This is a genomic window from Streptomyces sp. NPDC058469, from assembly GCF_042721125.1.
GTDB lineage: Bacteria > Actinomycetota > Actinomycetes > Streptomycetales > Streptomycetaceae > Streptomyces.
This window is the reverse complement of the sequence record NZ_JBHXME010000060.1, coordinates 1-55,843: the sequence shown is the minus strand read 5'-3', so window position 1 is coordinate 55,843 and position 55,843 is coordinate 1. Positions and strand designations below refer to the sequence as shown.

Genomic DNA, 55,843 nt, shown 5'->3' with positions numbered 1-55,843 from the left:
CCTTTCATGTCCCCGTGGTTCAGGACGCCGGCTGCTCCACCTTCGTCGACGTCTTGCCGTCCACCGCCGCCGCGAGCTGCGGCACCATGCGGTCCAGGACGTAGGGAATGCTCAACACCGTGGACAGGGATACCGCGTTGCCGTAGTCGCTGGTCTCCTTGATGAAGACCTCGCGGCCCTGCTTCACCACGTTCAGGTCGCCGTAGATCTTGTCGCTGTGCAGCTTGGTGACGGCCGTGGTGGTGTCAGGCACGATCCACACGGCGACCTTCTGGTCGAGGAGGTCGTAGCGCTCCTTGCTGATGTTGGCGCCGAACGTGTCACCGATGACCTTGTCGAGGTCCTTCGGGAGTGAGAGGCCGAGGTCGGAGAGGAGGCGGGAGCGCGGGTCCTGGCTGCCGTAGACGAACACGCCCTCGTACGGGGTCGCCATGACGGCCGACGCACCGGCGAAGGCGGGGTTGGCCTTCTTGGCCGCCGCGAACTTGGCCTCGACGCCCGACACCAGGGTCTTGGCCTCGGACGCCTTGCCGAGCGCCTGGCCTATCTCCTCGGTCTGCTGCTGCCACGGCACGCCGTAGTCGTTGTAGGCCTTCGGCTGGGCGACGACCGGCGCGAACTGCGACAGGCTCTGGTACTGCGCCTTGGTCAGGCCCGAGTAGACGGCGAGGATCAGATCCGGCTTCAGGGCGGCGATCTTCTCCACCTGCGGACCGGTGCCGGTGTCCTTGAGGACGGTCGGCGCCGCCGCACTGCCCAACTTGTCCTTCGCCCAGGGGCCGATGGCGCCCTTGTAACCGCCGAGCCACTCGGTCGTGCCGACCGGCACCTTGCCCAGGGCGAGGACGGCGTCCTGGTCGGTGAGACCGACGGTGACGATGCGCTTGGGTTCGGACTTGATGGTCGTACTGCCGAACTTGTGGGCGATCGTCACGGGGAAGGCGTCCGCGGAGGCCTTCGCCTTCGACCCCGACGTGTCGGAAGTGGACGATGAGGAACCGGAGTCGGTGGAGCCGCAGCCGACCGCGGTGATGGCCAGCAGGAGTACGGAGGCGAGCAGGCCGGACAGCCGGGAGGCTCTGGTGGCGCGGGGCATCGGATGATCCTTCTGTTCGTCGCGGTGGGTTCGGCGGGGGGTGACAGGTCTGGGTGACAGGTCTAAGGGGGCTAATGGGCGTCGGGGGCGGCCTCGGCGGAGCGGCTGCCGGACCAGGCGTGCCACAGGGCGGCGTACTGGCCCTGGGCGGTGAGGAGTTCGTCGTGCGTGCCGTTCTCCACGACCCGGCCGTCGCTCAGGACGATCACCCGGTCCGCGGAGGCGGCCTGACTGAGCCGGTGCGCCACGACCAGTGCGGTACGGCCGCGCAGCGCCTGTTCGGCGGCCTCGTCGAGCTGCCGCGCACCCGAACTGCCCGCCTCCGCCGTCGCCTCGTCGAGTACGACGACCGGCGGATCGGCCAACAGCAGCCGTGCCAGGGCGAGTTGCTGCGCACGGTCGGCGGTCAGCCGATGACCACCGTCGCCGACGACCGTGTCCAGGCCCCCCGGCAACGCCTCGACCCAGCCGAGCGCGCCCACCGTGTCGAGCGCCTCCCGCAGTTCCTCGACGTCCGCGTCCGGGCGGGCCAACCGTAGATCCTCGGCGAGCGGCCCGGCGAAGACGTGCACTTCCTGCGTGACGAGCCCGACCAGATGACCGGCCTCGTCCGGCTCGGCGCCGCCGACATCGATCCGGCCCGACTGCGGACGGTGCAGCCCCGCGACCAGCTTGGCAAGGGTCGTCTTGCCCGCACCGGTCGTACCGACCAGCGCGACCCGCTCCTTGGGCCGTATCTCCAGGTCGACGTCGTGCAGTACCGGGCGGCCCGGCACATACGCGTGGGAGACACCGGTCAGCGTCACGGACGGCGGCCCGGCGGCGGTCGTACGGTCGTCCGCGCGGTCGGCGACCACGGGTGCGGGTTCGTCCACCACCCCAACGAGCCGTGCCAGTCCGGCCGTTGCCGACTGGGCGTCGTCCAGCAGCACCAGCGCGGTGTTGACCGGACCGAAGAGACTGTGGAAGTACAAGGCGGCGGCGGTGGCCGTACCGACCGACGTGGAACCGTCGCGCACCAGCAGGAACCCGGTGACCAGGACGGCGGACAGCCCCAGGTACTCGGCGATGTGCAGCCGGCTGTAGAAGCGCAGCATCAACTGCACGCCGCTCATGGTCAGTTCGACCGCAGAGCGCGAGCGGTCGGTGACCCGCCGGGTGTGGCCCTTCTGCAGCCGGTACGCCCGTACGGTCCGCGCCCCGCCGATGGTGTCCAGCAGCTGCTGCTGCTGTGTCCCGGTGGCGATGCGCTCCTTGGCGTACAGGGGAACGGCGTTGCGCACATACCAGCGCGCGGTGTGCGCCTGCACGGGCACCGCGATCAGCGCCGCGATCAAGAACCGCCAGTCCAGCAGAGCGAGCGCGCCCAACGTCAGCACGATCGACAGCGCGGACCGCGCCAGTTCGGGCAGCGCCCCGCGCACGGCGTCGGCGACCCGCGAAACGTCGCGCGTGACACGGGCGTTGAGATCACCGGAGCCGGCCTTCTCCACCCGGTCCAGGGGGAGTGACAGGGCCCGCTCCACGAACAGCTCGCGCAGCCGCGCGAGCGCGGTCTCCCCGAGCCGTGACACCAGGGACATGCCGAGTGCGGTGGTCACGCCCTGGACCAGGGCGACTCCGGCAAGGGCGACCACCGGGAAGGTGAGCGCGTCGGGGGAGCGGTGCTCGGTGACGACGTCGACGACATGGCCCAACAACGGCTGGGTGAGCAGTCCGACAGCCGTGGCGAGCACCATCAGACCGAACCCGGCGGCGGCCAACCCCCGCTGCGGGCGCAGCAGTTCACGGACCGCGGCACGGGTGCGGGCGGGGGTGGCGGTGGGGAGGAGAGCGCGGTCCGTGTCCACTTGCCCGGCGTTCTCCCGGCCCGTCCCCGTCCCCTCGGCTCCCGTCGTCATGCCAGCACCGCCGTCCGGTAGGTCGCGTCGGTTCGTACGAGGTCCGCGTGGGTGCCCTCGGCGCCGACGCGGCCGGCGTCGAGGAGGATCACGTGGTCGGTGACGGCGAGGAGTGCGGGGCTGTTGGTCACGACGATCGTGGTGCGGCCCTGCCGGAAGTCGCGCAGGCCGCTCGCGATGCGGGCCTCGGTCACCGTGTCGACGGCCGTGGTCGGATCGTGCACGACCAGGACAGGCGGCCCGGCACGCAACGCCCTTGCCAGCAACACGCGTTGGCGCTGCCCGCCCGACAGGGAGCGCCCTCCCTCACCGACACCGGTCGCGGTGCCGTGCGGCAGGGAGTCGGCCACCTCGTCGGCGCGGGCGGCGGCCATGGCACGTTCCGTACGGAGGTCGGAGTCCGCGCCCGCCGAACCGTTCTCCGACTTTTCTTCCTCCGGCGTCACGTTCGCCGCCAACGAGCCCTCGAACAGCGCCGCGTCATGGGCGGCGACCAGGACAGTCGCTCGAAGTCCCGCAGGATCAAGCCGAGTCAAGGGCACGCCGTCCAGCTCGACGGAACCCGACTCCGGGTCGGTCTCCCGGCCGAGACAGCGCAACAGGGCCTCGGCGCCGGCCGGGTCCGTCACAGCGATGCCGGTCAACTGCCCGGCGGGCAGGTCGAGATCGATGCCGTCGAGTCCACCGAGCCGTACGCCACGCAGCCGCAGCTCCCCGCGAACGGGCTCGGCGACCGGGTCGTCGCCGTCCACGACGGCGTGCCCGGTGGCCAGTACCTCCGCGACGCGCGCGGCCGAGGCACGGCCCTGCGCCAGCTCGGCGTTGACCCAGGCGAACGTCTCCAACGGCCCCAGCAGGAACAGCGCGAGACCCACCGCCGACACCAACTGGCCCAGAGTCAGCGACCCGTTGAGCGCCAGCCGACCGCCCACGAGTGCGATCAGCGCGATGAACCCACCGGTGAGCGCGAGCACGAGTCCCGTCTGCCAGGACTCGGCGCGCGCCGAACGCAGCGTGGCGGCAAGGGAGATACGACTCGTGCGGCGATACCGCTCGACGGCGGCCTCCTGCGCACCGAGCCCCTTCAACACGCGCAGCCCGGCCACCAGGTCGGCGGCCACGCCCGACGCATGGGCGGCCCGGTCCTGCTCGGCCTCACTGCGGCGCTCCAGCGGCTTGCTCAGCAGATGCCCCAGCCACAACAGCACGGGCGTGCCCAACAGCACGATCAACCCGAGTGTCACCGACGTCAGCAGCAGCGCGACGGCGCTCACGGTGACGCCCGCGATCGCCCAAATCCCGCTCATCAGCGCCATGTTGACCGCGCCGACCCGCTTGGCGTCCTCGGTGGCGACGTTGGCCAGTTCCCCGGGCAGCCGTCCCTCCTCGGCACCGCCGCGGGCGTCGAGGACCCGGCCCACGATCGCCAACCGGATTGTGTGCGCGGCCTCTTCGGCGCCGCGTTCACCGGCCTTGGCGCCCAGCCGGAAACTCCACGACAGCGTCACGTACATGACGGCCAGCACGCCGAGCCAGAGCGCCAGACGTCCGGCGTTCTGACCGGCGACGGCCTGGTCGATGACGACACCGATGAGCACCGGCACCAGGGCTTCCCCCAGTTGGTGCACGCATCCGAGCGCCGAGCCGAGTGCGACGCGCCGTATCTGTCCCTTGAGCGAGCGCGCCAGGACGTCCCGCCCCGACAGTTCCCCTGCTCCCACCAGCCACCCTCCGGAAACCGGCCAACTTAGGTAAGGCTACTCTAAGTGAATCTCGGGGAGTCGACGCCCTTTCGGCCCTCCTGGCACGTAACGGAGCGATTCCGATGCGGTCGTCAGAGCAGTTCTCCGTGCCGTCATCCGTGCCGTCGTCCGAGCGGTCGCCCGAGGGGCGTTGCCGTCCGATGCCGAGCGGTAGGCTTCCTGGGTGCGCCCAATTTGTTCGAGGCGCACGCCGGCAAGACAGACAGTCCGCGCATTCAGGAGGACCGGCGTTGCACGTCCAGGAATGGCTCGACTCGGTTCCGGCGGTGGCCGTCTACGCCGTGGTGGCACTCGTCATCGGGGTGGAGAGCCTGGGCATCCCGCTGCCGGGCGAGATCGTCCTGGTCTCGGCGGCGCTGCTCTCCTCCCAGCACTCCGGCATCAACCCGTTCGTCCTCGGCGCCTGCGCCAGCCTGGGTGCCGTCATCGGCGACTCCATCGGCTACGCGATCGGCCGCAAGGGCGGACGCCCCCTGCTCGCCTGGCTCGCGAACAAGTTCCCCAGACACTTCAGCGAAGGCCATGTCGCCACCGCGGAACGGTCCTTCGAGAAGTGGGGCATGTGGGCCGTCTTCTTCGGCCGCTTCATCGCCCTCCTCCGCATCTTCGCCGGCCCCCTCGCGGGCGTACTCCGCATGCCCTACTGGAAGTTCCTGATCGCCAACTTCCTCGGCGGAGTCATCTGGGCCGGCGGCACCACAGCGGTCGTCTACTACGTGGGAATCGTCGCCGAGGACTGGCTGAAGCGCTTCTCCTACTTCGGCCTGGCGGCGGCGGTACTGGTTGGCCTCGCCTCAATGCTGTTGGTCAGGCGCAGGGCACAAAAGATGTCGGCCGAGAAAAACGAACCGGAGCCAGTCCCCGCCGGGGAGTGAAGGCGCCCCCTTTAGGGGCGCGGGGAACTGCGCGACCAGCCGCATACGGCCCGCACCCGCCAGACGACCTACTCATGCACCTCGTGATGCGCCTTGGCCAACTCCGCATACATGGTCCCGTTGAGGGTCAACCCCTCCCGCTCCTCACCGCTCAGCTCGCGCCGCACCTTCGCAGGTACCCCGGCGACCAGTGAACCCGGCGGCACAACCATCCCCTGCGGCACCAACGCTTGCGCGGCAACCAGCGAACCCGCCCCGATCACCGCCCCGTTGAGCACCGTAGCCCCCATCCCGATCAGGCAGTCGTCCTCAACGGTCGCACCATGCACCACCGCGTTGTGCCCCACGGAAACCCGCTCCCCGACACTCACCGGAAACCCGGGATCGGCATGCAGCGTGCAGTTGTCCTGGATATTGCTGCGAGCCCCCACCGAGATCCGCTCGACGTCGCCGCGCAACACCGCGCCGTACCAGACACTCGCCCCCGCCCCCAACGAAACGTCCCCGATCACGGACGCCGTAGGAGCCACAAACGCCTCCCCATCGACCTTCGGCTCCCTGCCACCAATACCCACGATCAACGCCCTGTGCGTCATAAGACCCTCCCAACCGTCGGAGACCCCCGCACGGTACGTCATCCGGTAGGGCGAAGATCACAGCGGCCGGGCCCCATGGGTACGTCTCACGCTGAGTACCGTGGCCGGGTGCCCAACCGCAAGAACACGTTCTCAGAATGGCGGCGCGACCTCGCGCAGCGCGCCGTCCACGCGGGCTGGGCCTGGGTGCAGCGCACGGGCTCGGTGACGGCCAAGAACCCCGGTCGCTTCCACTTCGGCTCGATCGGCGAAGCCACCCGGCTCGCCTTCCCGCTGGGCACCGTCTTCGGCGAACCCTGGATCCACCTCGGCGCCCACTGCATCGTCGGCGAGCAGGTCACGCTTACGGCCGGCCTGATGCCCGACCTCGACCTCGGCCCCGACCCCATCCTGCGCCTGGGCGACGGTGTCGTCCTCGGCCGCGGCAGCCACGTCATCGCCGACACGACGGTCACCATCGGCAGCGACTGCTACTTCGGGCCGTACGTCTACGTCACGTCCACGAACCATTCCTACGACGACCCGCACGAGCCCATCGGGAAGCAGTGGCCCCGCATGGAACCCGTCGAGATCGGCCCGGGCTGCTGGATCGGCACCGGCGCGGTGATCCTGCCGGGCGCGCGGATCGGCCGGAACGTGGTGGTGGCGGCCGGTGCGGTGGTCCGCGGCACGGTGCCCGACCACGCCGTGGTGGCGGGGGCGCCCGCACGGGTCGTACGCCGCTGGACGCCGGCGGAGGGCTGGCAGCCACCGTTGCGGACGCCGGCGCCGGTGCCGATCCCCGCGGATGTGACCCCGGATCAACTCCGGGCACTCGCGGGCCTGGACGACGCGAGCGCGGCACGGCTTGCCGAACTGGACGAGAACGTGATCGCCCACCTCGCGGAACTGGACGCGGAGGCCTGACCCGGCACTTATGCCGAGGCCTGACCGGCACGTGTGCCGAAGGTCGACCGGCACGTGTGCCGAAGGTCGACCGGCACGTGTGCCGAGGCCTGATCCGGCAGTGATGCCGAAGGTCGACCGGCACGTGTGCGGAGGTCTGATCCGGCAGTCACGCCGAGGCCTGACCCGCACCCATGTCGAGCCCCCGCCCGGCACCCGACGCCCCCAGCACCCGAAGCCGCCCCGCACACAACCCGCCCCCACCCCCCTCACCCCGTCGCCAGCAACAACGTCCCCACCAACGCCAGCCCCGCCCCCGCCGCCTGAACCACCCGCAGCCGCTCGCTCAGAAATCCGCGCGCGGCCAGCGAGGTCACCACCGGATACAGCGACGCGAGCACCGCCGCCACAGTCACCGGCCCATGCTGCGCGGCGACCGAATACGTCCCGTTGGCCGCCACATCGGCGAGCCCCACGAAGGCCAGTGCCGGCAGCGAACCCCAGGGGAACCCGCCCGCCGGAAGCGCGGATCCACCCCGCCGCACGGAGACGCAGAGCGCGGCCCCACCCGTGGCCACGTTCGTCACGCGCTGCACGAACAGCGCGAGGAAGAGGCCGGTCACGCCGATGGACGCCTCCGCGATCAGCGCGAACACCGTGCCGAAGCCGAGCGCGGCGATCAGCGCCAGCAGGATCGTCCGCCGCTGCACGGGCGCGCCCCGCAGCTGGGGACCGCCCGCGAGGACGACCCCGGTGACGGCGACCGCGATCCCCGCCACCTGCGTCCAGCCGGGCCGCTCGCCGAGGAACAGGCCCACCCCGACCGGTACGGCCACGCTCAGCGTCGCGAGCGGCGACACGACGCCCATCGGGCCCAGCGCGAGCGCCTTGTAGAAGGACAGCAGGGCGACCGGCCCCACCAACCCGGCCGCGAACGCGAACCACAACCGAGGCCCGGCCTCGCTCCAGCCCCCGGTGGCCACCACGACCGCGCCGAGCACGGCCGCCGCGATTCCCTGCGAGACGACGACCACCGTCAGCGCCGGGGTCCGCCGGGTCAGCAGTCCTCCGCCGAAGTCGGCCAACCCCCACAGGAGGCTGGTGGCCAGGGCGAAGAATGCTGTCACGGGGCGCCTCGCAGTACAGTTCGGTGCAGTTCGGTGAACGATCGGGTGCACCACACCGTAGTTCGCTGCATTGAACTCTGTCATCCATAATATTGAACTGAAGGTATGGGCGGAACGTGTCGGACCTCGACCTGCTGAACCAGTCCCTGGCTCGCAACGTCAAGCACTGGCGCTCGGTGCGCGGCTTCACCCTGGACGTGCTCGCCGCCCGGGCAGCCGTCAGCCGGGGCATGCTCATCCAGATCGAGCAGGCCCGCACCAATCCCAGCATCGGCACGGTCGTCAAGATCGGCGACGCCCTCGGCGTCAGCATCACCACCCTGCTCGACTACGAACAGGGCCCGAAGGTCCGCATCGTCCCCGCCGAGCGCGCCGTACGGCTCTGGCACACCGACGCCGGCAGCTACAACCGCCTCCTCGCCGGCACCGAGGCGCCCGGACCGCTGGAGATGTGGGACTGGCGGCTGATGCCGGGGGATGTCAGCCCCTCCGAGCCCCACCCCACGGGCACGGTCGAACTGGTCCATGTCACCACGGGCGAGCTGACCCTCACCGTGGACGGCGAGGACCACCTCGTCCCGGCCGGCGCGAGCGCCACCTTCGAGGCCAACACCCCCCACACGTACGGCAATCAGGGCGACGAGCCGATGGAGATGGTCATGGCGGTGTCGGTCCCGCCCGTGCGCGGAGACACCCCGTGAGCAGCCGCCGTACGACTGTTAGCGTGCCGTCATGCGCGCACCCATCGGACACTTCGACCACGCCACCCCGGCCCCCGACTGCCTCGACGAACTGACCCGCCCGGTCGCCGACGCCGTGCGCGCCTGGCGCGGCAGCGTCCCCGCCGACCAGTTCGTCTACGTCGACACGGACCCCGAGTGGGCCGACACCGCCACCTTCGTCGAGCACTACGGCCGTGAGCTGCTGGAGCGGTCCGCGAACTGCGTGGTGGTGGCCGGGAAGCGCGGCGGCGAGACCATGCTGGCCGCGTGCGTGGTCCTGTCCACCACCCGCGTCGACGTGAACGGCGTCGTACGCCGCCAACTCGGCGCCCGCAAGGCCTCGTTCGCGTCGATGGACACGGCTACGGGCGAGAGCGGCATGGAGTACGGCGGCATCACCCCCGTCGGACTCCCCGCCGACTGGCCGGTGTTGGTGGACTCGGCCGTCGTCGACCTGCCGTACGTCCTGGTCGGCAGCGGACGCCGACGCGGCAAACTCCTCGTCCCGGGCAAGGCGTTCGCGGAACTTCCGGGCGCGGTGGTGCTGGAGGGACTGGGCGTCGCCTGACCCCAAGAAAACCGCGTCGGACCTCACGCCATGCTGTGGTGGGCCAACTCCCCGTGCGGGTCCGCCTCCCCCGGCACCGGTGCCGGATCCGCGTGCACCAGGGCCGCGGTGAGCCGCGGCACCGCGTGCAGGAGTGCGTGTTCCGCCGCTACGGCGACGGCGTGGGCCTGACGTACCGTCGCCTCCCCGTCCACGACCACCGCCACCTCGGCGCGCAGCCGGTGCCCGATCCAGCGCAGCCTCAACTCGCCCACCCCGCGCACCCCTTCGACCTCCCGCACGGCGTGCTCGGCCCGATCCACCAGGTCGGGATCGACGGCGTCCATCACGCGCCGGAACACCTCGCGCGCGGCGTCCCGCAGGACCAGCGCGATCGCGGACGTGATCGCCAACCCCACGATCGGGTCGGCGAGTTGCCACCCCAGCGCCGAACCGCCGGCCCCGACCAGCACGGCCAGCGAGGTGAACCCGTCCGTACGGGCGTGGAGTCCGTCGGCGACCAGCGCGGCCGACCCGATCTCCCGGCCGACGCGGATCCGGTACGTGGCCACCCACTCGTTGCCCACGAACCCGACGAGCGCCGCGACGGCGACCACCGGGACGTGTGTCATGGGCCGCGGATCGAGCAGCCGGTCCACCGCCGCCCAGGCCGCGAAGGCCGCGGACGCGGCGATCGTCAGCACGATCGCGATCCCGGCCAGGTCCTCGGCGCGCCCGTAGCCGTACGTGAAGCGCCGCGTGGCGGCCCGGCGGCCGAGCACGAACGCGATGCCGAGCGGTACGGCGGTCAGCGCGTCCGCCGCGTTGTGCACGGTGTCGCCGAGCAGCGCGACCGAGCCGGACACGACCACCACGACCGCCTGCACCAGCGCCGTCACCCCGAGCACCGCGAGCGACACCCAGAGCGCGCGCATACCGCGGACCGAGGACTCCAGGGCGGAGTCGAGTTTGTCGGCGGTCTCGTGGGAGTGGGGGGTGAGGAGGTGGCCGAGGCGGTGACGGATGCCCGTGGGGGAGTGGTCATGGGGATGCGGGTGGTCGTGGCCGTGGTCGTCGTGCGGGTGTGCGTGCTCGTGTTCGTGGTGGTGCTGGTCGCTCACGTGGGTCCCCTTCCGGTGCGCGGGTGGACGTACGGCGCCCACAGGGTCATTATGTGCGTATGAGCGCACGCATGCACCTATCACCTGCGCATGATGCGCATCCGCGCACCCCGGGCGAGGAACAGTTCGCGCTGGCCGCCGAACTCCTGGCCCTCCTCGGCGACCGCACCCGCCTGACCCTCCTGCACGCGCTGACGGCGGGCGAGTCCGACGTCACCACGCTCACGGAGGCATGCGAAGCGGCCCGCCCGGCGGTCAGCCAGCACCTGGCGCGGCTGCGTCTGGCGGGGCTCGTGACCACGCGCAAGGAAGGCCGCCGGGTGATCTACGCGTTGAGTGACGGTCATCTACGACGGCTCGTCGACGAGGCGTTGAACGTGGCGGACCACCGCCTCAACGACCGCCCGCCGCACGACTGACAGCCGTACCTCAGGGGCTACTGACGGCCGTGGCTCAGGAGTTGGGGTCCTTGCCCAGGTAGCTCTCCGCGAACGCGAGGCTCGCGGCGGGGGATTCGAAGACGCGGCGGAGCCGGGCGAGGGTGGTGCCCGCACGGTACGGGTCGCCGGACGAGGCGCCGTGGTACACCTCCGAGAGCCACTGGGAGAACTCCTGGTACTCCCACACGCGGCCCAGGCAGGACTCCGAATAGCCGCCCAGGCCCGCGGAGTCGCCCTTCGTGGCGTACGCGACGAGCGCGTCGCCGAGCAGGAACGCGTCGTGCAGGGCGAGGTTCATGCCCTTCGCGGCGATGGGCGCGGTGAGGTGGGCCGCGTCGCCGGCGAGGAAGAGACGGCCGAACACCATAGGTTCGACAACGTAGTTGTGCATGTCGAGCACGCGCTTCTCGATCAGCCGGCCCTCGGTCAGCGGCGGGGCGCCGGTCGCGGCGAGCCGGTGCTGGAGCTCGGCCCAGACGCGTTCGTGCGGCCAGTTGTCGGGGTCGTCGCCGGGCGGGCACTCCAGGTAGTAGCGGGTGACTTCGGGACTGCGCGCCATGTGCCCGGCGAACCCGCGCGGATGGACGCCGAACAGCACACAGTCCGAGGACGGCGGCGCCTCGGCGAGCAGCGCGAGCCAGCCTGTGCCGTAGTCCTGCCGCGCGACCCGGGCCCGCTCCGGAGGCAACGCGCCCCGGCTCACCCCGCGCGCCCCGTCGCAGCCCGCCACGAAGTCGCAGTGCACGAGCCGCCGTTGACCGGTCTCCGGGTCGGTGTACGACACCGCCGGTCGGTCGGTGTCCAGATCGTGCAGCTGGACGTCCTGGACGCCGAAACGGATCGCGCCGCCCCGCACGTCCGCGTACTCCCGCACCAGGTCCGTCACCAGCAACGGCTGTGGATAGACGAAGTGGTGATGCCCCGTCAACTCCGTGTAGGGCAGCCGGTGCCGCTGCCCACCGAACCGGAACTCGCACTCGGTGTGCAGCTGCGCCCGCGCCAACAGGTTCTCGGCGAGCCCTCGTTGCTGCAGCCCACGGACGGCCCACTCCTCGATGACCCCGGCCCGGGGCCGCCGCTCGATGAACTCACGGCTCTCCGTCTCCAGCACCAGACAGTCGATCCCGGCGGCGCGCAGGATGTTGCCGACGGTGAGTCCGGCGGGTCCTGCGCCTACGACGACGACCGGAAAGTGGTGTGCGGACGCGGAGTTGGGGTGGGGGGAGGTGAAAGTCACCCGCCCATTATGACGGTGTCCAGACAGCCGAAAACGGCCACCTGGAGGGGGCCGGTTCGGATTCCGCAGGGGAGAAGTCGGATCAGTGGGTGGGCGCGTCCACGACCACGACCTCGTCGATGCTGCGGTGGATCTCGTCCGGGTGTGAGGAGACGGCCCGGGCCCAGTAGTAGATGGCCAGGGAGAACGCGGCGATGATCAGGATGTCCCACCACAGCGGGATGTTGCCCTGGCCGCCGAAGCCGCCCTGCCAGGAGATCACACCCATGCCGATCAGGTAGACCGGAAGCCACTGGGCGGCCCTGAAGTCCAGCCGGGGCGCGTCGGGCAGGTTCTTGCTCTTGGCGTAGAAGGCGTAGCCGCCGAGCAGCGCGTAACCGAGGATGATCGCCACACCGAGCCGCCAGAGGATGCCCCAAGTGGCCCAGTAGATGATGAGGTTGGCCACCACGAAGGACAGCGGGGAGATCACCTTGCCGCCGGGGAGACGGTAGGGGCGGTCGTGGTCCGGCAGCTTGTCGCTGAAGACGCCGTACGCCAGGGGGGCGCCCGCGTACATCAGGACGCTCGCCGAGGTGATGAAGCCGACCAGCTGCTGCCAGCTCGGGAAGGGCAGGAAGCAGACGACACCGGTCACGAAGGAGAGGATCAGGCCGAACCACGGCACGCCTCGGGCGTCCACCTTCTCGAACAGCTTCGGTGCGTAGCCGTTGCGGGAGAGGCCGTAGGAGACGCGGGAGGTGGCGGTGGTGTAGATCAGGCCGGTGCCGGCGGGGGAGACCACGGCGTCGAGGTAGAGCACGACGCTCAGCCAGCCCAGGCCGACCAGGGTGGCCAGGCCCGCCCAAGGGCCGTCGATGCCGGGGAAGTTGAGCTTGGCCCAGCCGTGCGAGAACGTGCTGTGCGGCAGCGCGGCGATGAACACGACCTGGAGCAGGACGTAGATCGTCGCGCCGATCGCGACCGAGCCGAGGGTCGCGCGGGGCAGGTCGCGCCTGGGGTTGCGGCTCTCGCCCGCGAGCTGGATCGCCTGCTCGAAGCCGAGGAGGGCGAAGATGATGCCGCTGGTGCTGATGGCGCTCAGCACGCCCTTGGCGCCGAAGGGGGCGAAGCTCTCCGAAGTGAAGTTGCCCGGGTGGAAGTTGCCCACCGCGACGATGAAGATCGTGGCCAGCGGGACCGCGATCTTCCACCAGGTGGCCGCGCTGTTGGTGTGCGCGAGGACCTTCACCCCTAGGAAGTTGACCGCGACGAACACGGCCATGAGGACGATGGCGACGATGAGGCCGCTGGTCGTCAGGGTGCTGTCCTTCGCGTGCAGATAGCCCTTCGCGAAGTCCCAGTGCCCGGCGTAGCCGATCATGGCCTCGACCTCGATCGGGGCCACGGTCGCCGCCTGCAGCCAGGCGAACCAGCCGAACGACATGCCGGCCAGGCCGCCGAAGGCGTAGTGGGGATAGCGCGTGGTGCCGCCCGCCACCGGGAACATACCGCCGAGTTCGGCGTGCACCAGCGCCAGCAGGACGATCGCGATCGCACCGATCACCCACGAGATGATCGCTGCGGGGCCGGCCACCATGACGGCGTTCTTGGCGCCGTACAGCCATCCGGAGCCGATGATGGAGCCGACCGAGGCCCACATCAGGCCTATCAGTCCGACGTCCCGGCGCAGTCCACCCGGTTTGCTCGTGGCCTCCGGGAGAATCTGGTCAACACTCGCCATGTCAAGGCGCCTCTCGAAGTCAGCACGCATGCTTAACGGTCGGGAGGCCTCAGGCTAGGAATGTATGAATATTTTCAGAAGTGCGTTGCCTGAAATTTGACTTGGGCTGGAGAGCTTCTTTTACACAGCGTTCGCACAGGTCTGCGCAGGTCAGCCGAGCCGTGGGATCTCGATCGCCGGGCAGTGGTCCATGACCATGTCGAGACCGGCGGCGCGGGTGCGGTCGTACGCGGCGTCGTCGATCACCCCGAGCTGGAACCAGACGGCCTTCGCGCCGACGCCGGCCGCCTCGTCGGCGACCGCGCCCGCGAGGTCGCTGTTGACGAACACGTCCACGACGTCGACCTCGAAGGGGATGTCCGCGAGCGAGGCGTACCCCTGCTCGCCGTGCACCGTCTCCGCCTTGGGATGGACGGGTACGACGCGCTTGCCGAAGCGCTGCAGCACCTCCGCGACGCCGTAGGCCGCCCGAGACCGGTTCGAGGACAGGCCCACGACGGCCCAGGTGTCGCCGGACTCGGTGAGGATCTTGCGGATCGTTGCTGAGTCGCCGTACATGCTCGGCCTCCTTGGGAATCGCGCACCCGCTGCTGCCTGCGACAACAGCGGGCGGAGCGTCGTGATTCCTCAGTCCGTTCCTCAGTCCTCGACCGCGGACGTGTTGAGGCCCTTGTCGTAGTGGTTGTGGGCGATCTTGATGCCCGAGCTGCCGTGGAAGACGAACAGCGGGGAGGTGTACGGCGGTTGGTCCGCCGCGGCCAGGCGGCGGACCGTGTTGCCGGTGAAGGTGAAGCCGCCGACGCTCTTGGCGTTGACGACCGTCACGTCACTGATGTCGAAGGAGTTGTGCTCGACCGCGATGTCGTGGTGCACCGGGTTCGCCGGGTCGACGACCTGGTTGGTCGGCTCGATGAAGATGACCGGGCCGGTGGGGCGCGTGAAGGAGTTGTCGCGGATCGTGAGGTCGGCGACCGGGCCCGACTCGTACCACTGGTAGGCGTCCGCGGAGACGTAGATGCTGGCCATGGACATCGCGTCGAAGCGGTTGCCGGCGATCAGGACCGGCTTGCGGGTGGTGACCAGGATGCCGCGCGTCGGTACGTTGCGGAACACGTTGCCGGAGATGACGACCGACGGGGTGGCCGTGATGTTCTCGACGACCGTGCCGCCGATCTGGACCCCGGCGGGGACCGGCCGGTCGAAGGTGACGTTCATCGTGGTCAGGGACTTGGTGTGGTCCATGCCGCTGGGGCCGTCGACCGCCGTGACCTTCGCGTGCGGGTTCGCCACCGGGGTCATCGTGCGCTGCGTCGTGAACTCGACCTCGTCACCCGGCGCGAACTGCGGGAACCCGGCGGTCTGCGGGTGTTCGTAGGCCAGGGTGAGGGTGTTCGGGCCGGGCTGTCCTACGACTTCGAGATACGTTCCGTGGATGTTGATCGGGTCGTCGTGCGGGCCGTCGAAGAGGCTCCGGGTGATGGAGACCTTGCCCTTGACGCCGGACATCTGCACGAAGTCCGCGAACGAAGCCGTCGACCTGCCGGACTTCGGATCGGGCGCGAAGTTCACCTTGTCGATGGAGATGTTCTCGCTGAACTGTCCGACCACACCGAAGGATTGGAGGTAGTAGGCGTTCATCGAGCGCATCGTGACGTTCTTGGACTGCCAGATGAAGGCGCCCGGTTCCGTCCGCTCGATGAGACGCATCTGGTAGACGAGCCCGGCGTCCGACGGCTGTGACGCGGTGGTGTAGTCGATCCGGATCCGGCGGTCGCCGAGGTCGGTGACCGAGGAGACGTCGTTGAAGAGCGGGTTGTCGCCGCGCCAGGTCCGTTGCGCCTTGGGGTCGTGGATCTGGGTGTACTGGAGTCCGTCCACGCCCGACCAGTACGGCTGTCCGGTGGCCGGGCTCTTCTCGCCGAGCCAGGTGATGTGCGTGCCGTTCACCTCGTACGGGCTGCCGGCCGGGATCTTCAGGACGCGGTAGGCGTGCCCGTCGGCGACACCGGCGGTGGCGACGGTCGCGTCGATGACCTCGGGGGCCGCGTAGTCGAAGGAGAAGTTCTGGAACGTCACGTTCGTCGAGCGGATCGACGCGAACGCCGTCTGCAGGCCGTGGTAGACGAGCTTCGCTCCGCCGCCGTCGATGGTGACGTCGTGCATGTCCTCGACGAGCAGCCCGATCTTCTTGTCCCGGTAACGCTGGTCCGCGCCAACGGTGTTGGAGACGTACAGCTCACGCGTCTCGGCCCGCTCGGGGTAGAGCTGGTAGGTGCCCTTCGAGAAGACGATCCGGACTGGCCGGCCGTGATCGACCTTCTTGGCTTGCCGCAGCGCCGCGACCACGGCGGGTGTCGAGTCCGTCCGGCCTGTCGGGTCGGCTCCGAACGCGTCCACTCTCACCACCGCCGCCGTGGGCGTCGCGCTCGACGCCGCGGCGACGGGACTTCCGCCGCCCACCAGCAGCGCTAGCGCCACCCCTAGAAAAACGAACCGAGACATAGCCCCTCCGGAGCATTCATGAGTCGCCAAACACCCGATGAATAAACGGAGTTACGGCTGGTACGCCAGTCGGATCTCCGACTGGAGTGTCTATAGATCCGACCTCTGGGTCAATGGTCTGGACGAGTAAAGGGAGTTCAGGCTTTCGGTGCCCCCGTGCTCGCGCGGATCACCAGCTCGGGGTCGAAGAGGAGTTCGCCGACGGGGACGTCACGGTTGCCGACCAGGGCGAGGACGCTGCGGCCCGCCTCCGAGGCCAGCCGGTCGGCCGGCTGGCGGACCGTGGTGAGCGGCGGGTCGACGAAGTCCATGATCATGGAACCGTCGTAGCCGACGACCGACACATCGCCCGGGACGTCGTACCCCTGCCGGCGCGCGCCGCGGATCGCGCCCAGCGCCATGTAGTCGCTGGCCGCGACGACCGCCGTGGCGCCACGGGCGAGGAGCGAGATCGCGGCGGACTGGCCGCCCTCGACGGTGTACGACTGCCGGACCACCCACTGCTCCCCGTCCTCTACACCGCGTCTGGCCAGCGAGGCGATGAAGCCGCTCACGCGGCGGTCGGCCGGGCGGTTGCCGACCGGGCCCGACGCCATGCCGATACGGCGGTGGCCGAGCCGGTGCAGATGGTCGACGGCGAGTTCGACGGCGAGCAGATCGTCGGTGGAGAAGACCGGCGCCTCGCTCACGCCCTCGAACCGGCCGTTGATCCCGACGAACGGGATCCTGCGGGACCGCAGCAGTTCGTACGCCGCCGGGTCCGCGCCCTCAAGGGTGTTGCTGGCCGAGAGGAACACGACGGCCGCGACGCCCCGGTCGGCGAGTGAGGTCACGAAGTCCAACTCCTGCACCCCGCCCGGGAAGCACGGGCACAGGACCGTCTTCAGGCCGTGCGGGGCGAGGACGGACTCGATGCGTTCGGCGACATCGGCGAAGAACGGGTTGGAGACCAACTCGGTGACGACCGCGACGAGTTGACCCCGGGTCTGCCGCTCGTACCCCAGGTCGGCCATCGCCTGCTCGACCGCCTCGCGGGTCTTGCGGGACACGCCCTGACGGCGGTTGATGACCCGGCTGACGGTGGCCTCGCTCACCCGCGCGCGCTCCGCGACCTCGGTGATGCCGACCTTCATGCGGTTCCCTTCCCTCCGTGGCCCCTCGGCGGACCTGCCTCGTCCGGCTTGCCTCGGCAGACTTGCAAGGTTTCATTGAAAACTTTCACCATAGCCTCCCGCTCAAAGTAGCAGCCCGATTGCGTGTCTTCCATGTTTCTCGCGCATGACCATTGAATCGCCTCTCGGGCCCCTGCTAGCTTTCCGGCCACCACTCGGCCGCCCGCCCCCTCGTGACGACCGAAGACCCGGGAGACCCGATGAAGCCCTCACGGCTCATGCTGATCACCGCTGTTGCCCTGCTCGCGCCGATGGCTCCCGCACTGTCGGCCGGCGCGTCCGCCGCCCCCCGCCCCCAACTCGCCATCCCGGACCCGGGGTTCGAGAACGGCGGCACGGGCTGGACCTTCACCTCGGGCGCCGGCGTCGGCACCGGCAACAAGCACGGCGGTGAACGCTTCCTCTACCTCGACGCCGGAGCCGGCAAGAGTGCCGAGCTGACCATCGTCGCGCCCCGCAACGGGAGTTACGACTTCTCCGCGTGGATCGGGAGCGCCGGCACCGGCGGCACGTACACGATCCGGCGCAACGGCGAGACCGTCGAGACGATCACCCTGCCGCAGCACCCCGGCTACGCCCGATACACCATCAGCGGCGTCGCGTTGAAGACCGGCGACCGGCTCCAGATCGAATTCGGCTCCGGCAGCGCCTGGGTCAACGCCGACGACCTGATGATCTCGCCCGCCGCGCCCGCCGACCCCAAGGTCACCTCGTCCGACCCCGAGGTCGTCGCGATGTTCGACTGGGCCCAGAAGAAGGCCAACAGCTGGGTCCAACTCCCCGGCACCGTAGGCCCGATCAACGTCGACGAGAACCAGACCGGCGGCACCGGCACCGCGTCGTACGAGCCCACCTACTGGGCCGGATACGCCAACCGCAGCGCCTACTACTCCCGCGACATGACCCACCAGCTCGCCGGCGCCCACCTCATCGGCCTCGACGCCGAGAACGAGACGATGCTCCGCTCGTACGCGGCGTCGGCCACCGCCGAGCACAGGTACTTCCCGGTCTGGTCCCTCAACTTCGACGCCAAGACCTACCTGAGCATCGACTACAAGAGCCCGGACAATTTCGTCCGCGAGGTACCGGCCACGTTCGAACTCGTCGAGAAGGCGGCCCAGGCCTACCTCTGGACCGGCGACCGCAGATACGTCGACGACCCGGTGCTGTGGGACTTCTACCGGCACGCCACCGAGCAGTTCATCGACCTGCACAACTCCGCCAAGGACAACGGCAAGGTGAAGGTCGCCGAGGGCACGGGCCAGGGAATCTTCCAGGGCGCCGCCAGCTACAACGAGCAGGACGGCGACGGTCTCGCCGAGGCCGGGGACGGCATCGCCTCCGAGTACCAGGCGTACCTGGCGATGGCCGTGCTCGCCCGCGGCAAGGGCGACACCGCGCTGGCCAGGACGTACGACAAGCGCGCCGCCGACCTGAAGACGTACTTCAACGACAACTGGAGCGGCACCGGCAGCGGAGCCGACATGGTCCGCGCGTACACCACCTCCGGCACCCCGGTCACCGGTTGGGGCAAGGAGAACAGCGTCTTCATGCCGATGAAGCAGATCATCGACCCCGGTCCGCGCAACGACGCCTACCTCGACTACATCCAGGCGCAGGAACTGGGCCCGGACGGCTCACCCAACATCGAGTCGACGACCTACCTCCCCGACATGTTCTTCAAGAACAACCGCGCCGACACCGCCTGGCAGTGGATGAGGAAGATCTACGGCGAGCGGGACACCCAGCACGTCAACTCCAGCCAGGGCCCCGACGGCGACTACCCCGAGGTGTCCTTCACCCTGGTCAGCCAGACCGTTCAGGGACTGATGGGCATCACACCGGATGCGCCGAACCACAAGGTGACCACCCAGTCGCAGCTGCCGTCCGGCATGAAGTGGCTCCAGGCGGCAGACGTCCCCATCGGCACCGGCACGGTCACCGTCCGCCACGACGGCGCGACGAAGACCACGCTGACGAACAACTCCCGCAAGAGCTCCTACAGTTGGGAGGCCCGCTTCCCCGGCGTCCACAAGACGATCAAGGTCAACGGCGTCCCGCAGCACGTGCGCACCAAGACGGTCAACGGCGTGACCTACACCTACGCGACGCCGACGGTGCGGGCGGGGGCGACCGCGGTGGTACAGGTGACCGGCTGACGCGAACACCGGCTCACCGAGGGCTCCGTAGCGCGACGGCGAGATCGTCGAGGTACCGCGCGACCGGGCCCAGGGTGAGCAGGCCGCTGCCCGCCCCGGCCAACTCGGCTGCGGCGGGCGTCAGTTCGGCGCGTGCGCGCTCCATCGTGTCCCGGTCGTCCACGGCGAGTGCCGCGCGGGCGGCCAGGCACCACAGGGCCTCGAAGAGGAGGTCGCGGGGCGCGTCCGGGATCGAGCGGAGTGCGGCCTCGGCGTCGGTGGGGCGGTCGTGGGCCAGCAAAACCAGGGGGCGGGCCCACGGTTCGTACGGTCCCCAGTCGATGTGCTCGTCGGTCTGCGCGGGCTGCCCGTTTCGCAGGCGCAGGCACAACAGGGCCAGCGGCAGCAGCCCGTGTTCCAGCCCGGGCATGCCGGCTCCGTCCAGCCGAAGTGCCGCGTCCTGGTAGGCGGTCGCCACCTCGGTCGGCCGCGGGGCGCCGGTCGCGGTGAGCCGTAGGACCCGGTACCACTGGGTGAACACGCCCACCAGCGGCAGTTCATGACGGTCGGCCAGCCGTTCGGCGGCTGCCGCATGCCCGTCGGCTCCGGTGAAGTCCGCGAGGGCGCTGCGGGACTGGAGTCGTACGAGATGCCCGAGCACCTCGTACGTGACCATGCCGTGCCGGGCGGACAGAGTGACCAACTCGGCGCCGATCGCGTCCCGTTGAGGGGACAGGCCGGCGCGGTGGAAGGTCTGCATGAACGTGCCGTTGAGGGCGAAGGCCAGGAGCGCGGGGTCGTTCAACTGGCGGGCGATGTCCTCCGCTTGGCGGGCGGCCTGGGGTCCGCGTGCGGAGCGGGTGCCGCGTGACTCCAGCGCAATCGTGGCCAACAGGCGTGCCCGCGCCGCGAGATGGGCGTCCGGCGGGAGCGCGGCCAGGGTGCGCTCGGCCGCGGCCACCGTGTCCGCCGCCTGTCGTGGGTCGTCGACGCGGGTCCAGATCGCGGGCACGTCGTAGGCGCCGATCACGCGGGCGGTGAGTTCCGGGTCGCCCAGCTCCTGCGCCGCCGTGATCGCCGCGAGACGGTGCCGGCGGGCCGCCTCCAGACCGCCGCCTCCGGTCACCGCGAGATCGCGGAGCAGGCCCACTGTCGACTCCAGTCGGGCACGGGCGCCGGACGCGACAGTTCGGTCGTAGGCGGCGGTTGCTTGGGCCCATACGCGGTCGGCCGGACCGCTCGCATCTGACACGGGGTCCAGGTGCGGGGCGTGGGAGATGTGCGGGCCGGGGTCCAGGTGCGGGGCATGGGCGAGGATGTCCGCCTCCAGGCGGCGCAGGGTCGGGCCCGGGTCCGCGCCGAGTTGTTCTGCGAGGAGGGTGCGCGCCCGGCGCAGTACCGCGAGCGCGTCCCCCTGGCGGCCGGTGCGGTAGAGGGCCAGGGACAGTAGTCGCCAGGCGTCCTCGCGCCATGGGTGTTCGGACACGTGTGCGTCCAGGTCGGGCACCGCCTCGGCGGCTTGTCCCAGGGCGAGTTGGGCCTCGGCCCGGCGTTCGACGGCGTGCAGGCGGAGTTCGGTGAGGCGGGAGCGTTCCGCGCGGGCCCAGGTCTCCTCGCCGAAATCGGCGTAGGCCGGGCCCCGCCACCAACTCAGCGCCTCCTCCAGCCGGGCGAGCGCGTGCGCGTCCGGCAGGGTTGCGGCGGCCGTCACCGCCCGCTCGAACCGCCAGGCGTCCGCGGCCCCGGGCTCGGCGCGCAGCGCGTACCCCGGACCCTCGGTGACCAGCAGTCGGGCCGGAGTTCGCGGCGGGCGCTCCGGTTCCAGCGCACGGCGCAGCGCGGCCACGAAGGTGCGCACCGCGCCCACCGCGTCGGCGGGCGGCTCGTCCCGGCCCGCCCACAGATCCTCGACCAGGCGCCCGACCGGTACGACCCGACGCCGGGCGACGAGCAGCCGGGCCAGCACGGCCCGGTGCCGCGGTCCCTTCAGGACGATCGCGTCCCCGGCACCGTCCCAGGCCGCGACCGGCCCCAGCACCCCGAACGCGACCTCCATCGCCGACCACCCTTTCCGGGGCATCGCCCCAGGTCACGGTAGCGCGCTCATTCGTTGCTCATCGGCGCGCGGGAGGCTCGGCGCCATCGCACGAAAGAAGCACCAAGCACCAAGAACCAAATACGAAGCACCAAATACGAAGCACCAAGTACGAAGCACCAAGCACGTACGAAGGAAGGGCGCACCCATGCCACCGACCATCCCCGGCTTCACCTACCACCGCGTCCCCGTCGCGGACGGCGTCTCCCTGAACGCGGCCGTCTCCGGCTCGGGCAGCCCGATCGTGCTGCTGCACGGCTTCCCGCAGACCCACCTCATGTGGCGCCATGTCGCCGCCGACCTCGCGGCCGACCACACGGTGATCTGCCCCGACCTGCGCGGCTACGGCGCGAGCGACAAGCCCGCCGAGACCGACGGTTCCGGTTACGCCAAGCGCACCACGGCCGCGGACGTCGTCGCCCTCGCCCGCGCCCTGGGACACGACCGTTTCGCGCTCGCCGGACACGACCGCGGCGCCCTGGTCGCCTTCCGTGCCGGACTCGACCGCCCCGGCACGATCACCCACCTCGCCTGCCTCGACGTACTCCCCACGCTGGACATGTGGGACGTGATGCACGGCGTCACCGCCGCAGTGGGCTTCCACCTCTACCTGATGGCCCAACCCCCGGGCCTGCCCGAGCAGTTGATCGCCGGCGCGCCCGACGCGTTCTTCGGCCACTTCCTCGACCTGTGGACCAACGACCCGTCCGCGATCCCCGCCGACATCCGCACCGCCTACCTCGACGCCTGCCGCGCCGCGGTCCCCTCGATCGTGGCCGACTACCGCGCCTCCGCCGGCATCGACGTCGCCCACGACCGGGCCGACCGCGACGCAGGCAACCGGCTGCGGATGCCGGTCGCCGTCCTCCAGCAGGACTGGGGCGCCGCTCTCGGCTTCGACGCGGCGGCCCTGTGGAGCGCCTGGGCACCGGACCTGCGGCACGAGACCGTGACCTGCGGCCACTTCATGGCGGAGGAGGACCCGGCCGTCGTAGCGAAGACACTGCGGGAGCTTGTCGCGGGGGGATGAATCAGTGGGCCGCGTTCGGTCCACGCGCGGTCACGGTGAAGTCGACGTCCTCGCCGACCGCCGACACCCCGTTGAAGGCGGCGCTCGCGTGCAGACGGTTGGCGCCCTCCGGCAGTGGGGTGTTCGGCGTGCACGACCAGGTGCCGTCGATGCGCGCGACACCCGCGCACACCTTGTGCTCGGCGGCGTCCACGACACTCACCCGCGCCCCCGGGTAGGAGGTCCCGGCGATCCGCGCCGCGCCGGACACGATCGTGCCGCCCGCCGGTTCGCTCAGCGTCGGCCCGGGCATGCCCACGGTCACGGTGCAGCTGCCGGACGCGCGACGGGCTCCGCCCGCGTCGGTCAGCACGACGGTGCACCCCGGCAGCCGTGTCCCCGGCACCGCCCGTGCGTCCACGGCGAGCGCGAACGGATAGCCGCTGTCCTTCCACGAACCGGGCCCCGAGTCACGGACGTAGGTGTACGTGCCGCTCGCGCCGTCGGCAGTCACCGAGCCCTGGAACCGTGCCGTGTCCGCGAGGGGCGTACCGGTGACGCGGGCCCCGGCGGGTGCGGTCAGCCGCAGCGAGGACCCGGCCGGCAGGGCGGCGCCCTTGTACCCGCTGATCTCCACCAGCCCGGACCGCCCCGGCACGATGGTCGCTCCACCGCCGAGAACCCGTGCGGAGAACTCCCCGGAGTCGGTGCGGAGCGGCGCGGCGGCGGCGATGCCGGGCGGCAGGAGCGCCGTCCCGGCGACGAGCGCGGCGGTCAGAAGGAGCGGCAGCCGCCGTCGAACGGGCATCGGCGACGGTGGTTCGTGGGGGAACGTGCGGCGGTCGGTCATCGGGGAGTCTCCGGGATCGTCTCGTCCGGGGTGCGGGTCGGCTGCTCCCACCCCACACGCCCCACCGGCCTCGGCGAAAGGCGGGATGGGCGAACGGGTGAACGCCGCCGAGACGACAGGGGTGCTCGGAAGAATGCAAGAAGAGTGCGATCGGCCCGACATCCCTCTCGTGGATGCCGGACGCGATGACACGCGGACCCGTCCGGCACCAGTGGTCCCATGAACCCCCGCCAACCCGTGCTGCCATCTGCACGACGCCCCCTGGAAAGCCCCGCGCGCAGTACGGTCAGGACAGTCCCCACAGCAGGGGGTGCCCGATGCCCGCGCCCGACACGCTCGCCGCCCGTCTCACCGTTCATCTCGACGCGGCGACGCTGTGGCACCACAGGCCGGCCTACGCCGAACTCGTCCACCGCGCCCACCGCGAGGGCCTCGCCGGAGCGAGCGTCTTCCACGGCATCACCGGCTTCGGCACCAGAGCCCACCGGGCCTCGCACCACGCCGGCCACGGCCCGTGCGTCGTGATCATCGTGGACGAGGAACGGCGACTGCGCGCCTTCCTCCCGCACGTGGCCGACGTCTTGTGCGCGACGGCGGCGATCGCGACCCTGGACCGGATACGCATCCACGCACCGGACAGACCGGGGTGAATCCCGCCACCTCGCCCGGAACAGAGCGAACATGCATGCGTACGGCGCTCCGCCCGCCTACGCTCAGGCCGTGCTGCGCATCACCGACGCCCGAACCGGCGAGCCCGTCGAAGCCGCCCCCGCCCGCCGTGGCCTGACCAGGGTCGAGGCGCACGCGTCGGGCCTGGACCCCACGGCACTACGCGTACTCCTCGTCGCCGACCTCCTCGTACGCGCCCTGGAACTCGGCGGCACCCCCGTGTGGTCGCTGCTCACCGGCGAACACGAGCAGGCCGAACTCCGCGCCGCCGCAAGGGCCTTGGGCATACGGCCTTTCGAGGACGGCGGAGACCTCGGCTCCGGCCTCGGCGAGGCCCAGGTCCTCCACGTGGCGACGGCGGGCGCCGGGACAACCGGGGGAGTCCTGGTAGCCGTAGCACCCGTCGATTCGCCTACGACCGCTGCGCCCGACCTCTCCGACCCGGGCGCGCTCCGGCTCGCCCTGCTCTCGCACGCCCGGGACCTGCCGGTACGGCTCGACGCGGCGGCTCTGCACGAGGCGCGGCGGACGCTGGCGCACTGGCGCGGGTCGGTCGCCGACTGGGCGCGTCGGCCCTCGCGGCCGGTGCCCGACGAGGTGCGTGCGGAGTTGCGGACCGCCTGGGAGGACGACCTGAACGTGTCCGAGATGCTGCGGGTGCTGCGCCGGGTGGAGACCTGGCCCGACCTGCCGGACGGCGCCCGCTTCGAGACGTACGCCTACGCCGACCGGCTCCTCGGGCTCGAACTCACCCGTGACATCGGGTCGTTGGCGTGAGCGCCCGCGCCGGAGCCCGTCCCCTGCGCCGCCTGGTCGTGCTGCGGCACGCCAAGTCCGCCTGGCCCGCGGGCGTTCCCGACCACCAGCGCCCTCTCGCCCCGCGCGGGCGCCGGGACGCCCCGGCCGCCGGCATAGCCCTCGCCGAGACCGACTCCCTCCCGGACCTCGCCCTGTGCTCCACGGCCGTACGGGCGCGCCAGACCTGGGAGTTGGCCTCCGCCGAGTGGGGCACTCCGTCGCCGGTACGGTACGAGCCGGGGCTGTACGCGGCCGACGTACCGGAACTCCTCGACGCCGTCCACCAAGTACCGCCCGAGGTCGAGACGTTGCTCCTGATCGGCCACAACCCCGGCCTGGAGGAACTGGTCCTCGAACTCGCCGGCGACAGCCTCGACGACGCGCTCGACGAGGTCCGCGTGAAGTTCCCGACCTCGGCGATCGCGGTCCTGGCCTGGCACGGCCGCACGTGGCGGGACCTCGCTCCGGGCACCGCCCTGCTGACGGGCCTGACCGTGCCGAGGGGCAAGAAGAAGACGTGAAGTGGGGCCGTGTCTAAGGGACTTGGAGGAACTCCCGGGCTCCGCGCAGCCGGGTCCTGAGCTGTCCCCGCGTGGCCGTGCCTGCCAAGCGGACGTCCAGGGCGCCGGGTTCGCCCGTGCCCGCTCGGCGTCCGGCGGCCAGCCGGGCCGGGTCGAGTCCGTCGCGGCGGGCGATGAGCACGCCGAGTTCATGGCGGCTGAGGGCGTCCGGGCCGGCGAGGTGGAACATGCCGGGGCGGTCGGACACGGCGAGTTCGAGCAGGGCGGCGGCCAGATCCCCGACGTGGACCGGGCAGCGGACGACGTCGGTGAACAGGACGCCGTCGCGGGTACCGGCGGCCAGGTCGTGGACCATGCGCTCGTGCGCGGAGCCGCCGTAGCCGATGATCAGTGATGTGCGCGCGACCGCCGCGGCCGGTACCAGGAGGCGGACGGCGGTCTCGGCGGCGGCCTTCGCCGCGCCGTACGGGGTGAGGGGGTCGGGCAGGCACGACTCGTCGTAGGAGATCCGGGAACCGGAGAACACGGCGTCGCTGGAGACGTGGACCAGGCGGCAGCCGTGGCGTGCCGCGGCCATCGCCACGCGGACCGAGCCGTCGGCGGTGATGGCCCAATCGCCTTGTCCGCTCGTCGCGTTGACGACCGTGTCGGGGGCGACCTCGGTCAGCAGCTCGTCGATGTGGACGGGGTCGCGGAGGTCGAGCCGGTGCCACGTGACTCCGGGTGTTGCGTCGGGGCGGGACGAGCAGTACGTCGCCGCCGTCTCCCAGCCCGCTCCCGTCGACCGGCGTACGAGTTCCGTGCCCAGGAAGCCGCTGCCGCCGACGATCAAAACCCTTGCCACGACCGGCCGTTCAGCCGACGTGCACGCGAGGCCGGCGCTCAGGGTCCGGTTCCGCGCGGCGCAGGACCTCGCGGGTGACCGGTGCGACCTCGCCGTCGCCGAAGACGAGGAAGCGGATCAGGTGGCTGACCGGGTTGCCCTCGGTCCAGGTGAAGTAGGCGTGGGGGACCTCGCCGGTGCGGTCGCGGAGGGAGAGGAGGACGGCGGCGATCGCGTTGGGGACCGTGGGGCCCTCGATGCGGAGTCGTCGTACCCCGTACTTCTCGTCGCCGTGCACGCTGATGTCCGCCGAGAAGTCCGAGGAGTCGCGGAGGAGGACCTCCAGGAACAGCACCGGGCCGCCGTTCGGGATGTGGGTCTCCTCGCGCTGGCTGTACTCCTTGGCGCGGTACTCACGGGTGCTGTGTTCCTGCGGCTCGTTGGCGATCAGCCGGAGCGGGCCGCTGCGTGCCGCCTCGTCGACGAAACGGGACGCCGTGTCGTCGAACGTGACCTCGGCGGCGCGGAGTTCGAAGGCTCGGTGCACGCGCGAACCGAACGACGTCACCAGGATCAGCACGATGAAGATCGCCGCGATCTTGATGCCGTCGGGCCGTTCGATGACGTTCGTGACCAGCGTGTACGCGAACACGGCGGTGATCGTGCCGAACCCGAGCGTGGCCCCGCGGTGGCCCCGCTTGTGCACGGTGACCGTGGAGGCGAACGCGGCGGAGAGCATCAGCACCAGGACGCCGGTCGCGTACGCGCCGCTCTGCGCGTCGACGCTCGCGTGAAACCACAGGGTGATGAGGACGGCCGTCACCATGAAGACCAGGACCAGGGGGCGTACCGCCCGCGTCCACTCCGGCGCCATGCCGTAGCGCGGCAGATAGCGCGGTACGAGGTTCAGCAGGCCGGCGAGCGCGGAGGCGCCCGCGAACCACAGGATCGCGATCGTCGAGACGTCGTAGAGCGTGCCGAAGGCCTGGCCCAGGTGCTCGTGCGCGAGATAGGCGAGCGCGCGGCCGTTCGCCGGGCCGCCCGTCTTGAACGCGCTCTGCGGGATCAGGATCGTCGTCGCCAGGCTGGACAGCAGCAGGAAGCCGGACATGATCACGGCGGCCGTGGTGAGCAGCTTGCGGGTCTCGCGGATACGGCCCGTCGGCTTCGCGTACGTGTCCGTCGGATCGCCCTTGACCTGAGGCATCACCGCCACGCCCGTCTCGAAGCCGGACATGCCGAGGGCGAGTTTCGGGAACACGAGCAGCGCGACGCCGACCATCGCGAGCGGCGAGGAGTGCGCGGCCGTCATCGCGTCCGTCCAGTCGCCGATCTTCACCGGATGGCTCAACACCTCCCAGGCGGACACCGCGAGCACCACCACATTAAGCGAGAGATACACGCCCACCAGCACCACGGCGATCCCGATGGCCTCCCGGAACCCCTTGAGGAAGACCGCGCCCAGCGCACCGACGAGCACCAGCGTGATCCAGGTGTTCCCGCCGTGCATCCAGCCCGGCGCGAACGGGTTCTCCACGACGTGCGCCGCCGCGTCCGCCGCCGACAGGGTGACCGTGATCATGAAGTCCGTCGCCGCGAAGCCCAGCAGCACCAGGACGAAGATCTTCCCCGACCACCACGGCAGCAGCCGTTCCAGCATGGCGATCGACCCCTCGCCGTGCGGAGACTCGTGCGCCACCCGTCGGTAGACCGGCAGCGCCCCGAGGAGCGTCAGCCCGATCAGGACGACCGTCGCCAGCGGGGACAGCAGTCCGGCCGCGAGGGCGGCGATGCCCGGCTGGTAGCCGAGCGTGGAGAAGTAGTCGACGCCGGTCAGACACATGACCCGCCACCAGCGGTGACCCTCGTGCTCCGGGTCCGGGGTGGCGTGCGGGCCCGGATGCCGGGCGCTCTGCTCGCTCAGGCCGTCCAGCAGCCAGGCCCGGCAGCGGTCCGCGGCGGACCCGGAACCGCCGGACGCCGTGGTCTCCGTAGGGTCCACCTGCGCGCCGGTCATGCTGAGGACTCCCTGCGATCGGACGACCGTGCCCGGGGCCCGGGCAACGAGGAGCGAGTATCCACCACATCGTCACCCGCACCCGGACCGGGGGCGACCGACAGCGGGGCGCATAGGCTGGCCGGATGCAGGACGAGTACCGCACAGTGGCCCGCCCGGGCGTGCACGAGACCGAGGTCAACCGCTCCCGCTTCCTGTGCGCCCTCGCCCCGGCGGCCACCGAACAGGAGGCCCAGGCCTTCATCGCCCGCATCCGCAAGGAACACGCCGACGCCAGCCACAACTGCTTCGCCTACGTCATCGGCGCCGACGCCGCGATCCAGAAGGCGAGCGACGACGGCGAACCCGGCGGCACGGCAGGCGTCCCCATGCTCCAGATGCTGCTGCGCCGCGACATGAGGTACGTCGTCGCCGTCGTCACCCGCTACTACGGCGGCGTCAAGCTCGGCGCGGGCGGCCTCATCAGGGCCTACGGCGGCTCGGTCGGCGAGGCCCTCGACACCCTCGGCACGATCACCCGCCGCCGCTTCCGCCTCGCCACGGTGACCGTCGACCACCAGCGCGCGGGCAAGATCCAGAACGACCTGCGCGCCACCGGCCGCGAGGTACGGGATGTCCGCTACGGCGAGGAGGTCACCATCGAGATCGGCCTGCCGGACGCCGAGGTGGACGCGTTCCGCGCGTGGCTGGCCGATGCGACGGCGGGGACGGCGGGGCTGGAGCTGGGCGGCGAGGCGTACGGGGACGCATGAGTTGGAGCCGGGCGGCGAGGCGTGCGGAGACGCATGAGTCCCGGCGGCTCCTGATGAGCTGTCAGGAGGACCAGTTCCAGACCTGGTTGGAGCTGCCCGCGCACCCGAAGGTCTGGACCGTCTGACCGTTCTTCCCCGACTCGGAGGCCTCCGCGTCCAGACAGAAACCGTCCGGGACGCTGACCAGGGTCCCGGCGCTGCCCAGTCGCCACCGTTGCGCGCTCAGCCCGTCGCAGCTCATGGCCCGGATCGTCGAGAAGTTCTGGCCGACGGTGTCGGCGTCCAGGCAGTCGTGGCTGCCCTGATTGACCACCAGATACTGGGAGTTGCGCCCGGGTACGCGGAACAGCGCCCACTTCTGCGGCGCCGTGCCGTTGCACGCCCACACCTGTACCGCGGTGACATGGGCGTCGAGACACCGGGCGACATCGACGGCGTGGACGCTCTCGGTGACGGTCACCGAACCGGCCTGGACCGGCCCGCGCGGCGTGCCGTACAGCAGCTTCGCGGTCTGGGCGTCGACCGTCCCGCTGGCGGGGGTTCCGGCCTCGGTCTGGAAGACCTTCAACGCGTCGACCGTGGCCTTCCCGAACTCGCTGTCGACCGTGACGTGCAACCCGTAACCGGCGAGGAGGAGTTGGAGCGCCTTGACGCAGTCGCCGTGGGAGCCCGAGATGAGTTCGGCGACGCAGGAGGGGAGCCGGATGTCGAGGTCCGCGGGATCGCGGGCGATTGGCGCGTGCGACGGGCTCTGCGACGTCCCGACCTTCGTGGCCGACGCGGATGCGGCCGTGCTGGGCGAAGTGCTCGGCGCCGAGGGCGAGTTCTCCGGTACGACGGCTGTCGGGGGTGTCCCCGGTCCTGGACCGGCCGACGTCCCGCTGTCGTCGTGATGGAGCAGGAGCAGCGTCGCGGTGATGCTGCCGGCGACGAGGACGGCGGCAGCGGCGACCGCGGCCACGATCAACCTCCCGCGTTTTCCAGGGGTGTTCGTGTGTTTCCCGGGTGCGGCGGGCGGGGCCGGGGGCGTCGCGGCGGGCTGAGCGGCGGGCCGTTCGAGTCCTTCGAGCCGGCCGAGTCCTTGGAGTCGTTCGGCAGGGGCGGGTCTGCGCCGGGAGGGAACCCGTGGTGGGTCGCCGACGGGCGTGGACAACTGATGTCCGATGGCCGTCCTGAACACCGCCTCGGGTAAGGGCCGCAACTCCGGGTCCTTGTCCAGGCAGGTGCGGATGAACGCGGCCAACTCCGCGTCGACGCCCGCGACTTTGTCGAGGACATCCTCCCGAGGCGGGTCGAACGCCACCCGGTGCAGCACGTCGACGCCCGTGCCCTCGCCGAACGGAGCCTCCCCGGCGACGGCGTAGGTGAGCGTGGAGGCGAGCGAGAAGACGTCGGAGGCGGCGGTCACCTCCTGGCCGCGGACCTGCTCCGGGGACATGTAGGCGGGGGTGCCCACGTTCTGGCCGGTGGCGGTGATCGAGGTGCCGTCGCCGGCCTGGACGACACCGAAGTCGATGACGCGGGCGCCGTCGGCCCCCAGGATGACGTTGGACGGCTTGAGGTCGCGGTGCACGATCCCCGCACGCCAGATCGCCTCGATCGCCCGTCCCACGTCGGCCAGCAACCGCCAGGCCGCCGCCGCGTCGACCGGTCCGCGCGCGTCGATCAACTCCGAGAGGGTGGGCCCGGGTATGTACTCGGTGGCGACCCACACCAGATCTTCGTCACAGCCGCTGCCCAACAGCCGTACGATATGAGCCCCTTGGATCCGGTCCAGCGCGCCGACCTCGCGCTCGAAGCGCTTCCGGAACTGCGGGTCCTCCGCGTACTCGGGCCGGATCACCTTCACGGCGGCCGGGCCCGTGGTGCCGGTGGCGTCGCGGCCCAGATAGACGCGGCCCATCCCGCCACTGCCGAGCACTGACATCAACCGGTACGGGCCCGCCTGCCGCGGGTCGCTCTTCCGCAGCGGCACCACGGGAGGCGGCTCCATCCCCGCCGCCGCATAGGCCATCGTTTCGGACCGACCGCGGTACTCGACTGGCATGGGAACCCTGTGTCTCTCGCGTGGTGCGTGGTGACGTGACATTAGCGCAGCACATGTGTGCGACACGGGAGTTGGGGTTTTCCACAGCCGGCGGCCCCCCACGTGGGATCGCTGTCTCCCGGCGGGCGAGGAGTACCGACAGCCATGGCCGACGAGCGGGTCGTCATCGTCACCGGTGGAGGCACCGGCATCGGCCGCGCGACCGCACGGTCGCTGCGTGCCGCCGGACACCACGTCGTCATCGGCGGCCGACGTCCCGAGCCCCTGCGCGGCGTCGCCGACGAGACCGGCGCACTGGCCCACCCCGTCGACATCACCGACCCAACAGCCGTGCAGGGCCTGGTCGTTACGACCGTCTCGCGCTTCGACCGGCTTGACGGACTGGTTCTCAACGCGGGCGTCGGACGCGGCGGCGCGGTCGGAGACCTGACCGACGAGGCGTGGGAAACGGTGATGCGGACGAACGTGACCGGCTCCTTCCACCTGCTCCGCGCCGCCCTCCCGCACCTCCTGGAGACACGCGGCGCGGTCGTCGCCGTCGCCTCCGTCTCCGCCCTGCGCAACGGAACGGCCAACGCCGCCTACGCCACCTCCAAGGCGGCCCTCCTCCAACTGTGCCGCTCACTGACGGTCGACTACGGCCACCGGGGGCTGCGCGCCAACACGGTGTGCCCCAGCTGGACCCGCACGGAGACGGCCGACCGCCGGATGACCCGCTCCGCGGAGGAGGCGGGACGGGGCGGCGGGGTCACGACGGTGGATCCGGGAACGGTGGGATTCGACTTCGGTCTCCAGCGCCGTGACGGCGGTCACTGATCCGAGCATTGTGCATATTTCCTGCCATAAGGTCTCGAATGCGTGGGAACTCCGAGGTCAATGGTGGTTCAGGGGTCGACAGGCGCTAGCGTGGTGGCCCGATGAGACTGCTGCACACTTCCGACTGGCACCTGGGCCGGGCGTTCCACCGCGTGAACATGCTCGGGGCCCAGGCCGACTTCGTGGGCCACCTCGTCGCCACCGTGCGTGAGCGCGCCGTGGACGCGGTGGTCGTGTCGGGAGACGTGTACGACCGGGCGGTGCCGCCGCTGGCCGCGGTCGAGCTGTTCGACGACACCCTGCACCGGCTCGCCGACCTGGGTGTGCCCACAGTGATGATCTCCGGGAACCACGACTCGGCCCGCCGCCTCGGCGTCGGCGCCGGTCTGATCGACCGCGCCGGTATCCATCTCCGCACCGAGCCGTCGGCCTGCGGGACGCCTGTGGTGATTCCGGACGCGTCCGGCGACGTGGCCTTCTACGGACTGCCGTATCTCGAACCCGCCCTGGTGAAGGCCGAGTTCGGGGTCGAGAAGGCGGGCCACGAGGCAGTCCTCGCCGCCGCCATGGACCGCGTCCGCGCCGACCTCGCCGGCCGCGCACCCGGCACCCGATCCGTGGTCCTCGCGCACGCCTTCGTCACCGGCGGCGAGGCCAGCGACAGCGAGCGGGACATCACCGTCGGCGGAGTCGCCGCCGTACCGGCCGGTGTCTTCGACGGCGTCGACTACGCGGCGCTGGGGCATCTGCACGGCTCCCAGACGATCACCGGACGCGTGCGTTACTCGGGTTCCCCGCTGCCGTACTCCTTCTCCGAGGCCGATCACCGCAAGAGCATGTGGCTCGTCGACCTGGACGCCGAGGGGACCGTCACCGCCGAGCGCCTCGACTGCCCGGTACCGCGCGAACTCGCCCGTATCCGGGGCACGTTGGAGGACCTGCTCGACGATCCCGACCTCGCGCGGCACGAGGAGGCGTGGGTCGAGGCGACACTCACCGACCCGGTCCGCCCGGACGACCCGATGGCCCGGCTCACCGAGCGCTTCCCGCACACGCTCAGCCTCGTCTTCGACCCCGAGCGGGGCCCCGACGACCCCGACGTGTCGTACGCCCGGCGCCTCGCGGGCCGCAACGACCGTGAGATCGCCGACGACTTCGTGGCCCACGTACGCGGCGCCGGTCCCGACGAGCGCGAACAGACCGTGCTCCAGGAGGCGTTCGACTCGGTGCGCGCGGACTCGGTCGTACGGGAGGTGGCGCCGTGAACGCGCGGCGGGGTGCGGTGGACGCGCGGCGCGGTGTCGGCTTCACGCCGCGCGTGGGAGAAGAGGGTGGTCGCCGGTGAGGCTGCATCGGCTCGACATCACCGCCTTCGGGCCCTTCGGTGGTTCGCAGACCGTCGACTTCGACGAGCTGTCCTCCGCCGGGTTGTTCCTGTTGCACGGGCCGACCGGTGCCGGCAAGACCTCAGTCCTCGACGCCGTGTGCTACGCGCTCTACGGCTCGGTGCCCGGTGTCCGTCAGTCCGGCCAGGGGCTCACCCTGCGCAGTGACCACGCGGCGGTCGGCACGCGCACCGAGGTGCGGCTCGAACTGACCGTCGCCGGAAGGCGGTTGGAGCTCACCCGGCAGCCGCCCTGGGCACGCCCCAAGAAGCGCGGCACCGGCAGCACGCTGGACAAGGCGCAGAGCTGGCTGCGTGAGTACGACGCCGCGGCCGGCGCCTGGAAGGACCTCAGCCGCTCGCACCAGGAGATCGGCGAGGAGATCACCCAGCTGCTCGGCATGAGCCGGGAGCAGTTCTGCCAGGTCGTGCTGCTGCCCCAGGGGGAGTTCGCGCGTTTCCTGCGCTCCGACGCCGAGGCGCGCGGCAAGCTGCTCGGCCGGCTCTTCGACACCCACCGCTTCGCCGAGGTGGAGAAGCGGCTCGCCGATCGGCGCCGTGCCACCGAGGCTCAAGTCCGTGAGGGCGACGCCGAGTTGCTGGCCGACGCGCACCGTATGCAGCAGGCGGCCGGTGACGCCATGGAGCTGCCGGACCTCGCCCCGGGCGAACCCGGCCTCGCCGACGAGGTGTTGAGCGCTGCGGCCGTCGCCCGCAGTACCGCACGCGAACAACTCGCCGTCGCGCACAGTGGGCTCACCGCCGCGGAGTCCGCTCAGGTCGCCGCCGATCGTGAACTGGCCGACGTACGTGAACTGGCGCGGCTGCAACAGCGGTTCGCTCAGGCGCGGGAGCGGGCCACGCTCATGGAGGAGCGGGCCGACGGCTACCAGCAGGCGCAGGCGCGGATGGAGCGGGCCCGGAAGGCCGAGGCGGTGGCGCCGGCGCTGGATCTGCGGGAGGCCGCCGACACCGAACACCGGGACGCCGCCCGGGCCGAGTCGCGCGCGCGTGACCTGCTGCCGGACACCTTCGCGGGAGCCGGCGCGGCCGGGCTCGCCGCCGCCGCACGCCGGGCCGCCGAGGAACTGGGCGGACTCGAGTCGGCCCGCCGCGCCGAGCAGCGGCTCACCGAACTCGGCGTGGAGCGCGCCGAGTTGGACCGCCAGGAGCGCGCCGACGAGGACGTACGGCAGGAGGCCGAGGCCTGGCTCGCCGAGTGGGACACCACCCGTGCGGGACTTCAGGCGCGGATCGAGTCGGCGCAGGAGGCCACCACCCGGGCCGAACAGCTCGGCGTCCGGCGCGAGCCCGCCGAGCGGCGACTCGGGGCGGCTCGGCAACGGGACCAGTTCGCCGGTGACACGGAGGACGCCCAGCGGCAGGTGCTCGTCTCCGCCGAACGTGCCGTCGAGGCTCGCGCCCACTGGCTCGACCTCAAGGAACAGCGGCTGAACGGCATCGCCGCCGAACTCGCCGCCCACCTCACCGACGGCGCACCCTGCGCCGTCTGCGGAGCCACCGAACACCCCGCCCCCGCACGCAAATCCGCCGGACACGTCGACCGCGCCGCGGAGGAGCAGGCCCTCGCCGCCCACCAGCGCGCCGAGGAACAGCGCACCGAGGCCGAGCGGCGCCTGGGCGTCGTACGGGAAGCCCTCGCCGCCGCCACCGCCGAAGCGGGTGACACGCCGACCGGTCAACTCGCCGACGAGGTAGCGGAGTTGGAGCGGCTCTACGAGCAGGCGCGCCGGGACGCGTCCTGGCTGCACCCCGCGACCGAGGAGCTGCGCCGGGCCGAGCAGGAGCACGAGCGGCGGACCACGATCCAGCAGCAGGCCGCCCTGCGAGCCGCCTCCCGTACGACCCTGCGCGACACCCTGGACCGCGAACGGACCTCCCTGGAAGGGGAGTTGGCGCAGTCGAGGGGTGCCGCCGACAGTGTGGCCGCGCGCGCTGCCCAGCTGGAGCGGCAGGCCGCGCTGCTCACCGACGCGGCCGATGCCGTCCGCACCGCCGAGGACACCGCACAGCGGCTGAAGGACGCCGACGCCCGGCTCGCCGACGCCGCCTTCCGTGCTGGCTTCGACACGCCGCAGTCCGCTGCCGCCGCCCTCCTCGACGACACCGCCCATCGCGAACTCCAACGGCGCCTGGACGCCTGGCAGTCGGAGGAGGCCGCCGTACGGGCCGTACTGGCGGAAACCGACACGGCGGCAGCCGCGCAGCAGGCCCCCGCCGATCTGGATGCTGCGGAGCGTGCCGCGACCGCGGCCGTTCAGCGGACCCGTGACGCGGCCTCCGCGCGCGACGCTGCGGCCCGGCGCTGCGCCGAACTCGACCGGCTCTCCGCTCGATCGGCCGCCGGGGCGCGTCAACTGGCGCCGCTGCGCGAGGAGTACGACCGGGTGGCCCGCCTCGCCGCCCTCACTGCCGGCACCTCGGCGGACAACGAACGCCGGATGCGCCTGGAGTCGTACGTCCTCGCCGCCCGCCTGGAACAGGTTGCCGCCGCCGCGACCGTACGGCTGCAGCGCATGTCGTCCGGGCGTTACACGCTCGTCCACTCCGACGACCGGGCCGGGCGCGGGCGTAGCGGACTCGGGCTGCATGTCGTCGACGCGTGGACCGGGCGGGAGCGGGACACGGCGACGCTGTCCGGCGGTGAGACCTTCTTCGCCTCGCTCGCCCTCGCGCTCGGGCTCGCGGACGTGGTCACCGACGAGGCCGGCGGGGTCCGGCTCGACACCCTCTTCATCGACGAGGGCTTCGGCAGCCTCGACGAGCAGACCCTCGACGATGTCCTCGACGTCCTCGACTCCCTGCGTGAACGGGACCGCAGCGTCGGCATCGTCAGCCACGTCGCCGATCTGCGGCGGCGGATCCACGCGCAGTTGGAGGTCGTGAAGGGGAGGGACGGGTCGGCCGTACGGCAGCGGGGGCAGTGAGGTCTATGAGACCCGTCAGACCCGTCAGACCCGTGAGGTCAGTGACCCAGGGGTCGGCGGGGGAGCGGTGAGGAGTAGACGACGCTGGTGGTGACCGATCCCAGGGCGCCGATCTTCCCCGACACCTCCTCCAGGTGGCGCATCGAACGGGCCGCGACCTTGATCATGAAGCAGTCGTCGCCCGTGATGTGATGCGCCTCCAGGATCTCCGGCGTCGCCGCGACCAGGTCGTGGAAGGGCTTGTAGTTGCCGTTCGGATAGCGCAGCCGCACGAACGCCAGGATCGGCAGGCCCAGCCGATCCGGGTCGACGACCGCCGCGTAGCCCTGGATCACCCCCGCCTCCTCCAGCCGCCGCACCCGCTCGGTCACCGCGCTCGCGGACATGGAGACGGCCCGGGCCAGCTCGGCGAAACTGGCCCGGCCCTCCCGCTGGAGGACTTCGAGGATGCGCCAGTCGGTGGCGTCAGGGGAATACGCGGTCATGGCTGATGAATAGCAGGGGAATCCCCGGCCGATCAAGGGGTACGGCGGGGATCGTCCCTTCAGCGGGCCGGTCGGCGACCGTAGATTTCTCGACGTAGAGATGCAGAGATGCAGAGACGTAGAGATGCAGAGACGTAGAGACACCTCAGCGAAAGGCCGGATCATGAGCAGCAGTACTGTCGTCAACCCTGTTCTACGGGTCGCCCCCGCCGCTCCCTCTGCGGCCGCCGCCCACTTCCGTGCGGGCCTCGCTTTCCATGCCGACGTGTCCGACGTGGCCGGCGCGCTCGCGGCCGGCGGCGCCCCCGGCTTCGTCGTCCTCGACTCACGCTCCACCGAGTCGTGGGACCAGGGTCACGTCCCCGGAGCGGTCCACCTCCCCACGGCGCTCATCCCGGTGCAGGCCGAGGATCTCCTCGACAAGTCCGTGCCGGTCGTGACGTATTGCTGGGGTCCGGGGTGCAACGGCGCCACACGAGCCGCCCTCGCGCTCGCCGAACTCGGGTACCAGGTCAAGGAGATGCTCGGCGGGTTCGAGTACTGGGTGCGTGAGGGCTTCGAGTTCGAGACGTGGGAAGGGCGTGAGCGGAGTGCGGTTGATTCGTTGACGGCGCCGGTCGACGCGGGTGACTGTGGCTGCTGATTCCTGGACGGTGGCCTTCAACTCGGCTCCCCGGAAGGCGAGTTCGTACGACGGCCGCCGACGCGCGGGTCCTTCGAACCGTGGACATGTGGGATCGCTGTGCGTGTAGGTTCTGCCCATGGCGCGATACGCGGAGCCGGGAACGGCGGTGCAGTGGGTGGAGTCGGGCGGCGGACCGCTCATAGCGGTGCCGGAGACGGTGCTGCCGTTCTGGACGGGAGCCGACGGCGACGAACTTGCCTCGGACTACGACCGGGCGTGCGAGGTCGGTGGATACGCCGGCCTGCTGCCCGTGGGGGACAGCGCCGCGCTGGTCCTGGGGGACGATCCCGCGTCGACCTCCTTCCTCCCCGAACACGGCACGTTCGTACGGTGGTCCGCCGCGAACTCCGAGGACGAGGTGCTGGCCGGCATCCCCGCCGCGCTCGCCGGCGCGACCTGGGAGAACGAGGTGCAGTGGGATGTACCGGGACCGGTCGTCCTGTTCGACTCGGCGTGGCCCGGGCGGGATTCGGAAGGCACGGAGCATCTGAAGGTCGACCTGGAACCGGGCCGCTACGCCGTCCGCGCGGGGCAGGCCCAACCGGGCCCGGAGACCTGGCTGGGACTTGTCCAGCTGCGGCGACTTTCCAACTGACGGGTGGTTGAAGGAGCTTCGGCACCTGGTGTCGGATACGGACGGCGACCGGGTCCCCGAGACTGCCGGGTGGCTGACGGGATTCAGTGCCCGGCGTCAGACACGGATGGCGCGACCCCGTTTTGAACTGAGCGGTGGCTGACCGGACTTCAGGCCCTGCGTCAGATGTGAACGGCGGCCGTGTCCCGAAAAGTGACGAGTGGCTGAAGGGGCTTCAGTGCCCGGCGTCAGCCCTGGCGCGCTCCCGTCCCGAAACTGCCGGTCGGCGGGCGGGACTTCAGCCCTGGCGCCAGACGCACACGGCGGCCGTGTCCCGAACTTCCGGACCCGGCCGCCGACATGTCACACCATGCGTAATCGCACCCCGCGTCAGAGCTGCGACAACTCGTCCACCAGGTCGTCCAACCCCAGCGAACCCTGAGACAGCGCGGCCATGTGCCAGGCCTTCAGGTCGAAGGTGTCGCCGTGCCGCTGCCGTGCGTTCTCGCGGCCCAACAGCCAGGCCCGCTGGCCGAGTTTGTAGCCGATGGCCTGGCCCGGGATCGTGAGGTAGCGGGTCAGTTCGCTCTCCACGAAGTCTGCCGGACGGCTGCTGTGCGCACCGAAGAACTCCTGGGCCAGCTCCGGCGTCCACCGCTCACCGGGGTGGAACGGCGAGTCCGCCGGAATCTCCATCTCCAGGTGCATGCCGATGTCGACGATGACCCGGGTGGCCCGCATCATCTGCGCGTCGAGGTAACCGAGTCGCTGCTCCGCGTCCTCCAAGTAGCCCAGCTCGTCCATCAGTTGCTCCGCGTACAGCGCCCAGCCCTCGGCGTTGGCACTGACCCCGCCGATGGTGGCCTGGTAGCGGGAGAGGTTCCCGGCGACGTGCGTCCACTGGGCGAGCTGGAGGTGATGGCCGGGGACGCCCTCGTGGTACCAGGTCGAGACGAGGTCGTAGACCGGGAACCGGGTCTGCCCCATCGTCGGCAACCACGTGCGGCCCGGACGCGAGAAGTCCTCCGACGGCGGCGTGTAGTACGGCGCCGCCGCGCTGCCCGGAGGCGCGATGCACGACTCCACCTTCCGTACCCGCTCGGCGAGTTCGAAGTGCGTGCCGTCCAGATTCTCGATCGCCTTGTCCATCAGGCCCTGCAGCCACTCGCGGACCTCGTCGACGCCCTCGATGTGCCGGCCGTGCTCGTCGAGGTGCGCCAGCGCCACCCACGGTGTCTCGGCGCCGGGCAGGATCTTCTCGGCCTCCTGCCTCATCTCGGCGAGCAGCCGGTGGTACTCGGACCAGCCGTACGCGTACGCCTCGTCGAGATCGAGGTCCGTACCGTTGAAGTAGCGCGACAGACGCGCGTACCGTTCCCGGCCCACCGTGTTCGGCGCGCCTTCGATCGCCGGCGCGTACACGTCGCGCATCCAGTCCCGCAGTTCCACCAGGGCCGCGGTCGCCGTGCGGGCGGCCTCGTCCAGCTCGGCGCGCAGGGAGTCGGGGCCCGCCGAGGCGAAGTCCTCGAACCAGCCGCGCCCCTGGCCGTCCGTGTCCGACCATTCGGTGAGCTGGCCGATGAAGGTGTCCGTCGGACGCGGACCCGCGTACAGCTTGCGGTCCAGGCCCAGCGCGAGGGACTCGCGGTAACCCGCCAGCGCGGTCGGTACCGCGCGCAGCCGCTCGGCGATCGCCGCCCAGTCCTCGTCGGTCTGGGTCGGTGTCACCGTGAACACCTCGCGCACCGAGTGCGCGGGAGTGGACATGTTGCCGACCGAGCGCAGGCTCTCCTCGGCCTCGTGCACGCCGAGTTCGGCGGTGAGCCGCTCGCGCAGCAGGCGCCCGCAACGGCGCTCGCTGTCACTGTCGGCGCCGGGTCGGCGCTCGGCCTCGTCGAGCTTCGCGAGGGTCGCCCGCTGAAGTTCCGCGAGACGTTCCTGACCTGCGGGGGAGAGGTCGGGCAGGCGGCTCGAACTCTCCTTCACGCCGAGATACGTACCGGTGACCGGGTCGAGGGCGATGAGGTCGTCGACGTAGGCGTCGGCGACCTGCCGGGGCAGCGGAGTGTTGGTCTGCGACATGGGGACCATCCTCATACGTGGAACTTGTCCCCGTCACCCCGATTCAGCTGTGGGCGTGGCGAGCGGCAGCAGGGGCCCGCAGTCCCACTGCTGGAAGATCAACCGGGTCTCCACGCGGGCCACTTCGCGCTGTGACGTGAACTCGTCCAGGACCAGCCGCTGGAGGTCCGCCATGTCCGCCACGGCCACATGGACGACATAGTCGTCGGGCCCGGTCAGATGGAACACGGTCCGCGACTCCGGCAGAGCCCGGATCCGCTCCACGAACGGCCCCACCAACTCCCGCCGATGCGGCCTGACCTGCACCGACAGCAGCGCCTCCAGCCCGCGCCCCAACTTGGCCGGATCGAGCCGCAGTTGATGCCCGAGGATCACCCCGGCCCGGCGCAGCCTCGCCACCCGGTCCAGACACGTCGACGGTGCGACCCCTACCTGCGCGGCGAGCTCGCGATACGTCGCCCGGGCGTCGTTCTGCAGCAACCGCAGCAGATGGAGATCCACCGGATCCAGTACGACGGATTCGGTCATGGGCCGAACGTAACACGGGCGTTCTGCCATCAGTCCCGCTCGATGTTCATCCTTCCGTCCATGGACACAACGAGCCCGCACCCCTTCCCAGCCCCCCGAGCTCTGGCCACCGAAGCCGTGCACGCCGGCCGGGACGATCTCGCCCGGCAGGGCCTGCACGCCCCGCCGATCGACCTGTCGACCACCTACCCGTCGTACGACAGCCGTGGCGAGGCCGCCCGCGTCGACGCCTTCGCCACCACCGGCGCCGAACCCGACGGGCCGCCGGTCTACGGCCGCGTCGGCAACCCGACCGTCGCCCGCTTCGAGACCGCCCTCGCCCGCCTCGAAGGCACCGAGAGCGCGGTGGCGTTCGCCAGCGGCATGGCGGCCCTGAGCGCCGTCCTACTGGCGCGGGCCGCGACGGGGCTGCGGCATGTGGTGGCGGTAAGGCCCCTCTACGGCTCCAGCGACCACCTGCTCACCGCCGGGCTGCTCGGCTCCGAGGTGACCTGGACCGACCCGGCCGGGATCGCCGACGCGCTGCGCTCCGACACCGGTCTGGTCATCGTCGAGTCCCCGGCCAACCCGACCCTGGCCGAACTGGACCTGCGCGCGATCGCCCACTCCTGCGGCTCGGTCCCGCTCCTCGTGGACAACACCTTCGCCACCCCCGTGCTGCAACGCCCCGCCGAACACGGCGCGCGCCTCGTCCTGCACAGCGCCACGAAGTACATCGGCGGGCACGGCGATGTGATGGGCGGCGTGGTGGCCTGCGACGAGGAGTTCGCCGGGCTGCTGCGCCAGGTGCGGTTCGCGACGGGTGGCGTGCTGCATCCGCTGGCCGGCTATCTGCTGCTGCGCGGCCTTTCGACCCTGCCGGTACGGGTGCGGGCCGCGTCCGCCACCGCCGCCGAACTAGCCCGCCGCCTCACCGCAGACCCGCGCGTCGCCCGCGTCCACTACCCGCGCATCGGCGGCGCGATGATCGCCTTCGAGGTCCACGGCGACCCCCACGAGGTCATCGCCGCCGTCCGCCTCGTCACCCCCGCCGTCAGCCTCGGCAGCGTCGACACCCTCATCCAGATCCCGGCCACCATCAGCCACCGCGTGGTGACCGAGGAGGACAGGAGGGGTTCGGGAGTGAGCGACAGCCTGCTGAGGCTGTCGGTGGGTCTGGAAGCCGTCGATGACTTGTGGGCCGATTTGGATGGGGCGCTAGCGCCCCTCCAAAGGGGCGCGGGGAACGGCGCGACCAGCCACGACGAACCCGCAGTGGCAGGCCGGACCGCAACCGCTACGGCGCTTCGGCCCTCCCGAACTCCGTAACCTCCGCAACGTCCTTGGCGTCTCCTGCAGCCGCACTCAGCCGAGCCGTGACAACCAACGTCCCCTCCTCGATCTGATAGTCGAGCGGCAACCCGAGCCCCCGCATCGCCGCGACCATCCCCGTGTTGGACGCCTGCGTCACCGCGTACACGCTCTCGCACCCCGCCTCGACGGCCATCCCCACCAGCCGCCCCAACAACTCGCTCCCAATACCCCGCCGCTGCCAGTCGTCCTCGACAAGCAGCGCGACCTCCGTCTCGTCCCCGTCCCACAACAGGTGCCCGAGCCCGACGATCCGCCCCGACGCAGTCTGCACGGCGAGCGTGCGCCCGAAGCGCGGAGAGAGCAGGTGGTTGAGATAGCGGTCGGCGTCACCGACCGGCCCGTGGTAGCGCATACCGAGCGTCCGCGCCGAGCACCGCTCGTGCATCTCCCGCGCCGCGTCCAGATCACCGGTGTCCGCGCGCCGCACGGTGATCGCGTTGCCCTCGGGCAGCGTCAGTACGTCCTGGCTGCGCGGGACGCGCGGACCGAGCCGGGCGTCCAGCTCGACCAGTGCCCGCGCCCGGGCGAACTCGGTGGGCGTGAACGGCAGATACGGCCGCTCCACTGTGATCACTCCGCCTTCCGGCGCCCGCAGGCGCATGACCGTGTCCTCCAACGCACCCTCCACCGGCACCGACTCCGGCTCGCGCCCCTTGCCCACGGTGGGTGCGGGCAGCGAACGGATGGTGCACCGGCCCAGCAACTGCCGTAGCGCCAGCGGCAGTTCCGCCGCGTCCAGGGCCGTCCGTGTGGCCAGGCCCAGGACGCGGGTCGGCGCGTCCACCAGATCGTGGGCGTCGGCCCGCTCGATCCAGGTGCCCGAACCGCCGGCCGACGACACCGCCCGGGTGATCTCGGACGCCGCGACCTCACCCGGCGCCCGGAGCAGGAACTCGTCCACCGTGCCCTCGGCCAGCGGATGCGTCTGCAGGCTCAGGATGTCGACCCGCTGTCCGGCCAGCGCCGTGCACAACACCGCCAGTGACCCCGGCGCGTCCTGCACCGTCGTCCGCATCCGCCACAGCGCGGCCGCCTCGGCGACGGGGTCGGCCGTCGCGGAGGACTGGTCGGACTCGGACTCGGAATCGGATGTGGACGTGGTTTCGGTTGCGGACTTCGACGCGGGTGACCCAGTCGTCGGCCCGGTCTGCCGCAGATCCGCGGCCGGCCGGGCACCGGTATCGCCCGTCGGCGGCGCATGACCGTGGCGGCGTGACCACCACGTGTGGAACCCCGCCGTGGCGATCAGGGCTAGTGCGGAGATCGCCAGCAGCACCGGACCGTCGGGCCCGTGCCCCACCAGATCCGCCACGGCGTCCGCCACCGCGACCGCCGTGAACAGCGCGGCCAGCTCCACCAGATCCCGCCGCCAGTGGTGCACCGGACGCCCGTGCTTCGCGCGCGTCACATCAGACATGTCTCGACTCATGCACCCACTGTGAAGGAAGGGTGTTGCGTGATCACGAACGCTCTGTGACCTACCGGTAAAAGCGTGGTTCTGTACCTTTTGCCGTTCTTTTTGTGAGTGGGGTGCACCGGAGGTCAGCCCTGTCGCCCTACGTCATGCGGCCACCTCCTCCGCCAGCGCACTGCGCAGCCGACGTGCCTGCGTGACCAACCGGGACGAGCCGCTCCGGGCCGCCGCCTGCGCCAGATGCGGCAGTTCACCTCGCGCCCCCGACCGCTCCGCGCACTCGGCGGCGACGGCGAGAAGGTCCCCGAGTCCTCGCGTGTGGGCGGGCTTGGCGTCGCCGTCGAGGTCGGCGAGCAGCGCGGCCAGGGTGTGCCGGAGGATCCCCCAGATGGTCGCGTTCGCCCCGGTCGCCGCCCCGGTCCGCACCGACTCGGCGAGCCGAGACGGCTTCACGGCCCCGCTCCGCACCAGCTCCCCGAGATCCGCACCCAGCCGAGCCACGTCCAACTGTCCCCGCGCCGCGAGCACCAGCAACGCGTCTACGGCGGCGAGCCGGTCCTCGGGGTGCCGCGCGCCGAGCCCGTACGCCAGACACAGGTGCGTGGCCTGGCCGGCCACACCGTCGGACTCGGCCAGCAGCGGGAGTACGGCGGCTGCGCCGCGGGTGTCGTCCAGCGCGACGGCGGACACGTCCCGCACCAGCCGCGCCGCCACCAGTTCGCGACGTTCGGGGAGTATCGCGAGCCAGTGCCGCTGCATGTCCTGGCTCCAGTGGTAGCAGTACCAACGGTCGCCGTAGGCAGTCACCGGTCGGCCCAGCGCGCGGAGCTCCGCCGGGAAGTCCTCCTGCAGATCGAGGAGTTCACCGAACTCCAGCACGATGCGCGCCCCGGACGTCCGTCGCCTGCTCAGGGGCAGCGTGGGACTCTCGGACGTCAGCCAGCGGGAGAGCCGGGTGCCCTCCGTCGTGCCGAGCGCCTGCGCTCGCTCGGCGGCAGCGGCTGCCGCCGCCCGGTCCTCGCGGCGCACTCGCAGCAGTGCTTGCGCGAAGTCGGCGGGCGAGACCCGCGCGCCCAGGCGCCGGTACGTGTCCAGCCGGTCCACCAACTCGTCCGGCTCCAGCAGGCCCGTGCTCCAACTCGGCGTGGACAACAGGAACGGCAGCGGCTCCGCGCGGAGCCGGTACGCCACCTCCCACACCCGGGCGTCGAAGGCCCGGGACAGGGCGCTGTGCCCGCACTCCCGGCCCCGGTGGCCGTGCTTCACCCCTTCGTGGAGGGTGACGGTGCGCACCTTGTCCTGGAGGGTGGCCAGCAGGAGGTCGAGTGCGTAGGCCGCGCTGCCGAAACTGTGGTGTGTCCTGCTGAAGTGGTCGTCCGGACGCTGGACGTGCCCGGGGGCATCACTGCCCCACCAGCGGCGCGCGATCACCGGCCCCAACGCCTCCGCCAGGGCGTCCCGGTCCCGGTACGCATGGCGGACGAGTCCGTCCAGCGCGCGCTCGAACGCCGCCACGTCGCCCTCGGTCGTCAGCAACGCCCCCAATTCCTCGGCGAGTTCGACCGCCGACTCGGGTGCCGGTGCGAGGCGCGCCGCCTGCGGTGCCGGCGGGAGCATCTCCTCGTACACCAGCGCCGCCGCCGTCACCGGCGCCGCGCCCAGCGTCTCGACCGCGCGTGCGCGCAGGGCGGGGATCAACTGGTCGGCCGCTGCAGCGAGTTCGGCCCGTACCCCGGGGGAGTCGACCTTCTTGAGATGCCGCTCGACCAGCTTCAGTGCCCGCTCCTGGACCTCCGCGTCCTCGTGCCCGAAGGCCTGCGCGAGAGTGGGCAGCACCTCGGCGACGGCCGACGCGTCCCGTGCCAATACCTTCCCCAGCAGCACGAGTTGCGCACGGACGAGCTTCTTCTCGGGCCGGAACAGCACCGCATCCGACATCTCCGCCAGCCGACGTGACGTCAACTCCCCGTCCAGAGCGAGGGAACCGAGCACCGACTGGGCATGCGACGCCACCATCGACACCGCGTCCGAAGTCAGGGCCAGCCAGTCGGCGGTCCGTTCCCGCTCCTCCTCGCAGGTCAGGGCGAGGGCCTTCAGCATGCGCAGGAACACCCGGTTGTCGAGGGTCGTACCGCCTCGCAGCAGCCGGGCCACGCACGCGTCCACCGTGCGCTTCCGGTCCAGGACGCCTTCCGTGGTGAGCTGGGCGAGCGCGTCGACCCAACTGTTCGGGCCCTCGGGCGAGGTCCACTCCAGCGGGCTGCCGATGTCCTCCGTCTCGAAGACCGCGTCCACCAGCTCCGCGAGATGCGGATCCTTGCGCAGCCGGTCGAGCAGGGTGTTCCCGAGCTGCCGCAGGTGACCGATGTGCTCCACCCAGCCCCGCACATAGGCGTCCGTCGTCGGCACCGGGCAGCCGGAGAGCCGTACCAGACCGGCCATCAGCTCGTACGGCACGTCGGCGGAGGCCGGGCGTCCGGCGAGGCGGTGCGTCACGTCGGCGAGCCAGGCGGTGTCGCGGTCGCCCAGGATGTGGATCAGCAGCGCCGGGGACGACTGCGACCAGCGCATGTCGGTGGCGGCGATCCAGGTCGCCGCGGCAGCCGCCCCCGTCTCGCAGGCGGCTCCGGCCGCGTGCAGAGCCGGATAGGCGCGGCGGGACGGCTCCTCCCACGGTGCCTTGCGCAGCTCCTTGCGGAGTTCCTTCAACTCCGGCAGGAACGACCGCCGTTCGGCGTCGGTCAATCCGTCGAGCAGCCCCACCGCCTCGGCCGTCCGGCCCGCCCGCACCGCTTCCATCAGCGAACTCATCGCACACCCCCGTCGACCCGCACCATGTCCTGCTTCGTGTTCTGCTCCGTCGCGGCGCCCCGCCGCACCATCCGTACCGCCAGCGCGTGCTTGCACGGCCCGCGCCCGCCCCGGTACTTCGCCCACCACACACAGCTGCAACTCAGCACCCCCGCCTCGTCCCGCACCCGGTGCACGTGACCGTCCTCGGCGGTCACCGTCCCGAGCGCGCCCTCCAAGGTCACCGCCCCCGCGGCCACCAGCGCGCGAGCCGAGCGCAGCCGCGGATTGTGACGCTCCACGCGCTGCGCGTCGTACGGCAGTTCACGGTGGAAGTAGGCCGCCTCCGCCGTGTCGTAGCCGACGCGCCCCGAGGTGCCCAGCCGGGTCAGCGCGGCGCGGACCCGCTCGGGCGTGAGTCCCGACGACGCGGCCATGTCAGCGACGTCGATGCGGGGCTCCCAGGCCAGCAGTACGGAGATCAACTCGGCGTCCTCGCCCGCCTCGTCGGCGGCGAGCGCGTCCAAGACTCCGCCCTCGCCGGAGAATCCGCGCGACGCGTCCGGCGACAGCGTCAGCGTGAGCCGCATGCCCGGCAGGACGGCCTCCCACGCGCCGGCCGTCGCCGAGACGCCGATGACGGAGGGTCCGTAGATCCGCAGGGCCGTCGCGTGACGCAGGACGCGCTGGAGTGCGATCAGCCGCTCCGGGCCCGGGAGGCACACCGCGCCCGGTACGGGGCGGGTGGTCGGGCGCAGGCCGCGACCCGCCGGTACGACCCAGCGCGGGCCGCTCGTGGTGCCGCGCGCGCCGCTCTTCGGGAGTGAGCGCAGGAACCGGACCGCCTCCGCCGCGGGCAGTTCGGCCCGCAGGTCGAAGCCGGCCGCTATGACCTGGGCCTCCGCGAAGCCGCGCAGCCACCGGTCCGGCAGCGGCACCTTCTTCTCCACCACCGGGCCGTCCAGCGTGGTCACGGCCAACTCCTCGGGGCCGACGCGGAGATGGAGCGGATCGTCCGTGCCGATCCGGGAGAGGGCCTCACGCAGGGGGTTGTTGACGTCGACGTTCGTCGTGCCGTGTCCCACCTCGTCGCCGTCGAGTCCGGGGGCGAGGACGTCCAGCCGCGCGTACACCCCGCCGCAGCCGGAGAAGGACTCGAAGCGCAGCCGGTCGCCGCCCGCCGTCACCACCGGGTCGAGGGAGGCGGCCAGTTGGCGCTGGTAGTAGCGCGTGGCCGCCACGTCGGCCACCGCCAGCAGCGCGGCCGAGGCCACCTGAGGCGAGGTCAGGAAGCCCGCGAAGAAGCGCGGATGGTCGGTGACACCCGAAGGAGTCGCACCCCGTGAGGTCTCCAGCCCGAGGCGCCGTCCGTCCGCCGAGGACTCCAGCACGGAGGGTCGGGGATAGGTCACGGCCTGCAAAGATCGCGTCATGGAAAAACCGTAGAGGCCACCACTGACAATCGGCCCTGACCTGCGCAAACGCAGTCCGCGGCGGAGAGTTGGCGCGCTGCGCAGCGTGCCGCGCACCGGGGGATGACGCCGGTGCGCGGCTCACGTACGAGGGTAGTGGAGTTACTGGCCGACCCGTCCCGGCTGGAGGGTCTTGGTGAACAGCACGGTGCCGTCCTGCTCGCGCAGACGCACCGTCAACTCCCCGCTGTGGCCGTCGATGTCGACCTCGCCGAAGAACTGGTAGCCCTCGGCCGGCGACACGTTCTGCGCGGTCGGCGCCTTCACGAACACCCGCTCCGGACCGAAGGTGTTGTCGAGGTCGCTGGCCGGGAAGGCGCCCGCGTTCAGCGGACCGGAGACGAACTCCCAGAACGGCTCGAAGTCGGTGAACGCGGCCCGCGAGGGCTGGTAGTGCTGCGCGGACGTGTGGTGCACATCGGCCGTCAGCCACACGGTGCCGGTGATCCGCCGGTGCTTGATGTACCGCAGCAGCTCGGCGATCTGGAGTTCACGCCCGAGCGGCGCGCCCGGGTCGCCCTGCGCGACCGCCTCGATGTTCGCCTTGCCCTCGGTGGCGTCGGGCACGACCAGGCCGAGCGGCATGTCGGCGGCGATCACCTTCCACACCGCACGCGACCGCGACAACTCCCGCTTGAGCCACTCCAGTTGCTCCCGGCCGAGGATGCCCTGCGGGTCGACGGTCTGTTTGTCGGGCGAGTTGGAATTGCGGTAGGTCCGCATGTCCAGGACGAACACGTCGAGCAGCGGGCCGTGCCGCATCACGCGCTGGACGCGGCCCTCCTTGGCGCCCGGCCGCAGCGTCGAGATCGGGAAGTACTCGCTGAACGCCCGCCGGGCGCGCACCGCCATGACGTCGACGTTCTTCTCCGTGTAGCGGGTGTCGGAGGCGGCGATCACCTCGCCCGGGTACCAGTTGTTGCGCACCTCGTGGTCGTCCCACTGGATGATCGACGGCACCTGGGCGTTGAACCGCTTGAGGTTCTCGTCCAGCAGGTTGTAGCGGAAGTTGCCGCGGAACTCGGCCAGGGTCTCGGCGACCTTGGACTTCTCCTCCGTGGTGACGTTCCGGTAGAGGCTGCCGTCGGGCAGCGCCTGGGTCGCCGTGATCGGACCGTCGGCGTAGATGTTGTCGCCGCTGCACACGAAGAAGTCCGGGTCGAGCTTGGCCATCGCGTCGTAGATCCGGTAGCCGCCGAGGTCGGGGTTGATGCCCCAGCCCTGCCCCGCCAGGTCACCGGACCACAGGAAACGCACGCCGCGCCGCCCGGTCGGCACCGTACGGAACGTACCGGCGACCGGCTCGCCCGTACGGCGCGGGTCGTCGGGGTCGGCGAGCAGGACCCGGTAGTAGATCTGCTGCCCCGAGGGCAGCCCGCGCAGCCGGGTGGTGCCGGTGAAGTCCGTGTCCGCGCCGAGCAGCGGACCGTGCCACCGGTGCGGATTGCGGAACGACTCGGTGGCCGAGGTCTCCACGATCATCCGGGCCGGGCGGTCCGAGCGCACCCACACCAGCCCGGAGTCGGAGGTCACGTCCCCCGCCTGCACGCCCCAGCCGGCCTTGGGACGCCCGGAGAGGGCGAAGGCCGGGGCGGCGCCGAGGGCGGCGGGCACGGTCAGGGCCGCCGACGCGGCCAGGGAGCCGCGCAGGACGCTACGGCGGGCGGGGAACGGACGATGTGACATGGGGTTGCGCCTCCACGGACGGGATGCGGTCAGGGTGCACTGCCACAACTACTGGTGCGCCACAGCGCTCACGGAAACCACGGGTGAACAACGGAACGCGGTGACATGGGGGCCCGCGTGCGACATCAGAGGCTCTCTACGGGCGTACGGCGTCGGCCATCAGACGTACACCCGCACGTATCCGTCCGGGAGACAGATGCGCGTACCCCAGGACCAGCCGTACGACCGCGTCGTCCACGCGCGCGTGTGCGTAGGCGGTGAGCGGGCGCACCGCGACACCGGCGCGGGCCGCGCGTTCCAGAAAGGCCTCCTGAGGGCCGTACTTCTCCGGCAGCTCGGCGATGACGTGCAGTCCTGCGGCGATTCCCGTCACCTGCGCTCCGGGGAAGTGTTCCTCCAGGGCGGCCACGAGGACGTCGCGGCGCTCTCGGTAGGCGCGCTGACAGCGGCGCAACTGCCGGTCGTAGTCGCCGCGTTCCAGGAAGCGGGCGAACAGCGCCTGGTCCAGGGTCGGGTGGCCGAGGTCCATGGTGCGCTTGCGTTCGACGACCTCGTCGGCCAGTGACTCGGGTACGAGCAGCCAACCGAGCCGCAGTCCCGGGGCGAGGGACTTGCTGACCGAGCCCGCGTAGGCGACATGCTCCGGGTCGAGTCCCTGGAGCGCACCTACGGGGGCTCGGTCGTAGCGGAAGTCGCCGTCGTAGTCGTCCTCGACGACCAGACCGTCCACCAACCGTGCCCAGTCGAGGAGTTGGGCGCGTCGCCGCGCGGAATAGGCGATGCCCGTGGGGAACTGATGGGCGGGTGTGGTCACTACGACCCGTACGCCCGACGCCCGTAGCGGCCCGACCGCGAGGCCCTCCTCGTCCAGGGGCAGCGGTACGGTGCCGACGCCCGCCGAGGCGTACAGGGCGTCGTGCTGAGGGCTCCCCGGGTCCTCGACGCCGACGGTGTGTGTCCCGCGCGCGTGGAGCACGAATCCGAGCAGCGTCGTCGCCTGCGCCACTCCGGAGACCACGACGAGCCGCTCCGGGTCGGCGACCACACCCCGTCGGCGCCCGAGGAGTTCCGCGAGAGCCGTACGCAACCGGGGCAACCCGCGCGGATCGGGATAGCCGAGCACCTCGTGCGGCAACTCGGCCAGCACACCGCGTTGCGCCGCGGCCCAGGCGGCGCGCGGGAACAGCGACAGGTCCGGCGTTCCGGCCACGAAGTCGGCGCGGGCGCCGGGGGAGCGCGGCGCGAGGTCACGCGCGCGTGGACGCGCCGCCCGTACGGCACCGCCCACCCAGGTGCCCGCACCCCGGCCGCTGCGCAGATAGCCCTCCGCCGTCAACTGCTCGTACGCCTCCGTGACCAGGCCTCGTGACACCCCGAGGTCGGCCGCCAGGTCCCGGCTCGACGGCAGCCGGGTGTCCGGCGCCAGCCGCCCCGAACGCACCGCCTCCCGCAACGCAGCCTGAAGGGAGCGGCCACGCGCGCGTGCCGGTGCAGAGGCGGCGGGCAGCAGCAACTCCCAGGCGGCGGAACCCGTCAGCCCCTCCGGATTGGTCCGCGATGACGTCATGGAAGTGGACCTTAAACCGGACCGCCGGGCTCCCTAGCGTCGCTGCCATGAACGCCACCACCGCCCGCGGCGCCCCGCTCGCCGCCTTCGCCTGCGTCCTCGTAGGCGCGTCCTTCACCGCGAACAGCGTCCTGGGCCACTACCCGTACGCGGGCGGCCAGTTCCTGCGCTACGGCCTCGCCTGCCTGCTCCTCCTCCCGTTCACCGGCAAGGACGCGCCGGCCAGGCTGCGCGGGCTCACTCCACGTCAATGGGCCCGTCTCGCGCTGCTCGCGGCCGTCGGCATGGTCGGGTTCAACCTGGCCGTCATCGCCGCCGAACGCAGCGCCGAACCGGCCGTCCCAGGCGTCTTCGTGGGCTGTGCGCCCGTAGCGGTCGCGGTTCTCGTCCCCCTCCTGGAGGGACGCCGTCCCCGGCGGATCGTGCTCTACGGGGCGTCACTCGTCGCCGTCGGGGCGTTCACGGTCCAGGGGTGGGGCCGTACGGACGGCACAGGAATCGCCTTCTCCGGGTGCGCCCTCGCCGGTGAGGTGGGCTTCGCGGTGCTCGCGGTTCCCGTACTGCGGCCCCTGGGACCGCGATTGCTGTCGGCCACGGTGTGCGGTCTCGCCGCGATCGAGGCGGCGACGGCCGGGCTGGTCCTCGACGGGACCGCCTGGCTGCGGCGCCCCGACGGCACCGAGGCCGCCGCGCTGTTGTGGCAGGCGGCGGTCGTCACGGTCGTCGGCTTCGTGTGCTGGTACATGGGCATGCAGCGGATCGGCGCGGAGCGCGCCACGCTCTTCTCCGGCCTCATCCCGGTCGCGGCTGCCGCTACCGCACCGCTCGTCGGAACGGGCTCCTACGGGGCCGCCCAGGCCGCAGGCAGCGCCCTCGTCGGCGCCGGAGTGGCCCTTGGATCGGGCGCGTTGGCGCTGGTGCCGCGCCGGTCAGCGGCTGCCGTCGAGGATGACGCGCGCGACCAGGGCCGGGTCGTCGTTCATCGGGCAGTGCCCGCAGCCGGGCAGCCGGACCAGCCGGGAGCGGGGGATCAACTGCTTGGCGCGGACGCCCTGGCGGCGCAGCAGCAGCCGGTCCTGGGTGCCCCAGGCCACGGTGACCGGGATACCGGGGAGGTCGTCGGTGAACCGGACGCTCGTCCCGGCCCGGAGCGTGTCGTCGAACCCGGGGGAGTTGACCAGCGCGAGCGTCTCGGCGACCACGGCCTCGGGTGAACGGCGGTCCGGGCGGGCGTAGATGGTGCTGGTGAGCGCGGCGCGGCCGACCGCCGTGCGCGCCAGCTTCTCGACCAGCGGGAGCGGCATCCGGCGGGCGATCTGCCGCATCGTGAGCAGCACACCGAAGGCGTAGCGGCGCTCTGCCTGGGACCAGAATCCGGCGGGGGAGAGGGCGGTGACGGACCGTACGACCTTCTCGCGGCCCAGTTCCAGGGCCATCAGTCCGCCGAGCGAGTTGCCCGCCACATGCGGGCGTTCGAGCCCCAGCGCCTCGCAGAAGGCCCTGAACACGGCGGCCGTCGTGTTCAGGTCGTACGCCAGCCCCTCCGGGAGCGCGGGGGAGGCGCCGAACCCGGGCAGGTCCACGGCGATCACATCGCGCTCGGTCGCGAGGATGTCCACCACCGGGTCCCAGGCCTGCCGGTGGTGACCTATGCCGTGCAGCAGGAGCAGCGGTTCGCCGCGACCCACGCGCGCGTAGGACACGGTCACGGTCTTCGGGCCCCGCGGAGTGGGGACGGGGAAGGAGACGGTGGCGGACATGGGGGTGCTCCTCGTCTGGGACGCGCTGACAGACGCCGTACAGGCCGTGTAGACAGCTTGTCAGCAACTTCTACCGACCGGTAGCCCCAGCCGCCACGGACCTCCCGGACCTACGGCCCCGAGCGTGCCCTACAGCCCCGAGTTCGTTCTACGATCCTCAACGCGCCCTGCGCACCTCCAGGTTGAACTCGGCGTGCCCGAGGTTCTGGAACAGGCCCACCCACAGCGGCAGCACCATCTCCACGGCACGCGACGTCTCGATGCCGCCCAGGTCCAGCACCCGGTGCGTCGGCCAGCCGAACTCCCCGAGCAGGGCCGTCACCCGCGCCTTGGCCTCCGCGTCCTCGCCGGACACGAACACCTGGTGCTCGCCCGGCACGAGCGAAGGCTCCACCATCACCTGGCAGTTGACGGTGTTCAGGGACTTCACCACGCGCGCGTGCGGGAAGGCCCGCTGGATCTGCTCGCCCACACTGTCCGACTCGACGGGCGACAGCCTGAGCCGCCCGTCCTCGAACGCCATCGGGTTGGAGACATCGAGGACGATCTTGCCGTCGAGGCGCTCGGCCCCGGCCGCCTCCAACGCGGCGAGCGCCACCCGCCCGCCCACGGCGTTCACGACCACCTCTCCCGCCGCGGCGGCCTCCGCGAACGTGCCCGTACGCGCTCCGGACCCCGCGCTCTCGGCCCATTTGGCGGCGGCCGGATTGTCCTTGGTGCGCGAGCCCAGGGTCACCTCGTGCCCCAGCTCGACCAACTTGCCGCCCAAGGTGCGGCCCACCTCGCCCGTGCCCAGTACCGCGTACCGCATCGCCACCTCCGGAAGGGGCCGCCGGACGCCGTCGGCCCGCGGCCAATTCTGCTCCGGGGCACACGTTTTTCTCCCCGACGCACGGTTTTCTCCTGGACACGGGCGGACGCGTCGCATGGGATGGCGACGTGACCACCGACGCCGAAACCGATGTCTTCGAAGAACACCGCCCCGTCCTCATGGGAGTCGCCTACCGGATGCTCGGCCGGGTGGCTGACGCCGAGGACGTGGTCCAGGAGGCCTGGCTGCGCTGGTCCGCGGCCGACCGCGCCGGAGTCCGCGAACCACGCGCGTACCTGGTGCGCGTCACCACCCGCCTCGCCATCGACCGACTCCGCCAGGTCAAGGCGCGAGGCGAGGCTTACGTAGGCCCGTGGCTGCCGGAGCCGTACGTCACCGACTTCGGGGACACCGTCCCCGACACCGCGGAGCGCGCCGTGCTCGCCGACTCCGTGTCGCTCGCCGTACTCGTCGTCCTGGAGTCGCTGTCCCCGCTGGAACGCGCCGTGTTCGTCCTCAGGGAGGCGTTCGGCTACCCGTACGCCGACATCGCGGCCATGCTGGACCGCGGCGAGCCGGCCGTGCGCCAACTCGCCGGACGGGCCCGCAAGCACGTCGACGAACGGCGCCCGCGCTACGAGGTCGACCCCGCGCAACGCCGCGATCTCACCGAGCGGTTCCTCGCCGCGGCGGCCGAGGGCGACCTGGCGGGCCTCATGAAGATGCTCGCCCCGGACGTCCGTCTCGTCGGCGACAGCGGCGGCAAGGCCCAGGCGCCGCTGCGGATCCTGGAGAGCGCCGACCACGTGGGCCGCTTCCTGGTCGGCGTCGCCGAGAAGGGCGTCCCGGAGATGTCGTTCCGCTTCCTTGAGCTCAACGGCGGACCCGCGGTACTGATCCTTTCGGGTGACACGCCTGACAGCGTCCTCCAGGTGGACGTATCCGCCGGACGCATCCGTTCCGTCTACATCGTCCGCAACCCCGAGAAGCTTCGATCACTGGCTTCCGCTTAGCCGGGACCCCCGGTGGAGCCCCCGTTTCACGACGGGGGCTTTGCCGTGCTGTCACCAAGAACGCCCAGTACGAACGCCCTGTGAACGCTCTGCGGCATGTCCTCTATGGGTTGCATACGACATGGAGGATTGGTCTTGACCAAGGGTGGGGGCCGTCCTATGGTCGCAGATAAGTGAAACAACCTTTAATAAACAAGGGCGCTAAAACGCCGCCGGAACACGGCGATTGCGGAGGACAGGGTGGGGACCACGCAGTTGGAATCGGTGCCGGAGCCGAAGTACTGGCATCTCAAGACAGTGCTGAGTGAGGCACTGGACTCCGAGTTCTCCGTGGGCGAGATCCTGCCCAACGAGCGAGACCTGGCGGCCCGCTTCGGCGTCGCCCGGGCCACGCTCCGGCAGGCTCTGGAACAACTCGAACTGGAAGGCCGGCTGCAGCGCCGTCGCGGAGTCGGTACGACCGTCGCTCCGCCGCGCGTGGGTGTCGCCGTCGGCACCGAGCAGCACGCCTGGCCGGGCGCCGGGGAGGACGCCTGGCAGTCCGTCGACTGTGTGCTGGCGGCTCCGCCGGGGGCCGTCGCGGACGTCCTGGAGACCGGTTCCGAGGAACTGGTCCACACCGTGCGGCGCTCCCGGGTGAGCCACGGCCAGCCGGTGGCCGCCGAACTGCTCTACATCCCGGAGTCGTCGGTGCCCGACCTCTCCGGGATAGACACTCCGTCGGCGACGGCACGCGCGCGTGCGGTGCTGCGTGAGTTGCAGCGCCTCGAACTGGAGGGCCAGGACCGCGCCGTCGAACTCGGTTCGGCGCGCGCGGACGACGCCAAGGAGCTGGACCGCCTCCCCGGGGCACCCGTTCTTGTCGTCACGACCCGCTTTTTCGCCGAGGGCCGCACCGCCGCGGTCTCCGTCGCGACGTACCGCGCGGACACCTGCCGCCTGACCTTCGCCGACTCCGGAAGCGTAGAAATACACCACGGCCCGGAGCGCCAGGCCTCCTGACCACGGTCACAGCTCACGCGTCGCGCCCCGGGAATTCCACCCGGGGC

At 71.3% G+C, this 55,843-nt stretch carries 45 protein-coding genes and 1 pseudogene; 20 read left to right on the top strand and 26 right to left on the bottom strand.

Features of this window, described 5'->3' with window-relative positions:
* Positions 1 to 19 precede the first annotated feature (19 nt).
* The 3 genes from ACFWP5_RS25005 to ACFWP5_RS24995 form a co-directional block, all read right to left on the bottom strand.
* Complete coding sequence (locus ACFWP5_RS25005; RefSeq protein WP_384160601.1) at positions 20 to 1,096, bottom strand: ABC transporter substrate-binding protein; 1,077 nt, start codon at positions 1,094 to 1,096, stop codon at positions 20 to 22.
* Positions 1,097 to 1,167: 71 nt separating this feature from the next.
* The gene (locus tag ACFWP5_RS25000) at positions 1,168 to 2,997 is read right to left on the bottom strand and encodes an ABC transporter ATP-binding protein (RefSeq protein ID WP_384160599.1); all 1,830 of its coding nucleotides are present in this window, start codon (positions 2,995 to 2,997) and stop codon (positions 1,168 to 1,170) included.
* Entirely contained in the window at positions 2,994 to 4,718 is a 1,725-nt protein-coding gene (locus ACFWP5_RS24995) for an ABC transporter ATP-binding protein (protein ID WP_384160596.1), read from the bottom strand. Before ACFWP5_RS24995 ends, ACFWP5_RS25000 begins: the two co-directional genes overlap by 4 nt.
* Before the next feature lie 272 nt (positions 4,719 to 4,990).
* On the opposite strand from ACFWP5_RS24995, the gene ACFWP5_RS24990 reads away from it, so the two are divergent.
* On the top strand, positions 4,991 to 5,635 hold the full coding sequence (locus ACFWP5_RS24990) for a DedA family protein (protein WP_384160593.1): 645 nt from the start codon (positions 4,991 to 4,993) through the stop codon (positions 5,633 to 5,635).
* Positions 5,636 to 5,703: 68 nt separating this feature from the next.
* On the opposite strand, the gene ACFWP5_RS24985 is transcribed toward ACFWP5_RS24990, so the two are convergent.
* Positions 5,704 to 6,231, bottom strand: coding sequence for a gamma carbonic anhydrase family protein (locus ACFWP5_RS24985; RefSeq protein WP_384160590.1), 528 nt, complete (start codon positions 6,229 to 6,231; stop codon positions 5,704 to 5,706).
* Positions 6,232 to 6,339: 108 nt separating this feature from the next.
* Between ACFWP5_RS24985 and ACFWP5_RS24980 the strand changes: the two genes are divergently transcribed.
* Positions 6,340 to 7,137 (top strand): acyltransferase, encoded by a 798-nt coding sequence (locus ACFWP5_RS24980; protein ID WP_384160587.1) that lies wholly within the window; start codon positions 6,340 to 6,342, stop codon positions 7,135 to 7,137.
* A gap of 248 nt (positions 7,138 to 7,385) precedes the next feature.
* On the opposite strand, the gene ACFWP5_RS24975 is transcribed toward ACFWP5_RS24980, so the two are convergent.
* Positions 7,386 to 8,243, bottom strand: coding sequence for an EamA family transporter (locus ACFWP5_RS24975; RefSeq protein ID WP_384160584.1), 858 nt, complete (start codon positions 8,241 to 8,243; stop codon positions 7,386 to 7,388).
* Positions 8,244 to 8,359: 116 nt separating this feature from the next.
* Between ACFWP5_RS24975 and ACFWP5_RS24970 the strand changes: the two genes are divergently transcribed.
* Together ACFWP5_RS24970 and ACFWP5_RS24965 are read left to right on the top strand one after the other, a co-directional pair.
* Positions 8,360 to 8,944 (top strand): helix-turn-helix domain-containing protein, encoded by a 585-nt coding sequence (locus ACFWP5_RS24970; RefSeq protein ID WP_384160581.1) that lies wholly within the window; start codon positions 8,360 to 8,362, stop codon positions 8,942 to 8,944.
* Between the two features lie 31 nt (positions 8,945 to 8,975).
* Positions 8,976 to 9,533, top strand: a complete 558-nt coding sequence (locus tag ACFWP5_RS24965) for a YbaK/EbsC family protein (protein ID WP_384160579.1) — start codon at positions 8,976 to 8,978, stop codon at positions 9,531 to 9,533.
* Between the two features lie 23 nt (positions 9,534 to 9,556).
* Here the strand turns inward: ACFWP5_RS24965 and ACFWP5_RS24960 are convergent, their stop codons facing one another.
* Positions 9,557 to 10,633, bottom strand: coding sequence for a cation diffusion facilitator family transporter (locus tag ACFWP5_RS24960; protein ID WP_384160576.1), 1,077 nt, complete (start codon positions 10,631 to 10,633; stop codon positions 9,557 to 9,559).
* 71 nt (positions 10,634 to 10,704) lie between these two features.
* On the opposite strand from ACFWP5_RS24960, the gene ACFWP5_RS24955 reads away from it, so the two are divergent.
* The gene (locus ACFWP5_RS24955) at positions 10,705 to 11,052 is read left to right on the top strand and encodes an ArsR/SmtB family transcription factor (protein WP_384160573.1); all 348 of its coding nucleotides are present in this window, start codon (positions 10,705 to 10,707) and stop codon (positions 11,050 to 11,052) included.
* A 34-nt stretch (positions 11,053 to 11,086) separates the two neighbouring features.
* On the opposite strand, the gene ACFWP5_RS24950 is transcribed toward ACFWP5_RS24955, so the two are convergent.
* From ACFWP5_RS24950 to ACFWP5_RS24930, 5 genes are all read right to left on the bottom strand, one after another.
* On the bottom strand, positions 11,087 to 12,310 hold the full coding sequence (locus ACFWP5_RS24950; protein WP_384160570.1) for a 4-hydroxybenzoate 3-monooxygenase: 1,224 nt from the start codon (positions 12,308 to 12,310) through the stop codon (positions 11,087 to 11,089).
* Positions 12,311 to 12,392: 82 nt separating this feature from the next.
* Entirely contained in the window at positions 12,393 to 14,033 is a 1,641-nt protein-coding gene (locus tag ACFWP5_RS24945) for an APC family permease (protein ID WP_384160567.1), read from the bottom strand.
* A gap of 150 nt (positions 14,034 to 14,183) precedes the next feature.
* Positions 14,184 to 14,591, bottom strand: coding sequence for a CoA-binding protein (locus ACFWP5_RS24940; RefSeq protein WP_384160564.1), 408 nt, complete (start codon positions 14,589 to 14,591; stop codon positions 14,184 to 14,186).
* Between the two features lie 81 nt (positions 14,592 to 14,672).
* Complete coding sequence (locus tag ACFWP5_RS24935; RefSeq protein WP_384160561.1) at positions 14,673 to 16,535, bottom strand: right-handed parallel beta-helix repeat-containing protein; 1,863 nt, start codon at positions 16,533 to 16,535, stop codon at positions 14,673 to 14,675.
* Between the two features lie 137 nt (positions 16,536 to 16,672).
* Entirely contained in the window at positions 16,673 to 17,668 is a 996-nt protein-coding gene (locus ACFWP5_RS24930; RefSeq protein WP_384160558.1) for a LacI family DNA-binding transcriptional regulator, read from the bottom strand.
* Between the two features lie 239 nt (positions 17,669 to 17,907).
* On the opposite strand from ACFWP5_RS24930, the gene ACFWP5_RS24925 reads away from it, so the two are divergent.
* Positions 17,908 to 19,866, top strand: coding sequence for a hypothetical protein (locus tag ACFWP5_RS24925; RefSeq protein ID WP_384160556.1), 1,959 nt, complete (start codon positions 17,908 to 17,910; stop codon positions 19,864 to 19,866).
* A 13-nt stretch (positions 19,867 to 19,879) separates the two neighbouring features.
* Here the strand turns inward: ACFWP5_RS24925 and ACFWP5_RS24920 are convergent, their stop codons facing one another.
* Positions 19,880 to 21,901 (bottom strand): BTAD domain-containing putative transcriptional regulator, encoded by a 2,022-nt coding sequence (locus ACFWP5_RS24920; protein WP_384160604.1) that lies wholly within the window; start codon positions 21,899 to 21,901, stop codon positions 19,880 to 19,882.
* A gap of 187 nt (positions 21,902 to 22,088) precedes the next feature.
* On the opposite strand from ACFWP5_RS24920, the gene ACFWP5_RS24915 reads away from it, so the two are divergent.
* Complete coding sequence (locus tag ACFWP5_RS24915) at positions 22,089 to 22,970, top strand: alpha/beta fold hydrolase (RefSeq protein WP_384160553.1); 882 nt, start codon at positions 22,089 to 22,091, stop codon at positions 22,968 to 22,970.
* Between the two features lies 1 nt (position 22,971).
* Here ACFWP5_RS24915 and ACFWP5_RS24910 read toward each other — a convergent pair whose 3' ends face one another.
* A complete protein-coding gene (locus ACFWP5_RS24910; protein ID WP_384160550.1) occupies positions 22,972 to 23,799 on the bottom strand; it encodes a carboxypeptidase regulatory-like domain-containing protein in 828 nt (275 codons plus the stop codon).
* Between the two features lie 317 nt (positions 23,800 to 24,116).
* Between ACFWP5_RS24910 and ACFWP5_RS24905 the strand changes: the two genes are divergently transcribed.
* From ACFWP5_RS24905 to ACFWP5_RS24895, 3 genes are read left to right on the top strand one after another with little or no spacing between them, the layout of a single operon-like run.
* Positions 24,117 to 24,449 (top strand): DUF190 domain-containing protein, encoded by a 333-nt coding sequence (locus ACFWP5_RS24905; protein ID WP_384160547.1) that lies wholly within the window; start codon positions 24,117 to 24,119, stop codon positions 24,447 to 24,449.
* Between the two features lie 31 nt (positions 24,450 to 24,480).
* A complete protein-coding gene (locus tag ACFWP5_RS24900; RefSeq protein ID WP_384160544.1) occupies positions 24,481 to 25,245 on the top strand; it encodes a hypothetical protein in 765 nt (254 codons plus the stop codon).
* Positions 25,242 to 25,787 (top strand): SixA phosphatase family protein, encoded by a 546-nt coding sequence (locus tag ACFWP5_RS24895; protein ID WP_384160541.1) that lies wholly within the window; start codon positions 25,242 to 25,244, stop codon positions 25,785 to 25,787. Before ACFWP5_RS24900 ends, ACFWP5_RS24895 begins: the two co-directional genes overlap by 4 nt.
* 13 nt (positions 25,788 to 25,800) lie before the next feature.
* Here the strand turns inward: ACFWP5_RS24895 and ACFWP5_RS24890 are convergent, their stop codons facing one another.
* Together ACFWP5_RS24890 and ACFWP5_RS24885 are read right to left on the bottom strand one after the other, a co-directional pair.
* Positions 25,801 to 26,631: an SDR family oxidoreductase gene (locus ACFWP5_RS24890; RefSeq protein WP_384160539.1), complete on the bottom strand. Its 831-nt coding sequence runs from the start codon at positions 26,629 to 26,631 to the stop codon at positions 25,801 to 25,803.
* 10 nt (positions 26,632 to 26,641) lie between these two features.
* Entirely contained in the window at positions 26,642 to 28,627 is a 1,986-nt protein-coding gene (locus ACFWP5_RS24885) for an amino acid transporter (RefSeq protein ID WP_384160536.1), read from the bottom strand.
* 125 nt (positions 28,628 to 28,752) lie between these two features.
* On the opposite strand from ACFWP5_RS24885, the gene ACFWP5_RS24880 reads away from it, so the two are divergent.
* Positions 28,753 to 29,379 carry a YigZ family protein gene (locus ACFWP5_RS24880; protein ID WP_384160533.1) on the top strand — a complete coding sequence of 209 codons (627 nt, stop codon included), beginning with the start codon at positions 28,753 to 28,755 and terminating at the stop codon, positions 29,377 to 29,379.
* A 61-nt stretch (positions 29,380 to 29,440) separates the two neighbouring features.
* Here the strand turns inward: ACFWP5_RS24880 and ACFWP5_RS24875 are convergent, their stop codons facing one another.
* A complete protein-coding gene (locus ACFWP5_RS24875) occupies positions 29,441 to 31,357 on the bottom strand; it encodes a protein kinase (protein WP_384160530.1) in 1,917 nt (638 codons plus the stop codon).
* A 213-nt stretch (positions 31,358 to 31,570) separates the two neighbouring features.
* Between ACFWP5_RS24875 and ACFWP5_RS24870 the strand changes: the two genes are divergently transcribed.
* From ACFWP5_RS24870 to ACFWP5_RS24860, 3 genes are all read left to right on the top strand, one after another.
* The gene (locus tag ACFWP5_RS24870) at positions 31,571 to 32,242 is read left to right on the top strand and encodes an SDR family NAD(P)-dependent oxidoreductase (RefSeq protein ID WP_384160527.1); all 672 of its coding nucleotides are present in this window, start codon (positions 31,571 to 31,573) and stop codon (positions 32,240 to 32,242) included.
* Positions 32,243 to 32,343: 101 nt separating this feature from the next.
* Positions 32,344 to 33,507, top strand: coding sequence for an exonuclease SbcCD subunit D (locus ACFWP5_RS24865; protein ID WP_384160524.1), 1,164 nt, complete (start codon positions 32,344 to 32,346; stop codon positions 33,505 to 33,507).
* A gap of 76 nt (positions 33,508 to 33,583) precedes the next feature.
* A complete protein-coding gene (locus tag ACFWP5_RS24860) occupies positions 33,584 to 36,574 on the top strand; it encodes an AAA family ATPase (protein WP_384160521.1) in 2,991 nt (996 codons plus the stop codon).
* A gap of 38 nt (positions 36,575 to 36,612) precedes the next feature.
* Here ACFWP5_RS24860 and ACFWP5_RS24855 read toward each other — a convergent pair whose 3' ends face one another.
* Positions 36,613 to 37,059 carry an Lrp/AsnC family transcriptional regulator gene (locus ACFWP5_RS24855; RefSeq protein WP_384160518.1) on the bottom strand — a complete coding sequence of 149 codons (447 nt, stop codon included), beginning with the start codon at positions 37,057 to 37,059 and terminating at the stop codon, positions 36,613 to 36,615.
* 163 nt (positions 37,060 to 37,222) lie between these two features.
* Here ACFWP5_RS24855 and ACFWP5_RS24850 point away from each other — a divergent pair, with 163 nt between their 5' ends.
* Together ACFWP5_RS24850 and ACFWP5_RS24845 are read left to right on the top strand one after the other, a co-directional pair.
* Positions 37,223 to 37,702 carry a rhodanese-like domain-containing protein gene (locus ACFWP5_RS24850; protein ID WP_384160515.1) on the top strand — a complete coding sequence of 160 codons (480 nt, stop codon included), beginning with the start codon at positions 37,223 to 37,225 and terminating at the stop codon, positions 37,700 to 37,702.
* 118 nt (positions 37,703 to 37,820) lie between these two features.
* Positions 37,821 to 38,339, top strand: coding sequence for an immunity 21 family protein (locus ACFWP5_RS24845; RefSeq protein WP_384160513.1), 519 nt, complete (start codon positions 37,821 to 37,823; stop codon positions 38,337 to 38,339).
* 369 nt (positions 38,340 to 38,708) lie between these two features.
* Here the strand turns inward: ACFWP5_RS24845 and ACFWP5_RS24840 are convergent, their stop codons facing one another.
* Together ACFWP5_RS24840 and ACFWP5_RS24835 are read right to left on the bottom strand one after the other, a co-directional pair.
* On the bottom strand, positions 38,709 to 40,400 hold the full coding sequence (locus tag ACFWP5_RS24840; protein WP_384160510.1) for a DUF885 domain-containing protein: 1,692 nt from the start codon (positions 40,398 to 40,400) through the stop codon (positions 38,709 to 38,711).
* 33 nt (positions 40,401 to 40,433) lie between these two features.
* On the bottom strand, positions 40,434 to 40,928 hold the full coding sequence (locus tag ACFWP5_RS24835; protein WP_366497238.1) for an Lrp/AsnC family transcriptional regulator: 495 nt from the start codon (positions 40,926 to 40,928) through the stop codon (positions 40,434 to 40,436).
* Positions 40,929 to 40,988: 60 nt separating this feature from the next.
* Between ACFWP5_RS24835 and ACFWP5_RS24830 the strand changes: the two genes are divergently transcribed.
* Entirely contained in the window at positions 40,989 to 42,236 is a 1,248-nt protein-coding gene (locus ACFWP5_RS24830; protein ID WP_384160506.1) for a trans-sulfuration enzyme family protein, read from the top strand.
* On the opposite strand, the gene ACFWP5_RS24825 is transcribed toward ACFWP5_RS24830, so the two are convergent.
* The 5 genes from ACFWP5_RS24825 to ACFWP5_RS24805 form a co-directional block, all read right to left on the bottom strand.
* Positions 42,205 to 43,698, bottom strand: coding sequence for a GNAT family N-acetyltransferase (locus tag ACFWP5_RS24825; RefSeq protein ID WP_384160503.1), 1,494 nt, complete (start codon positions 43,696 to 43,698; stop codon positions 42,205 to 42,207). The genes ACFWP5_RS24830 and ACFWP5_RS24825 overlap by 32 nt on opposite strands.
* A 144-nt stretch (positions 43,699 to 43,842) precedes the next feature.
* Complete coding sequence (locus tag ACFWP5_RS24820) at positions 43,843 to 46,506, bottom strand: DUF6493 family protein (protein WP_384160501.1); 2,664 nt, start codon at positions 46,504 to 46,506, stop codon at positions 43,843 to 43,845.
* Positions 46,503 to 47,918 carry an SWIM zinc finger domain-containing protein gene (locus ACFWP5_RS24815; RefSeq protein ID WP_384160499.1) on the bottom strand — a complete coding sequence of 472 codons (1,416 nt, stop codon included), beginning with the start codon at positions 47,916 to 47,918 and terminating at the stop codon, positions 46,503 to 46,505. Before ACFWP5_RS24815 ends, ACFWP5_RS24820 begins: the two co-directional genes overlap by 4 nt.
* Before the next feature lie 141 nt (positions 47,919 to 48,059).
* A complete protein-coding gene (locus ACFWP5_RS24810; protein WP_384160497.1) occupies positions 48,060 to 49,643 on the bottom strand; it encodes an alkaline phosphatase D family protein in 1,584 nt (527 codons plus the stop codon).
* Between the two features lie 136 nt (positions 49,644 to 49,779).
* Positions 49,780 to 51,210 (bottom strand): PLP-dependent aminotransferase family protein, encoded by a 1,431-nt coding sequence (locus ACFWP5_RS24805; RefSeq protein WP_384160494.1) that lies wholly within the window; start codon positions 51,208 to 51,210, stop codon positions 49,780 to 49,782.
* Here ACFWP5_RS24805 and ACFWP5_RS24800 point away from each other — a divergent pair.
* Positions 51,201 to 52,094, top strand: a pseudogene (locus ACFWP5_RS24800) (DMT family transporter); the annotation flags it as partial. The gene ACFWP5_RS24805 and the pseudogene ACFWP5_RS24800 sit on opposite strands and share 10 nt — an antisense overlap.
* 45 nt (positions 52,095 to 52,139) lie before the next feature.
* On the opposite strand, the gene ACFWP5_RS24795 reads toward ACFWP5_RS24800, so the two are convergent.
* Positions 52,140 to 52,970: an alpha/beta fold hydrolase gene (locus ACFWP5_RS24795; RefSeq protein ID WP_384160491.1), complete on the bottom strand. Its 831-nt coding sequence runs from the start codon at positions 52,968 to 52,970 to the stop codon at positions 52,140 to 52,142.
* A gap of 157 nt (positions 52,971 to 53,127) precedes the next feature.
* Positions 53,128 to 53,781 (bottom strand): NADPH-dependent F420 reductase, encoded by a 654-nt coding sequence (locus ACFWP5_RS24790; protein WP_384160488.1) that lies wholly within the window; start codon positions 53,779 to 53,781, stop codon positions 53,128 to 53,130.
* Positions 53,782 to 53,909: 128 nt separating this feature from the next.
* Between ACFWP5_RS24790 and ACFWP5_RS24785 the strand changes: the two genes are divergently transcribed.
* Together ACFWP5_RS24785 and ACFWP5_RS24780 are read left to right on the top strand one after the other, a co-directional pair.
* On the top strand, positions 53,910 to 54,794 hold the full coding sequence (locus ACFWP5_RS24785) for an RNA polymerase sigma-70 factor (RefSeq protein ID WP_384160485.1): 885 nt from the start codon (positions 53,910 to 53,912) through the stop codon (positions 54,792 to 54,794).
* Positions 54,795 to 55,034: 240 nt separating this feature from the next.
* The gene (locus ACFWP5_RS24780; RefSeq protein ID WP_384160482.1) at positions 55,035 to 55,796 is read left to right on the top strand and encodes a GntR family transcriptional regulator; all 762 of its coding nucleotides are present in this window, start codon (positions 55,035 to 55,037) and stop codon (positions 55,794 to 55,796) included.
* Positions 55,797 to 55,843 lie beyond the last annotated feature (47 nt).

Bases quoted from the DNA above. Each gene is read 5' to 3' on its own strand.
- ACFWP5_RS24885 (WP_384160536.1), bottom strand. From the start codon at position 28,627: ATGACCGGCGCGCAGGTGGACCCTACGGAGACCACGGCGTCCGGCGGT.
- ACFWP5_RS24955 (WP_384160573.1), top strand. From the start codon at position 10,705: ATGCACCTATCACCTGCGCATGATGCGCATCCGCGCACCCCGGGCGAG.
- ACFWP5_RS24835 (WP_366497238.1), bottom strand. From the start codon at position 40,928: ATGACCGAATCCGTCGTACTGGATCCGGTGGATCTCCATCTGCTGCGG.
- ACFWP5_RS24935 (WP_384160561.1), bottom strand. From the start codon at position 16,535: ATGTCTCGGTTCGTTTTTCTAGGGGTGGCGCTAGCGCTGCTGGTGGGC.
- ACFWP5_RS24870 (WP_384160527.1), top strand. From the start codon at position 31,571: ATGGCCGACGAGCGGGTCGTCATCGTCACCGGTGGAGGCACCGGCATC.
- ACFWP5_RS24940 (WP_384160564.1), bottom strand. From the start codon at position 14,591: ATGTACGGCGACTCAGCAACGATCCGCAAGATCCTCACCGAGTCCGGC.
- ACFWP5_RS24915 (WP_384160553.1), top strand. From the start codon at position 22,089: ATGCCACCGACCATCCCCGGCTTCACCTACCACCGCGTCCCCGTCGCG.
- ACFWP5_RS24845 (WP_384160513.1), top strand. From the start codon at position 37,821: ATGGCGCGATACGCGGAGCCGGGAACGGCGGTGCAGTGGGTGGAGTCG.
- ACFWP5_RS24825 (WP_384160503.1), bottom strand. From the start codon at position 43,698: ATGTCTGATGTGACGCGCGCGAAGCACGGGCGTCCGGTGCACCACTGG.
- ACFWP5_RS24880 (WP_384160533.1), top strand. From the start codon at position 28,753: ATGCAGGACGAGTACCGCACAGTGGCCCGCCCGGGCGTGCACGAGACC.
- ACFWP5_RS24905 (WP_384160547.1), top strand. From the start codon at position 24,117: ATGCCCGCGCCCGACACGCTCGCCGCCCGTCTCACCGTTCATCTCGAC.
- ACFWP5_RS24945 (WP_384160567.1), bottom strand. From the start codon at position 14,033: ATGGCGAGTGTTGACCAGATTCTCCCGGAGGCCACGAGCAAACCGGGT.
- ACFWP5_RS25000 (WP_384160599.1), bottom strand. From the start codon at position 2,997: ATGACGACGGGAGCCGAGGGGACGGGGACGGGCCGGGAGAACGCCGGG.
- ACFWP5_RS24795 (WP_384160491.1), bottom strand. From the start codon at position 52,970: ATGTCCGCCACCGTCTCCTTCCCCGTCCCCACTCCGCGGGGCCCGAAG.
- ACFWP5_RS25005 (WP_384160601.1), bottom strand. From the start codon at position 1,096: ATGCCCCGCGCCACCAGAGCCTCCCGGCTGTCCGGCCTGCTCGCCTCC.
- ACFWP5_RS24925 (WP_384160556.1), top strand. From the start codon at position 17,908: ATGAAGCCCTCACGGCTCATGCTGATCACCGCTGTTGCCCTGCTCGCG.
- ACFWP5_RS24810 (WP_384160497.1), bottom strand. From the start codon at position 49,643: ATGTCACATCGTCCGTTCCCCGCCCGCCGTAGCGTCCTGCGCGGCTCC.
- ACFWP5_RS24930 (WP_384160558.1), bottom strand. From the start codon at position 17,668: ATGAAGGTCGGCATCACCGAGGTCGCGGAGCGCGCGCGGGTGAGCGAG.
- ACFWP5_RS24920 (WP_384160604.1), bottom strand. From the start codon at position 21,901: ATGGAGGTCGCGTTCGGGGTGCTGGGGCCGGTCGCGGCCTGGGACGGT.
- ACFWP5_RS24985 (WP_384160590.1), bottom strand. From the start codon at position 6,231: ATGACGCACAGGGCGTTGATCGTGGGTATTGGTGGCAGGGAGCCGAAG.
- ACFWP5_RS24910 (WP_384160550.1), bottom strand. From the start codon at position 23,799: ATGACCGACCGCCGCACGTTCCCCCACGAACCACCGTCGCCGATGCCC.
- ACFWP5_RS24805 (WP_384160494.1), bottom strand. From the start codon at position 51,210: ATGACGTCATCGCGGACCAATCCGGAGGGGCTGACGGGTTCCGCCGCC.
- ACFWP5_RS24840 (WP_384160510.1), bottom strand. From the start codon at position 40,400: ATGTCGCAGACCAACACTCCGCTGCCCCGGCAGGTCGCCGACGCCTAC.
- ACFWP5_RS24965 (WP_384160579.1), top strand. From the start codon at position 8,976: ATGCGCGCACCCATCGGACACTTCGACCACGCCACCCCGGCCCCCGAC.
- ACFWP5_RS24790 (WP_384160488.1), bottom strand. From the start codon at position 53,781: ATGCGGTACGCGGTACTGGGCACGGGCGAGGTGGGCCGCACCTTGGGC.
- ACFWP5_RS24850 (WP_384160515.1), top strand. From the start codon at position 37,223: ATGAGCAGCAGTACTGTCGTCAACCCTGTTCTACGGGTCGCCCCCGCC.
- ACFWP5_RS24865 (WP_384160524.1), top strand. From the start codon at position 32,344: ATGAGACTGCTGCACACTTCCGACTGGCACCTGGGCCGGGCGTTCCAC.
- ACFWP5_RS24830 (WP_384160506.1), top strand. From the start codon at position 40,989: ATGGACACAACGAGCCCGCACCCCTTCCCAGCCCCCCGAGCTCTGGCC.
- ACFWP5_RS24900 (WP_384160544.1), top strand. From the start codon at position 24,481: ATGCATGCGTACGGCGCTCCGCCCGCCTACGCTCAGGCCGTGCTGCGC.
- ACFWP5_RS24855 (WP_384160518.1), bottom strand. From the start codon at position 37,059: ATGACCGCGTATTCCCCTGACGCCACCGACTGGCGCATCCTCGAAGTC.
- ACFWP5_RS24815 (WP_384160499.1), bottom strand. From the start codon at position 47,918: ATGACGCGATCTTTGCAGGCCGTGACCTATCCCCGACCCTCCGTGCTG.
- ACFWP5_RS24820 (WP_384160501.1), bottom strand. From the start codon at position 46,506: ATGAGTTCGCTGATGGAAGCGGTGCGGGCGGGCCGGACGGCCGAGGCG.